We start from the raw sequence: 40,738 nt of genomic DNA on the forward strand, positions 1-40,738 counted from the left end.
GCGGCCAGGGCGTCGGCGGCGCGGCCCGCCGCCGTCCGGGCCTCCGCCGGGCCGATCGCGGCCAGCACCCGCAGGAACGCCTTCGCCCCCGGCGTCGCGGCGGCCCGCAGACTCATGATCAGATCGCCCAGCGCCGCCCGGTACCCCTCGGCGTTCGGCGCGGCCGCCTCCAGCGAGCCGAGCTGCGCCGAGGCCCACACCTCGGCCTGCAACGCCGACGGCAGCGCGGGCAGCGCGCCGGCCGCCCGCACGTACGCCGCGTACACCTCGCGGAGGCCGGGCAGCAGCAGGCGGGGCTCACGGGATGCGGGTCGGGTCGCGCTCACCGCTCCAGGGTAGACGCCGCCCGAACCCGATCCGTACCCGCCGGTAGCGTTCGGTCCCTCACGCCGGAACGGTCAGCAGCGTGCGGTCGTCGCCCAGCGTGCGCACCTCGAACCGGACGATCTGCGACGACGGCAGCGCCGTGCCGCCCTGGAGCACCAGCGCCGGCGGCGTGCCGGGCAGGCCGTAGCCCCGCTCGGGGACCGACCAGCCCGCCACCGTGTGCGCCCGGCCCGACCGGTCCACGGCCACCAGCTCGCACTGCAGGGGGCCGCGCAGGCGGCTGAGCCGCATCCCCACGCGGGTGCCCCACGCCTTCGACTCGGTCGCCACGCGGCCCGTCACGCCCGTGCGCGGGTCCGTCGCCGCGGCCGTCCGGCCGGTGCTCAGCAACTGCTCGGCGCTGCCGTCCGGCGGCGCCGGCGGCTCGGGCTCGGCGAGGTCCAGCGTCGTTCCCAGCCCCAGCGCCCCGCCCAGCAGCACCAGCCCGGCCGCCGCCCCGACCAGCGCCCGCGACCACCGGTCGCGGCGCCGCCGCCGCGCGTGCAGGCTGAGCAGGTCCGCCACCCCGGCCGGGTCGGGCTCGGGGGGCGGGGGAGCGGCCAGCTCCGGCGGCAGCCCGTCCAGCGCCGCAGCGACGCCGCGCAGCTCCGACAGCTCGCGGCGGCACGGCGGGCACCCGGCCAGATGCCCCTCGAACGCCAGCCGGTCGCCCGGCTCCAGCAGGCCCAGCGCGTAGGCGCCGACCTCGACGTGCCCGGTCACGGCGTCACGCCCCTTTCCTCCAGGGCGACGCGCAACGCCCTGAGCGCGTAGTACACCCGGGACTTGACCGTGCCCACGGGGATGCCGAGGGCCGCGGCGGCCTCGTTGACCGAGCGGTCCCGGAAGAAGGTCTCGTTGAGGATCTCGCGGTGCGAGGGGGACAGCGCGAGCAGTGCTTCGGACACCACGACCGAACGCAGCAGGTCCTCCAACCCGTCGGGGGCGCGCAGGTTCTCCAGCGGGCCCTCGCCCGCCTCCTGCGGCCGCGCGTTCTTGCGCCGCTGGTCGTCGATGACGATGCGGCGGGCCACCGTGGCCAGCCACGGCAGCAGCGAGGTCGCGCCCGAGTCCAGCTGGTGGGCGCTGCGCCAGGCGCGGATCATCGTCTCCTGCACGACGTCCTCGGCCCAGTGCCGGTCGCCGCCGGTCAGCCGCAGCACCAGCGACAGCAGCGGACGGCCGTACACGCGGTACAGCTCGGTGATGATCACCTGGTCGTCCACGTCCCCGGCCGGGCGGGGGCCGCGGAACCACGACCACGGGCCGTCGGCCGGGGCGTCGCCGCCCCGGCCGCGTCCGCGGGCGGCCGGGGCGGTGGGGGAACGATGAGCCATCGATGGTCTCCGATGGGTGCGGGTGCGGGTGCGGGGTGGGGTGGACGCGGCCGGGGCTCAGTTCATGCCGGGCATGCCCTGCATGCCCGGCATGCCGCCGTCCGGGGGAGGGCTGCTCGGGGCGCCTCCGTTCGGGGCGCCGCCCTGGCCGTCCTCGGCGCGGGTGCCGGGCGGCGCGGGCTGCACCAGGCGGGCCTTGCCGCCGTTCGGGGCGCTGGCGAACCAGACGCCGCCCTTGCCGTGCCCGGTGGTCTCGGTCGGCGCGGCGTCCCCGGCGTACCGGTACAGCGGCCAGCCGCCCAGGGTGACCTGCCAGGACCCGTCGGGGCGCCGGACCCGTCCGACGCGCTCCCGGTCGATGCCGGTGATCCTCAGCTCCGGCGTCCAGACGGCCGGCGGCCACGTCCGCTCGCACTGGTCCACGCAGGTGGTGGCCGATGGTCTGGGACGGTCACGGTCGAAGCGGTACAGGGTGCGTCCGGAGTTGTCGGCCACGACGCTGCCGAACATGGTGGTCGGCAGCGCGCGCAGCGACGGCGGAACGGCCTGCATGTCCTGCATGTCCGCCATGCCGCCCGCGGCGGCCTGCGCCGGAGGACGGACCGTCCCGCCGGAGCCGCCGCACGCGGTCAGCGCCAGGGCCGCGGCCACGGCGCCCGCGAGAAGGGCGATCGGTCGTGCCGCGCCGTCGCGCCGCGGGAGCCCGGGGGCCACCCTCCAGGGGGACACGGTCATGGCGTTCCTTCCCGGTGAGCTTCGTGTCACGTCGGGAGGCAGTACGCAGGGACCGGGAAAACGGGTTCAAGCACTTACCGATTCGCCACTGATTACTGACCCGGGCCGTCTCAGGGACCGGTCCGCGGCGTCTAAGGGCGGAACGAACACCGCGCCTGTTCTTGGAGGAACGACGGAGACCGAAAGGCGAACCGGAGTGAACGGGGACGAACAGCTCGTCTACCGCCTTCTGCTGGCGGTGGACATCCAGGGCTACAGCAAGCGCAACACCGCCGAGCAGCTGCGGGCGCAGCGGCAGCTGAACGACGCGCTCGACGCGGCGGCCCGGGGCACCGGGCTGGACCGGGCCCGATGGGCCAAGCAGGTCGGCGGTGACGGGGAACTGGCCACCCTTCCCGAGGACGTCGATCCCGCGCCGGTGGCCGGGGACTTCGTCGTCGCGCTGGCGGCGGCGCTGCACGAGGCCAACACCGGGTCGGGCCCCCGGCTGCGGATCCGGCTGGCCCTGCACCACGGCACCATGACCGACGGGCCGTTCGGGCCCGCCGGGGACGCGCCGATCGTCGTCCAGCGGCTGCTGGACGCCGGGCCGCTGCGCCGGCTGCTGGTCGACGACCCCGGCCGCGACGTGGCCTACGTGGTGTCGGACTCGCTGTACGCGGACGTGGTGCGGACCGGGTTCTGCGCGCTGCCGCCGTCGGTGTTCACCCCCGTCAAGGTCACCGCCAAGGGCGCGGTCTTCCAGGGGCACATCCTCACCGGGCCGATCCCGGCCCTGAGCCCGGCCTGACGGGGGACCGGGACCGACCCCGGCGCCCGCCTACCGCCGACGCGGTAGGCGGGTGCCGCCGTTCTACACCGCTCGCGTTAGGGACGAAGCCGCCGTCCATGCGACGCGCCACCCCGGACCCGCCCGGCACCGTCAGGACATGACCACCACCGAGAACCGCACGAGCACCGAACCCCACGCCAACACCGAGCTCCACGCGAGTGGTGAGGCCTCCACGGGCAGCGAAGGCTTCACGGGCGGCGAAGGCTCCAGGGGCGGTGAGGGCTTCACGGGCGGTGAGGGCTTCACGGGGGGTGAGGCCTCCAGAGGCGGCGAAGGCTCCAGGGACGGTGAGGGCTCCAGGGACGGTGAGGGCTCCAGGGACGGTGAGGGCTCCAGGGACGGTGAGGGCTCCAGGGACGGTGAGGGCTCCAGGGACGGTGAGGGCTCCAGGGACGGCGAAGGCTCCAGGGACGGCGAAGCTCCCACGAGTGCCGAGGTCCCCATCAGGGGTGAGGGCTCCGTGAAGGGCGGGGGCTCTGCGAAGGGTGGGGCCCGCGTGCGGCGGGGCGGCACCGGGCAGGGGTGGCGGATGTCGCCTCGGGTGCGCAAGGCGAACCTGGTCCTGCACGTGATCTGCTCGGTCACCTGGCTGGGGCTGGACGTCGGGCTGCTGACCCTCACGCTCACCGGCCTGACCACCGACGACACCACCACGCTGCGCGCCGCCTACGTGGCGATGCGGCTGTTCGGCGACGTGCTGCTGGTCCCGGTCGCCCTGCTGGCGCTGACCACCGGCGTGGTGCTGTCGCTGGGCACCCACTGGGGCCTGACCCGCCATCTGTGGGTGCTGGTCAAGCTGGTGCTGACGCTGGTGGCGGGGACCCTGACGATCTTCTCGCTGCGGCCCGGCCTGCACGAGGCGGCCCGAGCCGCGCTCGGCACCCCCGCCGACCACGGCTCCTGGGACCTGCTGGCCCCGCCCGTGGTGTCGATGACGATGTACGTCACGATGACGGTGCTGTCGTACTACAAGCCCTGGGGCCGCACCCCCTGGGCCCGGCGCGCCCGCTAGCGGGGCCGCCCGAACCGGTCCTCCGGGCGGAGGGGAATCCGCGGTCCACGGCTCTACCATTCGGGCATGGCGGAAATCACCACCCGCGACGGATCCTGGACGTTCGACGGCGAGATCCTGCGGATCGTGCCCGGGCACGACCGGTCGGTGCACAAGCTGCGCAGGGCGATGGGCGAGATCGCCGTCCCGCTGCGGGCGGTGGCGGGCGTCGCGTTCGAACCGGGCCGCAAGGGCGGGCGGTTGCGGTTGCGGCTGCGGCCCGGGGCCGACCCGTTCACCCAGGCGGTCGGCGGCGGGCTGCCGCCCGAGGCCGACCCCTACCGGCTCGCCGTCGGCAGGGACCGCGTCGGGGTGGCCGAGTTCCTGGTGGACGACGTGCGCAACTCCCTGATCGTGTGGGAGGTGCCGGACGGGCCCTGCGACCGCTACCTGATGCCCGGGCCGCCGGTGCCGATCTCGGCGACCGCCGGGGACGGGACGGCGACCTTCGACGGCGCCCGGATCCGCCTGGAGTGGAACTGGATGGCCGAGGAGGCCAAGACCAAGGCCGGACCCCGCGAGTTCGCCCTCGGCGACGTCGCCGGAGTCGAGTGGAGCCGCCAGTCGGGCATGGGCTACGGGTTCCTGCGCTTCCGGCTGCGCGGCGCGTCCGCCCAGCACGCCGCCGAGAACGACCCGAACGGCCTGGCGTGGGGCATCCAGCGCGAGGGCGGGACCACCGCGCTGCTCGCCGCCGCCGTCGTCGCCCGGCTGCCGCACCCGTTCGCGCCCGCCGAGGAGAAGCCCTCGCTGGAGAAGCCCGCCCCCGAGACTCCCGCCCTGGCGGCCGCCGCCGGGGCCGCCGACCCCGACGTGCTGCTGCGCCGCCTGCGCGAACTGGGCGAGCTGCACCGCGACGGCGTCCTCACCGACGAGGAATTCGCCACCGCCAAGACCGCCATGCTGGACCGCTTCCGCACCGGGTGAAAAGGCCGGATAGAGGATTGTTCCTTCCGGTAGGGAAGATCGCCTACCGGCGGTGGCCACGCGCTTTCCCGCCGTGGTGCGCTGTGGCACGTTGAGGGGACCCCGGCCCCCAGCGAGACGGAGACCCCCATGTGCGACGAGCACGACCTGCCGCCCGCCGTCCGGCGGGCCCTGGAGGACTACCGGCGGCTGCTGGCCGAGCACGGGCCGACCTGGGGCGAGGACCCCATCACCTACGTCCGGCAGATCGAGGCCGACGCGTTCGTGCGCGACGAGCACCGGTTCTTCCTCGCGTTCCTGGAGAAGGTCTTCGCGCGGTACCCGGGCGCGTCCGCCGAGGAGATCGAGGAACGCGTCCGCGACATGGACCTCCAGGAGGTGATCCGCGACGCCCTCGCCGGGCAGGAGCTCCCCGACAACCTCGCCGCGCTGCGGATCACCCCGGACGGCGTGCGGCTGGAGGCGCGCACCCAGACCGTGCTGGAGGGGGAGGGGTTCCGCACCACGCTGATGGCCGACTCCGCCCTCGACCGGCCCGCCACCCTGACCGTCGACGGCGCCGCCCGCGAGCTGGCCGCCGGGGGAGCGCTGCTGGTCCCGGTCACCCCCGCCAGCGTCGTCGCGGTGGACGGCCGGACCGTCGGCCTCGGCGGCCTGGTCCGCTCCGCGCCCGCCGCCCGGCTGCGGGTGCGCGCCGGGTTCCCGTGCCGCTGGTCCGTGATCGGGGAGAACGGCCGGGGCTGGTACCCCGAGGGCGCCCAGCCCCGCCGCGACGGCCACCGCGACCCCTACTTCCACGGCGACGACCTGGTGCTGGACGTGCCCGCCGAGCCGCTGACCGTCCGCGTCACCCGCGGCATGGAGTACGACACCGCCGAGGCCGAGGTCGCCCCCGAGCCCGGACGCGAGACCCTCGTCGAGCTCACCCCGCGGCGGCTGTACGACGCCGCCGCGCGCGGCTGGTACGGCGGCGACATGCACGTCCACATGAACTGGACCGGCGACACCGTCGGCACCCCCGCCCAGGCCGCCGCCGCCCAGCACGGCGAGGACCTGCACGTGCTCAACCTGGTCGCGGGCAACGTCGCCTCCGAACGCGTCTACGACCGCGAGGCCCTGGAGCACTGGGCCGGGCGGGACCTGCCCTGGTCCGACGCCACCCACCTCGCGCGCCTCGGCGTCGAGTACCGCAGCGACCTGCTCGGCCACTTCTACGCCTTCGGGATGCACACCCCGCCGACCCGCTACCACACCGGGTTCCTGGGCACCGCGGACTGGCCGCCCAACGCCGAGGCCTGCCGCGAGCTGCACGGGCCGGGCGCGGTGCTCGGCTACAGCCACCCCTTCCACGTCCCGTTCGACGAGGACGCCCCGCCCGCCGCCGCGCTCACCGAGGGCCGCAACTGCAGCGCCCGCGAGATCGTGCCCGGGGCCGCGCTCGGCCTGGTCGACTCCCTCGACGTGCTCAACCACTCCTCGATCCAGGCCACCGCCACGGTGTACCGGCACCTGGTCGGCGCGGGCAACCGGCTCGCCGTCACCGCCGGGACCGACACGATGCTGTCGTTCAACCGCCGCAGCAGCCAGTCCGGCCCGCCCGGCTGGGAACGCGTCTACGCCCGCCTCGACGGCCCCCTCACCGCCGCCGCGTTCGCCGACGCGATCCGCGCGGGCCGCACGTTCGCCACCACCGGCCCCTGGCTGGAGCTGGAGGTGGACGGGCACGGCCCCGGCGACACCCTCGACCGGGCCCCCGGCGACCGCGTCACCGTCACCGCCCGCTGCGTCGGCCCCGAGGTGCGCAGGCTGGAGCTGCGCACCGCCGACGGGGTGGTCGCCGAGGGGCCGCCCGGCGCGCTCACCGCCGAGCTGACTGTGGACGCCCCCACCTACGTCGTCGCCGTCGCCTCCGGGCCCGCGCACCCCCGGACGTTCCACTACTCGGGCGCGTACGCCCACACCAGCCCCGTCTACCTCGACGTCGCCGGACGGCACGTCGCCCGGCCCGCCGACGTGCGCTGGTGCCTGGACTACCTGGACGGGCTGGAGACGATGATCCGCGAGCACGCGCGGCTGGACGGCGAACGCGAGCTCGCCGACCACCTCGACCTGCTCGACGCTGCGCGCGCCGTCTACCGCGCCCGCCTCCCCCGGTAGGGACGCGGAAGAAAGCGGAAGAAAAGGGCGTGGGCCGAGGGCACCCCGCAGTTCCCTCGGCCCACGCGTCCGTGGCGGCCCCTATTCGAGGTCGGGGCCGTAGACCTCCCACAGCTCGCCCGCGAAGAAGCGGCCGAAGTCCAGCAGCGCCGCCACGCCCCGCGGACCGCTGGTGCGGAACGTGGTGAGCTGCCGCGCGAAGTCGGTGAGCTGGATGTGCAGCACCCCCGCGCCGAGCACCTCACCACCGGGCACCTCACCACCGGGCACCTCGCCGTCGGGCCCGTCCTCGGCGACGTGCCCCTCCAGCAGCCGCACGTACAGCGTGGAGGTGTCGGGCCAGATCCGCGTCGGCGGACCGTGCAGCACGTTCTTCTCCCCGGCCAGGGTGCGTTCGCGCCCCTGGTCGTCGGTGAAGAACAGGCGGTATCTCATCCGGCGGCGGTTCTCGTCGCCGGCCGGAGCGAACAGGTTGAACCAGCCCCGCTGGACCGGACGCCGGCCCCCGCAACAGGCGGCGTCGATCCACCCCTCGGCCCGCGCGGTGTGCTCGGGCTCGGCGAGGAACCGCCGCACGTCGTCGGCCGTGATGGTGAGGCGGAACGACAGGGGCTCGCGCCCCTCGGCCAGCTCCCCCGCGCGCGGGTCGGCGATCCCGAGGGCGAGGTGCCCCTTCATCTCCTCGGTGAACGACAGCGACGTCGGGCCGGACCCCTCGGCCGGGGACCGTTCCCCGGTCGCCTCGTGGAGCCCGGGTTCCGACCCGTGCGCCGTGCCGCCCACCGCCCCGTGGTGCGGGCCGGTCCCCGCGACCGGCCCGGCCCCCGCGCCGGCGCCCGCGTCGCCGGCGTTCCCGCCGGCGCTCGCGGACTCCAGCAGTCTCGTGCTCATCCGGTCGGCCATCGCCGCGATGGTCAGGGAGGGGTTCGGGCCCACCGGACCGGGCATCGCCGCCCCGTCGGCGATGTACAGGCCCGGGAACCCGAACACCTCGCCGAAGGCGTCGCAGACGCCCTCGTCCGGATGGTCGCCCATCGGCGCGCCCCCCAGCGGATGGACGGTGATGACGCGCTTGCGGAGCCACATCGGGTTGTCCCGGTACTCCGCGCCCAGCACGTCGGCGATGCCCCGCATGGTGCGGCGCAGCCGTTCGAAGTGCTCCTCGCTGGTCTCGGGGGACCAGTCGACGTTCAGCCGGCCCCCCCGCAGCGACAGCCGCCCGTCGGCGGTGTCGCGGCCCATGCCCAGCAGCGGCAGCGAGCTGACCGTCAGCGCCCCGTCGCCGATCAGCTCGGCCAGCTCCGCCGACAGGTTGGTGTCGGGCGCGTCCTTGAAGAACTCGACGAACCGGCCCCACATGAACTTGACCATGCGTTCCATCTGCGCGGAGAAGTCCAGCGTCGGCTCCACCATCCACTTGGCGAACCCCGGGTAGCCGCCGTCCTGGATGTAGGCGCCGCGGCCCGCGCCGGGAACGCCGTCGAGCGCGTCGGGCAGCCGGATCGCGGTCGTGATCACCGGTCCCTTGGAGGCGTCCAGCGGCCGGACCCGGTTGCGGTCCTTGGCCCTCATCAGGAACGTCAGCAGGTCGCCGTTGCCGCAGAACCGCGTGCCCAGCGCCGGGCTCAGCCCCGGGAACGCCTCCCGCGACCGCAGCAGCAGGAACGTGGTGCCGTAGGTCCCGGCGGCCAGCACCAGCCGCCGGCACGTGATCGTCCGCACCGGGGGACGGCGGTCCTCGCCCGCGGGGTCCCCGGCGGGGTCGCGGGTGGGGTCGTGGACGACGTAGTCGACCTCGTAGCCGCCGCCGTGCCGGGGACGGACCGCCTTCACCTCGTGCGAGGTGCGCAGGTCCGCGCCGTGGAACCGGGCGGCCGACAGGTAGGTGTGGTCCAGGCTGTTCTTGGCGCCCTCGTTGCAGCCGATGTCGCACTCGCCGCACAGCTTGCAGGTGCGGCGCGGCACGCCGTGCAGGTTGCCGTAGGGGGCGTCCACGACCGGCAGGCCCATGCCGGGGGCGACCCCGCGCTCGGGCGCGAAGCTGATCGCCAGCGGCGGCAGCGTCGCGTGCAGCCCCAGCTCGGCGGCGGCGTCGGCCAGCGCGTGCGCCTTGGGCGTGTCGTCGTAGGGCGCCCGGTCCAGCGGGTACGGCGCCGCGCCGATCATCCGCTCGACGGCGTCGTAGTGCGGGTCCAGGTCGCCGCGGGTGACCGGCCAGGACTTGTGGCCGCCGTGCGCGTCCTCGTGCGCGAACCAGCGCTCGTCCTTGCGCAGCAGCACGTTCGCGTAGATCAGCGAACCGCCGCCCAGCCCGGCCGACACCACCGAGTCGCACCCGCCGAACCGCCACACGTCGTACATCCCGTGCAGGCCCGCCTCGGGGTCCCAGAACGCCCGGCCCATGTCGGCGGGGGAGCGGGGGAAGCTGCCGGGCGGGAACGCCCGGCCGCGCTCCAGCAGCACCACCGAACGCCCCGCCTCGGCGAGCCGGTAGGCGGCCACCGAGCCGCCGAAACCCGACCCGACGACGACCGCGTCGACGTGCTCCATACTCTGCTCCTGCTCCGTCCGTGTCGCTCGCGGTGCGGCCGTCAGCCGCCGTGCCGCTTCAGGAAGTCGACGATCTTCGGGAAGACGTCGAGGTGGGCGTTCTTTCCGATCAGCGGGTCCAGGTGCCCGTAGCCGGGCAGCACCGCGAGTTCCTGGCGGCCGGGCCGCCGCTTCTCCAGCAGCCGGAACAGGTGGTTGTTGGAGTCGGTGAAGACCTTGTTGCGCTCGGGCGCCAGCAGCAGCATCGGCGTTCCGACGTCGGCGGCGTTCGCCAGGTAGTCGTCGGGCAGGTCGCGGTGGGCCGGGTTGTCCCGGTCGTACTTCACCGCGCGCCCGGCCTCGACCATCCTGCGGACGTGCCGGTAGTAGTGCAGCCCCGACGCCCCGCAGATGTCGGCGACGCGCTTGTGGGTGACCGGCAGCAGGTTGGCGTGCTCGTACATGGCGGGCTTGCCCGCGCCCCACTGGAAGCTCTGCAGGTGGCACGCCGACACGTCGCACTCGTTGTGGAACAGCGACACCGTCTTGGCGACCATCCAGCCGCGGGTCAGGACCGGCGCCTCCCCGAAGCGCGGGTCGATGTAGGGCAGCCCGACCAGGTACTCCATCGCCGCGGGCCCGAACCGCAGCTTGAGCTTGGAGAAGGCGGGCACCCGCGGCGTGAGCGAGACGCTGTTGCAGGTCAGCGACGTGATGCCGGAGACCTTCCCGGCGAACAGGCTCATCGAGAACGACACCGACCCCAGGCAGTGCGCGATGACGTGGATGCGCCGGCCCCCGAGATGGCGGCGCAGCACGTCGAGCGCGGCGGGGAAGTCGTACAGCGCGATGTCGTCGAGCGTGTACCGGTGCGTCTCGGTGTCGTAGGGGTACCGGCCGCTCATGCGGAAGTCCAGCGCCCACACGTCGGTGAACCCGTTGTCCAGCAGGTGGGAGGCCAGGTTGCGGTGCTCCGGCATCATGAACACGTCGCTGGCGGAGGTGAGGCCGTGGACCAGCAGGACCACGTCGTCGCTCTCGGCGCGCAGGAACCGCGTCAGCTCCAGCCCGAGACCGTCCTCGGTCGCGAACGGGTACACCGACACCTCGGCGTCGCCGACGCCGTCGAGGGTGAACCTCGGGATCATCCGTTCCATGTCCTCGCCTCCGTGTTGCCCCCGCAAGAATGATGCGACCCGGACTGATCCGGGGGCATCGTGGTAAACCCTGACTCGCACCACCGATACCGGTGGGACGCTCCCGGAGCCGCTCGGGTTCTGGGAGAACGCGGGGGAACGGGTCAGTCCCGGCCGGCGCCCGCGCCGCGGTTCATGGCGCTGACCACGCCGACGCGGGAGGTGACGCCGAGCTTGGTGAAGATGTGCGACAGGTGCGTCTCGACGGTGCGGACGCTGACGAACAGCCGCTCGGCGATCTGGGCGTTGGTGCAGCCCTCGGCGACCAGCGCGGCGACCTCCTGCTCGCGCTTGGACAGCCCGCCGGGCCCGGTCGCGCCGCGCCCGCCCTGGCCGGGCACCCGCACCCCCAGCCGCCGCTGCTCGCGGACGGCCTGGCCGTGCAGGGCGCGCGCGCCGCACTCCTCGAACAGCCGCACCGCCCCGCGCAGCTGCTCGCGGGCGGCCCCGCGGTCCCCGGCCTCGGCGTGGGCGAGCCCGGCGCGCAGCCGCGCGCGCCCGGCGTCCACGCGGATCTGCCCGGCCTCCAGCGCCTCGGCCGCCGCGACCGCCCGGTCGGCGGCCAGCGCCGGGTCGGTGAGCTGCAGGGCGTGCGCGCGGGCCAGGTCGGCCAGGGGGTTGATGGCGTCCAGGCCGGGGATCACGAACAGCCGGGCGCGGTCGGCCCACTCGGCGGCGGCGGTGGCGTTGCCGCGCGCGGCCTCGGCGCCCGCCATCACCTCGCAGCACGACAGCAGGGTGTGCGCGTCCAGGACGGGGGCGTCGAAGTCGTTGGTGGCCTCGGCGATGGCGGCGACCGCCTCGTCGGTGCGGCCCAGCCCCAGCAGCGCGACCGCGCGGGCGTAGCGGGCCATCGAGCCCCACCACTCGCCGACGCCGGCGCCGATCCGCACCGCCTCGTCGGCGTGCCGCAGCGCGGTCTCCTCCTCGCCCGACCAGCAGGCCACCAGGCTCTGCTGGGTCAACGCGAAGATCATCTGCTGGCCGGAGTTGAGCAGCCGGGCCTCCTCCACCGCCTCCTCGGCGGCCGCGGCGGCCTCGGCCAGCCGCCCCAGCATCCCGTAGGAACGGGCCAGCCCCGCCATCAGGTTGGTGACCACGTACAGCTGGCCGGTGGAACGGGCCACCGCGACCGCGCGGCGGAACCGGTCGGCGGCGTGCTGGTAGCGGCCGAGGAACGTCTCGGCCCAGCAGCACCAGGCGATGGCGTCCATCCACTCGGCCAGGTGCTCGTCGGGGGCGGCGCCCAGCAGGCGGTCGGCGGCCTCGGCGTAGCGCAGCGCGTCGGCGATCCGCCCGGCGGCCAGGGCGGGCATCGGCCGCATCGCCGCGACCGCGACCTCCAGGCTGGGCTCCCAGTCGTCGCCCGTGTCGGGCATCAGGTCCAGCACCGCCTGCGCGGCGCGGAAGTCCATCCGCATCATGCGCTCGGCGACCAGCCGCATGCGCAGCGGGACGGCGGCGGGCGACCGCGGGTCGGGCATCCGGCGCAGCTCGTCCAGCAGCAGCGCGCGGGCCTCGTTGGGACGGTCGAGCTGGCGTTCCATCAGCGCCGCGAACCGGGCGGCGCGGGCGCGGCGCCCGTAGTCGTCGTCCGGCAGCAGCCGCAGCAGGGCGCGCGCGGTCTCGCGGCCCTCCTTGAGCTGGCCGCCGACCGACTGGACCTGCGCCAGCTCCATCAGCAGCTCCAGCCGCGACGGCAGGCCCTCCCCGGCGGGCGGCTCGGGGGCGTTCTCGGGCATCAGCCGCAGCGCGGCGCTCAGCCAGTGCGCGGCGGTCGCCGGGGCGCGGGTGGAGAACGCCCGGGCCGCCTCCACCAGCGTGGCGACCGCGTCGCGGTCGCCGACCCGGCCCGAGCGCTCCACGTGCCGGGCGCGCAGCGCGGCGGGCGCCCCGATCTGCTTGAGGTACACGGCGATGCGGCCGTGGGCGGCCAGCCGCCACCCGGCCGCCGCCGACCCGTAGGCGGCGTGCCGCACCAGCGGGTGGCGGAACCGGAACCGCTCGGCGGCCGGCCGCACGATGTCGCGCGCGACCAGCTCGTCCAGCGCGGCCAGCGCCACGTCCTCGGGCACCTCGGCCGCCGCGGCCGCCAGCGGGGGAGTGAACTCGTCGGCGGCCACCGCCGCGCCCTGGGCGACCAGCAGCGCGTCCGGCGACAGCCCGCTCAGCTCCAGCTGCAACGCCGCCCGCACCGCGGGCGGGAGGTCGCCCTCCTGCACGCCGCCGGTGAACGGCTGGGCGCTGCGGGCCAGCGCCTCCAGGTAGAACGGGTTGCCGCCGCTGGCCTCGTACAGCTCCCGGCAGCGGGCCCGGCCGACCCGCGGCCCCAGCAACTGGGCGACCTCGTCCTCGGTCAGCGGCCCCACCGGCACCACGTGCCCGCAGCCGCCCTGCGCCGACGCCTGCACCAGCGCCTGCAACCGCGCCGACGCCTGCGCGGGCCGGTAGGCCACCGCGATCAGCACGCGGGCGCGCGGCGGGTGGCGCACCAGATGGTCCAGCAGCTCGATGGTGGCGTCGTCGGCCCAGTGGACGTCGTCGAGCACCAGCACCAGGCCCGACGGCGCGGCCAGCTCCTCCAGCAGGTGCCGCACGGTGCGGTACAGCTGGTAGCGCGCCACCGGCGTGCCGGTGTGCGGCGCGGCCGCCCCCGGGGCGCCCAGCGGGTCGAGCAGCGCCGTCGACAGCGCCGGGAACACCGGGGCCAGCAGGGTGATCGCCGCCGGGCCGAGGTCGGGGAAGTGCTCCTCCAGATGGTCGTCCAGGGCGTCCACGACCGCGCCGAACGGCATCTCCTGCTCGAACTCGGCGGCCCGGCCGTTCAGCGGGACCAGCTTGCGCGCCGCGGCCGCGCCGGTCAGCTCGGTCAGCAGCCGCGACTTGCCCGCGCCGGGCTCGCCGACCAGCGCCACGAACCGGAACGCCCCCTCGGCGGCGACGTCCAGGCACTCCTCCATGCCCCGCAGCACGTCGGCACGGCCGACCAGCGGCATGTTCCCGGGACCGGGGCCCGGCATGTTCACGGGCACCCCGGGGCTCCCCGCCGACTCCTCGTGACGCCGGTCAGCGTGCCGGTCCGCACGACCCTCCATGTCCACATCCCAACAGCGACAGGCGGTCGATACGCCGTGATGATGCTTTCTTGTCGCGATTGTGAAAATCGCGGGGGTCACAATACCGATCCGCCCCCCGCGGCGGGAGACCGACACGCCCTTATTGGACGAAACGGCCATAACCCGGGGCCGCGGGTCGTTTCCTCCGTCAGTCAGGTTCCAGTGCCATCAAGCGCCGTCGGAGGACACATGTCAACAGTGTGCGGACAACCGTGCCGTGTTCGTCATCTTTCTTTTGCCTCGTCCGGGCGTGGCCTTGCCACGACCCGGGTCGAGCGCGCGGGGGCGAGGGTCACGTTCTTCACGCGGGGCCGCTCCGGCTCCGGACGCGCCGGGACGAGATCCACCCGGCGCAGCACCTCGGTGATGACGACGCGCATCTCCAGCGTCGCCAGCTGCGCGCCCGCGCAGTAGCGGTGCCCGCCGCCGAACGGCATCCACGACCGCAGCGCCGCGTCCGCGCCGGGGCCGAGGAACCGTTCCGGCCGGAACTCGCCGGGCGCGGGGAACGCCTCCGGGTCGGACAGCACCAGCGGCATCGACGCCGACAGGTACCACCCGGCCGGGACCTCGTAGCCGCCGATCTTCACCGGGGCGTCCAGCAGGCGCGGCGCGCCCAGCACCACCGGCCGCGCCCGCAGCGCCTCCTTGACCACCGCGTCCAGGTACTCCGACCCCTCGCCCGCCGCGAGCTCGGCGCGCAGCCGCCGCAGCACGCGCGGGGTGCGCACCAGCCGTTCGAACGTCCACGCCAGCGCCGTCGCGGTCGTCTCGTGCCCGGCCTGCAACAGCGTCAGCAGCTCGTCGCGCACCTCCTGGTCGGTCAGCGGCTCGCCCCGGTCGTCGCGCGCGGCCACCAGCTGCGACAGCACGTCGGTGGCGCCGGGCTCCGGCTGCGCCCGGCGCCGCGCGATCTCGTCGTACAGGATCGCGTCGACCGCGTCGCGCAGCCGCGCGAACCGGGTCGTCGGCAGCGCCCGGGCCCGCCGCAGCAGCGGCGACTCCAGGGCCCGGTCGCGCAGCCGGGGCGGCAGCCGCAGCAGCGTGGGCGACCCCCCGACCGACACCAGCTCCGGCAGCAGCGCCCGCAGCGCCGACAGCCGCGCGGCGTCGGAGATGCCGAACACCATCCGCATGATGACCTCGAGGGTGACGCGCTCCACCCGGTCGCGCAGCGCGAACGGCACCCCCACCGGCCAGCCGCCGACCTCGGCGGCGGCGATCGCGGCGATCCGGTCCCGCCACCCGGCCACCGCCCGGCCGTGCAGCGAGGGATTGATCAGCCGCCGGTGCCGCCACCACGGCTCCCGGTCCAGCAGCAGCAGCGACTGCTCGCCGACCAGCGGCCCGACGAACTCCCGCCGGATCGCCCCGGCGCGCGACCCCCCGGCGTCGCCGCCGTCGGTGGCGAACACCTCCCGCGCCAGCTCCGCCGTCGCCACGCACACCTCCGGCGGCAGCCCCGGGAAACGCACCGTGAAGACCGGGCCGAACCGGCGCCGTCCCGCCGCGTAGAACCCCGTGGGGTCGCCGACGAGCCAGGCGACCTGCGCGGCCGGGGGCAGACGGAAGCCGGGGGGAGCGGCCATGGGGACGGGTCTCCTGTTCGACGGCGGGCGCGTTCCGGGCATGGCTCCGCTCCGGACGCCCTCGATCCTGGCCAGGGGCCGCTCCCGCGAACATCGTGGGAAACCCTGACATGGGCTCCGCCGCAGGTGGCGGCGGGGGCGGGGTGGCACGGGTCACGCCGCGGACGGGAAATCCGCGGCGGGACCGGCGCGTTGCCCCAGGGAGGAAAGCTGACAGCGAGCCAGGGAGAGAGTGTGTCGGTACCCGACATCACGCTGAACAACGGAATCACCATGCCGCAGCTGGGCTTCGGCGTCTGGCAGGTGGCCGACGACGAGGCCGAGAAGGCCGTGGGGACCGCCCTGGAGACCGGTTACCGCAGCATCGACACCGCGAAGGTCTACGAGAACGAGGCCGGCACGGGCCGTGCGCTGCGCGCCTCCGGGCTGCCCCGCGAGGAGGTCTTCGTCACCACCAAGCTGTGGAACGCCGACCAGGGATACGACCAGACGCTGCGCGCGTTCGACGCGAGCCTGGACCGGCTCGGCCTGGAGCAGCTGGATCTCTACCTGATCCACTGGCCGATGCCCGACACCGGCAGGTACCTCGACACCTGGAAGGCGTTCGAGAAGATCTACGCCGACGGCCGGGTCCGCGCGATCGGCGTCTCCAACTTCACCGTCGAGACGCTGAAGCGGCTGTTCGACGAGACCGGGGTGGTGCCCGCGGTCAACCAGATCGAGCTGCACCCCTATCTCCAGCAGGCCGAGCTGCGCGCGTTCCACGCCGAGCACGGCATCCGCACCGAGGCCTGGAGCCCGCTCGGCCAGGGCAGGGGACTGCTGGACGACCCGGCGCTGACGCGCGTCGCGCGGGCGCACGGCCGGACCCCGGCGCAGGTCGTGCTGCGCTGGCACCTCCAGCTCGGCAACCTCGTCATCCCCAAGTCGGTGACGCCCTCGCGCATCGCCGAGAACTTCGCGGTCACCGACTTCGCGCTGACCGACGAGGACATGGCGGCGATCGCCGCGCTGGACAAGGGCGAGCGCCTGGGCCCGGACCCGGCGACCTTCCACGTGGCGTGACCGTCGCGGCGTCCGGCCGCCGCGACGGCGGCCGGACGCCCGCTCAGCGCCGGGTGAGGGTGAAGTCGGCGCGGTAGTCGCCCGCGGGGATCTGCCGCCCGGCCACGCGGTCCGGCCTGATCGCGACGAGTCTCAGATCGTGCCCGGCGACCGCGACGCCGGTGGGCGCGCGGTTGAGGTTGAGCCGATGGGCGGTGGCCCTCCCGCCGGTGACGGCCTCCACGTCCACCGTCACGTCGCCCTCCCAGACGCACTGCACGCCCTGGGGGCAGCGGCTGTCCTGGCTCACCTTCGTGAACGTCACCGCCAGATCGGCGCCCTCCAGCCGCGCGGTGCCGCCGGGCGCGAGCGTGAACGTCCCGCCCGCCCCGACGGTGTCGCCCCGCCGCCCCGCGTCCGCCGGACCGCAGGCCAGCAGCGCCACCGGCAGCGCCAGCGCCAGCGTCGCCAGGCCCGACCTCATACGGATGAGCATGGGTCCACTCTAACGAGCGGTCGCGGAACGGTGCGAGGCGTTCACCTCACGTGTCCGACCCGCGCTTGACGCCCACCCCGACCAGCCGCGCGAACCGGCGGCGCGCGTTGACCCCTTCGTCGACCTTCTCCGCCCGCTCCGACTCCGCGGGGAGTGCGTCGGACGCCGGACGCGACAGGATCAGGCGGCTGCCCGGGACCATGCCGGTCGCGGAACCGCGCCACCATCCCCGCCGGGTCCTCCTCGTCGGGCACGAAGGGCGGGCGCGCCGCGACGCGAACGGTGGGACGGGGCGGTTCACCAGGTCGCCGTCCACCGTTGCCCCGGCCGTCACCGGACAGGCCCTGGCCCGGGTACCCCTGGCCCGGTACGTTCCGGGCGCGGCGATCCCCCGGTGACCGGCACCGGGCGCCGCGCCGGAAAGGAACCGCTATGCCCGTCGCACGTCGGGGCAGGCGCACGGCCCTGCTCGCGGCCGCCGCCGCCCTGCTGCCGCTGCTGGCCGCCGTCGGACCCGCCCAGGCCGCCCCACCCGAGCACGGCGTCGGCGCGCGCGGGCCGCTGGTGGTCGGGCACCGGGGCGCGCCCGGCTACCGGCCCGAGCACACCCTGGCCTCCTACGAGCTGGCCGTGCGGATGAACGCCGACTACATCGAGCCGGACCTGGTGCCCACCAAGGACGGCGAGCTGGTCGCCCGGCACGAGAACGAGATCGGCGGCACCACCGACGTGGCGGGGCGCCCCGAGTTCGCCGGCCGGAAGAAGACCAAGACGATCGACGGCGCGAAGGTGACCGGCTGGTTCACCGAGGACTTCACGCTGAAGGAGCTGAAGACGCTGCGCGCGGTGGAGCGCATCCCCGCCGTCCGCCGGCACGGCACCCTCTACAACGGCCGCTACCAGGTCCCGACCCTCCAGGAGGTCATCGACCTGGCCAAGCGCCTCAGCCGGCAGCACCACCGGCGGATCGGGATCTTCCCCGAGACCAAGCACCCGACCTACTTCCGCTCCATCGGCCTGCCGCTGGAGGAGCGGGTGATCCGCGTCCTCAAGCGCAACGGGATGGACCACCGCGACGGCCGGGCGATCGTCCAGTCGTTCGAGCCGACCAGCCTGAAGATCATGAACCGGGGGCTGCGGGTGCCGCTGCTCCAGGCGATCTCCACCTCCGGCGCGCCCTACGACACCGTCGCGAGCGGGAAGGGCCCGACCTTCGACGACATGGTCACCCCCGCCGGGCTCAAGGAGATCTCCACCTACGCCGACATGATCGGCCCGGAGAAGACCCGCGTGATCCCCAACCGGCCCGACGGGACCATGGGCACCCCCACCCCGCTGGTGCGCGACGCGCACGCCGCCGGGCTGAAGGTCGTCGTCTACACCTTCCGCAACGAGAACCAGTTCCTGCCCAGGGACCTGCGCGTCGGCACGGACCCCGGCGACTACGGGCAGGCGTTCCGCGAGTACGCGGCCTTCTACCGCACCGGCATCGACGGGGTGTGGAGCGACAACCCCGACACCGCCGTCGAGGCCCGCGAGGACCTGCGCGGGAACTGAGCGGGAACTGAGCGGGCCCGCTCAGGCCCGCCAGCGGGCGAGCACGGCGTCGACGGTGCCGCGGATCCGGGACCTGGCCTCGGTCCGCGGCACCCCCGCCATCAGCAGGTCGTCGTAGTCGGTGTCCAGGTGCCGCACCGAGGCGACCACCGCCAGGGTGACGGCCTCGGGGTCCAGGTCCCGGGCCGCGGCCGTGCGGCCCACCCGGCCGCTGCCGCGCAGCCCCGCGTGCCGGGCGATCACCGCGGCGCGATCGGGCGGGCAGCCGGGGAACAGCCGCCGGATCTCGGCCGCCATCGCCTCCTGGAACTCCACGTCCTCGGCGGCGCGGCGCTCCCGGTCGCGCTCGCGGCGGCGGGTCCGCACCTCCTCGTCGGCGAGGCACCGCTCCTCGGCGCGCTCCAGCGCCTCCTCCTCCACCAGCAGGCCGCGCCGCTCGTAGCGCTTGCGCCGCCGGTTGTACTGCACGACCGCGACCGACAGGCGGCTCTCCTTCTTGGCCCGCCGGGTCAGCGCCACGTTCCCCGAGGGCAGGAACACCAGGTGGTCCAGGTCGGCGCAGGTCAGGCAGAGCGGCGCGCCGTCCTCGACGAGCTGGAACCGGTCGGTGCCGTAGCAGGCCGTGCAAGTCCACCGCTCCCTTTCGGGGACCAGGACCTCCAGGTCGGGGGCCTTGTCGAGCTTGGCGGCCAGCCGCTGCCGCTGGGCGTCGGTGAGATCGGGCGCGATCCAGTGCGTGCGGAACAGGGCGTCGTCGCGCCCGCCGGGGGTGAACCGCAGCGGGCGGCGGTCGCGGGTCGCGGCGGTGTAGGCCGCCTCGCCGGGCTCCCATCCCTTGTCCCGCGCCCAGTCGCCGAGCGCGCGGGCGGCGGCGGCCAGCCGGTCGGGACGCACCTGCGTCGCCTCCGACAGCGGGTCGACGCGGCCCTGCCGCCACTCGTCCACCTGGGCCTGCCGCAGCCACCGCAGCCGGACGAACACCTCGACCGGCGACACCGTCCTGGCCCGCCGCGTCGCCGCGTCGGCGGCCTCCCGCACCCGGCGCGCCAGCCGGGATTCGTGCACCTCGCTCACGCGGGCCCACGGTAACGGTCCCGACCTGCGCTTGCACATTGGGCGAGGGTTGTGTAAACGTTTACACGAGCTTTTCTGTAATCGTTTACACGCAGGGGAGGTGACATGGCGAGCGTGAAGGACGTCGCGCGGCTGGCCGGCGTGTCGGTCGCGACCGTCTCGCGCGTGCTGAACGACAGCGCGCCCGTCACCGAACGGACCCGGGAGCGGGTCCTGGCGGCGGTCGCCGAGCTCGGCTACCGGCCCAACGCGGTCGCCCGCTCGCTGCGCACCGACGCCACCGGCACCATCGGCCTGGTGATCGGGGACATCCTCAACCCGTTCTTCACCGAGCTGGCCCGCGCCGCGGAGGACGAGGCGCGCCAGCGCGGCTACTCGGTGGTCATCGGCAACGCCGACGAGCGCGCCGACCTCCAGGACCACTACGTGCGCACGCTGCTGGAGCGCCGGGTGGACGGGCTGCTGCTGTGCCCCACCGCCGAGATCACCCCGCTGGTGCGCGACCTGGTGGACGACGGCCTGCCGCTGGTCTTCCTGGACCGGACGCTGCCCGGCCTGGACGTGCCGACGGTGCGCGCCGACGGGACGGCCGCGATCGGCGCGCTGGTGGCGCATCTGAAGGGGCTCGGGCACCGGCGGATCGCGTTCATCTCCGGTCCGGCGCTGCTGTCGACCGGGCGGGAGCGGACCGACGCGTTCATGGTCGGGATGGCCCGGCACGGGCTCGCGGTCCGGCCCGAGTACCTGGAGAGCGGCGACTTCCAGGCCGCCAGCGGGCGGGCGGCGACCGCGCGCCTGCTGGACCTGCCCGAACCCCCCGAGGCGATCTTCGCGGGGGACAACCTGATGGCGCTGGGCGCGCTGGACGAGATCCGGGCGCGCGGCCTGGCGATCCCCGGGGACGTGGCGCTGGCCTCCTACGACGACGTGCCCTGGTTCACCCATCTCGACCCGCCGATCACCGCGATCGCCCAGCCGGTGCGCGAGCTGGGGCGGCGCGCGGTGGCGGCGCTGGCCGACCGCATCGCGGGCGGCCCGGTGGAGCCGGTCGAGCTGCGGGCCCGGCTGGTGGTGCGTCGTTCGTGCGGGGAGCCGGAGCGGGAAGAAGGGAGCGGTCGATGACGGCCGAGAAAGAGATCCTGCGCGTCCGGGGGTTGCGCAAGGCGTTCCCCGGCGTGGTCGCGCTGGACGGGGTCGACTTCGACCTGCGCCCGGGCGAGGTGCACGTGCTGCTCGGCGAGAACGGCGCGGGCAAGAGCACGCTGATCAAGACGCTGTCGGGCGCGCACCGGCCCGACGCCGGGACGATCGAGGTGGACGGGGAGGTCACCGAGATCCGGTCGGCGCAGGACGCCGCCCGGCTCGGGATCGCCACCATCTACCAGGAGTTCAACCTGGTCCCCGAGCTGACGGTCGCGGAGAACCTGTTCCTCGGCCGCCCGCCCCGCCGGTTCGGGCTGGTGGACCGCGGGGCGATGCGCGAGGCCGCGCGCGGGCTGCTGGAACGGGTCGGCGTGGACGTCGACCCCGGCGCCCGCATGGGCGACCTCGGCATCGCCCGCGCCCAGATGGTGGAGATCGCCAAGGCGCTCGGCCTGGACGCCCGCGTGCTGATCATGGACGAGCCGACCGCCGTGCTGACCACCGGCGAGGTGGACCGGCTCTTCGAGATCGTGACGGCGCTGCGCGACCAGGGCGTGGCGGTCGTGTTCATCACCCACCACCTGGAGGAGATCCCCCGGGTGGGGGACCGGGTGACGGTGCTGCGCGACGGCCGCTCGGTCGGCCGGGTGCCCGCCGACACCCCCGAACCCGAGCTGGTGCGCCTGATGGTGGGCCGCTCGATCGAGCAGCAGTACCCCCGGGAGCGCCCGGGCGCCGGCGAGCCGCTGCTGCGGGTGCGCGGGCTGCGCCGCGCCGGGGTGTTCGAGGACGTCTCGTTCGAGGTGCGCGCCGGCGAGGTCGTCGGCCTGGCCGGGCTGGTCGGCGCGGGCCGCACCGAGGTGGCCCGCGCGGTGTTCGGCGCCGACCCCTACGACGGCGGCGAGGTGGAGGTGGACGGCGCCCCGCTGCGCGGCGGCGACGTGCACGCCGCGATGGAGGCGGGCCTCGGCCTGGTCCCCGAGGACCGCAAGGGGCAGGGCCTGGTGCTGGACGCCGACGTCGCCGAGAACCTCGGCCTGGTCACCCTCAACCGCGCGGTGCGCGGCGGGTTCGTCGACCGGGCCGGGCAGCGCCGCCGCGCCGCCGCGATGGCGGGCGACCTCAAGGTGCGCATGAGCGGCCTGCACCAGCCGGTCCGCACGCTGTCGGGCGGCAACCAGCAGAAGGTCGTCATCGGCAAGTGGCTGATGGCCGACGCCCGGGTGCTGATCCTCGACGAGCCGACGCGCGGCGTCGACGTCGGCGCCAAGGTCGAGATCTACCGACTGATCAACTCTCTCACCGCCGCCGGGCACGCGGTGCTCATGATCTCCAGCGACCTCCCCGAGGTGCTGGGCATGAGCGACCGGGTGCTGGTCATGGCGCGCGGAAGGCTCGCCGGGGAACTTCCGGCGGGCGAGGCGACCCAGGACGCGGTGATGGCGCTGGCCGTCTCGGACACAGGGAAGGAATCGTGATGTCTGCGGACACGCTGCGCGAGCAGCCGCGGAAGCAGGGCGCGCCGGGCACGGCGCGGCGCCTGCTGGGGGACAACGGGGCGCTGGTCGGGCTCGCCGTGCTGGTGGTCGCGCTGGCGGTGCTGTCGGGCGACTTCCTGACCGTGACGAACCTGCTGAACGTCGGCGTGCAGGCGGCGGTGACCGCCATCCTGGCCTTCGGCGTCACCTTCGTCATCGTCACCGCCGGGATCGACCTGTCGGTGGGCGCGGTCGCCGCGCTGTCGGCGGTCGTGCTGGCCTGGACCGCCACCGACGGCGGCGTGCCCTGGCCGGTGGCGCTGGTGCTGGCGGTGCTGGTCGGCGTCGCCGCCGGGCTGGTCAACGGCGCGTTGATCACCTTCGGCAAGCTGCCGCCGTTCATCGCCACCCTGGCGATGCTGGGCGTGGCGCGCGGCCTGGCGCTGGTGATCTCCGAGGGCAGCCCGATCGCGCTGCCCAGGGCCGTCACCCGCCTCGGCGACACCATCGGCGACTACCTGCCGGTCCCGGTCCTCGTCATGATCGTGATGGGGCTGCTGACCGCGCTGGTCCTCGCCCGCACCTACAGCGGCCGCGCGATGTACGCGATCGGCGGCAACGAGGAGGCCGCCCGGCTGTCGGGCATCCGCGTCGACCGGCAGAAGCTGGTGACCTACGCGCTGTCGGGCGCGTTCGCCGCCGTGGCCGGGATCGTGCTGGCCTCCCGGCTGGCCTCGGCGCAGCCGCAGGCCGCCAGCGGCTACGAGCTGGACGCCATCGCCGCCGTCGTCATCGGCGGGGCCAGCCTGTCGGGCGGCAAGGGCCGGGCGTTCGGCACCCTGGTCGGCGCGCTCATCCTGGCGGTGCTGCGCAACGGCCTGAACCTGCTGTCGGTGTCGGCGTTCTGGCAGCAGGTCGTGATCGGCGTGGTGATCGCGCTGGCGGTGCTGCTGGACACCGTCCGCCGGGGCGGCGGCCTCCGCGGCCTGAAGGGACGCCCGGTGGCGTTCTGGGCGGGTGGCGTCGCCGTGCTGGCGGCCGTCGTCGCCATCGCCGTGGGCGTCGCGTCCACCGGCTCCAGGACCGGCACGACCGGCGCGGGCGGCGGCGGCCTGAAGATCGGCCTGTCGGTGTCCACGCTCAACAACCCGTTCTTCGTGCAGTTCCGCCAGGGCGCCGAGGAGGAGGCGAGGAGGCAGGGCGTGTCCCTGACCGTCGGCGACGCCCAGAACGACGCCTCCCAGCAGGTCAACCAGGTGCAGAACTACACCAGCCAGAACGTCAGGGCGATCATCGTCAACCCGGTCGACTCCGACGCCGCCGCGCCCGCCGTGCAGGCGGCCGGCCGCGCGAAGATCCCCGTGATCGCCGCCGACCGGGGCGTCAACGGCGCGCCGGTCGCCCAGCTCGTCGCCTCCGACAACGTCGCCGGTGGACGCGACGCGGCCCGGCAGCTGGCCAAGGAGCTCGGTGAGAAGGGCAAGGTCGTGGTGATCCAGGGGCAGCCCGGCACCTCCGCCTCCCGCGAGCGCGGCCAGGGCTTCGAGGAGGGCATCCGGCAGTACCCCGGCATCCGGGTGGCGGCCAAGCAGCCCGCCGACTTCGACCGCACCAAGGGCCTGGACGTCATGACCAACCTCCTGCAGTCCCACCCCGACGTGACCGGGGTGTTCGCCGAGAACGACGAGATGGCCCTCGGCGCGATCAAGGCGCTCGGCGCGAAGGCGGGCGGGCAGGTCAAGGTCATCGGGTTCGACGGCACCCCCGACGGGATCAAGGCCGTGCGGGCGGGCACCCTCACCGCCACCGTCGCCCAGCAGCCCCGGCTGCTCGGCCAGATGGCGGTGCAGGCCGCGATCAGGGCGGCGAAGGGTGAGAGGATCGAGGCCACGGCCGCGGTCCCGGTGAAGATCGCCACCCGCGAGAACGCGGCCGAGTTCGCCACCTCCTGACGGGAGCAGATGTGTCACACGAAGTGGTCGTGGTCGGCTCGGTCAACGCGGACCTGGTGGTCGGCGTCGACCGGTGGCCCGGTCCGGGGGAGACCGTGCTGGGCTCGGACCTGGCCACCCACCCCGGCGGCAAGGGCGCCAACCAGGCGGTCGCGGCGGCCCGGCTCGGCGGCCGGGTCGCGCTGCTCGGCCGGATCGGCGGCGACGGGCACGGCGACCTGCTGCGCGGCTCGCTCGCCGACGCCGGGGTGGACCTGGCGCACCTGCTGGTCACCGACGCCCCCACCGGCGTCGCGCTGATCACGGTCGGGCCGGACGGCGACAACACCATCATCGTGTCGCCGGGCGCCAACGCCCACCTGTCGGAGGACGACGTCGCCGCCGCCCGCGACCTGCTCGCGGGCGCGACGGTGGTGTCGTTCCAGCTGGAGGTGCCGCGGCCGACGGTGCTGGCGGCGGCGCGGACCGCCGCCGGGGGCGGGGCGCGGGTCGTGCTGAACCTGTCCCCGGCCGCGATGGTCCCGGACGAGCTGCTGGGACTGTGCGACCCGCTGGTGGTGAACGAGCACGAGGCGGCGTTCCTGCTGCCGGACCACAGCGCCGAGGACGACCCGGCGGCGCTCGCGGCGGCCCTGCGGGAACGCGGCCCCCGCTCCGTCGTGATCACGCTCGGCGCGGACGGCGCGCTGGTCGCCACGGGCGAGGAGATCCGGGTGGTCCCCTCGCCGAAGGTGAACCCGGTGGACACCACCGGGGCCGGGGACGCGTTCACCGCCGCCCTGTGCCTGCGGCTGGCGCGCGGCGACGACCTGGTGACGGCGGCGCGGTTCGCGGTGCGGGTCGGCGCGGCGGCCGTCCGGAAGGCGGGGGCGCAGAGCTCCTATCCGACCGGCGTGGACGAGCTGCCCGGCTGATCCTGCGCGACGGTCTCCTCCGGCGCGCCGCCCCGGCGGCGCCGCCGGAGGACCACCAGCCCGGTGACCAGCGCCGCCACGGCCACGACCAGCGCCGCGGCGGCCGGCGGCGACTCGCGGAACACCTTCAGCCAGCCCCACACGACCGCGTACCCGCCGACGATCCACGGCGGCGTCCACAGCGCCGCCCCGATCACCGAGCCGAGCATGAAGCGGGGCAGCGGCATCCGCGTCACCCCGGCGCAGATCGGGATGGCGTGCCGGATCCCGGCGACCCAGTGCGCCCCGACGATCGCCAGGACGCCGCGCCGGGCCACCATCGCCTCGACCCGGCGCAGCCGTCCCTCGCCGATCCGGCGGCCGAGCTTGGACGTATAAATCCGCGGTCCCACCGCGCGGCCGATCCAGTAGTAGACCATCCCGCGCACGAAGATGATCGCGACGGCGACCGAGACGCCCAGCCACAGCGGCAGTCCGCGGAAGAAATCGATCATGAGGCGGGCTTCCTCGTTCCGGGTCGGTGCTGCGGGCGGTCGGGTCGGATCTCGATGTTAGGTCGCCCTAACTTCGAGCGCCACCCCGGGTCAGCGCGCCGCCTCCCGCAGCCGCTCCAGCCCGGCGGCGGCGTCCGCCACATCGACCCCCAGGTCGAACCGGCTGAACAGGTACACGTCGTGATCGTCCTCGGTGCCGTCGGCCGTGCCGCCGGTCTCGATCTCCAGCAGCCGCGTGGTGGTCAGCAGCCGCCTGCGCTCGTCCACCCGCACCGCGGTCACCTCGCCCCACGGCACGCGCCGCCGCGTCGCGTACCCGGTGACCAGCGTCACACCCTCGGCGTCGGCGGCCACCCGCACCGGCGCCAGCACGTCGCGCAGCGCCAACGCCCCCGCGCCGACGGCGGCGGCCCCGGCCAGCAGCATCCGCTGCGGGTCGCCCGACGACAGCGCCGCCAGCGCGACGAACGCCGCGCACGCCAGCCACTTGACGGCCACCTGCTGCGGCGGCACCCGCCACCGGACCCCCGCCCCCGTCTGTTCGTTCACGTCCGCGAGCGTATCCGGGCCTGGCGCGCGGCGCCGCGATCGGATGGAGTGGCCGCATGAGGTTCACCGTGCGCAGCAGGATCATGGGGATCGGGGACGACTCCTGGATCGAGGACGAGGACGGACGGCACGCGTTCCTGGTGGACGGCAAGGCGCTGCGCGTCCGGCGGACGTTCGAGCTGAGGTCGCCCGACGGCGAGGTGCTGGCCGTGGTGCGCCGCAGGATGCTCGGCATCCGTGACACCATGACCGTCGAACGCGGCGGGCGGCCCGCCGCCACCGTCCGCAAGCACCTGATCAGCCTTCCGCGCGACCGGTTCACCGTGGAGCTGGCCGAGGGCGGTGAGTGGTCCGTCACCGGCAACGTGTTCCGTAAGGAGTACACCGTCGCCGCCGAGGAGGGCACCGTCGCGGTCATCTCCCGCAAATGGGTGCAGGTCGGGCTGCGCGACACCTACGCCGTGGAGGTGGCCGAGGGCGCCGACGTGCCGCTGGCGCTGGCGGTCGCGATAGCCGTGGACACCCTTTCGGAGGGAAAGGGCGGCTGACCCCGATTCGCTCCGGGTCCGCTACCGTCATGGCCATGCGACTCGGCGTGCTTGACGTGGGCTCGAACACGGTGCACCTGCTGGTGGTGGACGCCCATCGGGGGGCGCGCCCGCTGCCCGCGTTCTCCCACAAGGAGGAGCTGCGGCTGGCGGCCCATCTGGACGACGACGACCGGCTGTCGTCCGAGGGCGAGGCGAAGCTGACCGCGTTCGTCGCCGAGGCCCTGCAGATCGCCGAGGACAAGGGCGTGGAGGACCTGGTCGCGTTCGCGACCTCGGCGGTGCGCGACGCCGCCAACGGCGAGGAGGTCCTCACCCGCCTCCGCGAGGACATGGGCGTGGACATCAGCGCGCTGTCGGGCGCCGACGAGGCGCGGCTGACGTTCCTGGCGGTGCGGCGCTGGTTCGGCTGGTCGTCGGGGCGGCTGCTGGTGGTGGACATCGGCGGCGGCTCGCTGGAGGTCGCCTCCGGGATCGACGAGGAGCCCGACGCGGCGATCTCGCTGCCGCTGGGCGCCGGCCGCCTGACCCGCGACTGGTTCTCCGCCGACCCGGTGCCGCCCGAGGAGGTGCGCAAGCTGCGCAAGCACGTGCGCGCCGAGATCGCCCGGCACGTGGGGGAGGTGTCCCGCTACGGCGCGCCCGACCACGCGGTGGCGACGTCGAAGACGTTCAAGCAGCTGGCGCGGATCGCCGGGGCGGCGGCGTCGACGGAGGGCCCGTTCGTGCGGCGCGTGCTGCGGCACCCGGGCCTGACCGAGCTGGCCGAGAAGCTGCCGCGGATGTCCCCGGAGGAACGGGCCGAGCTGCCCGGGGTGTCGGAGCGCCGCGTTCCGCAGCTGCCCGCCGGGGCGATCGTCGCCGACGCCGCGATGGACCTGTTCGGGCTGCCCGAGCTGGAGGTCTGCCCGTGGGCGCTGCGGGAGGGCGTGATCCTGCGGCGGCTGGACACCCTCGGCGCCTGAGGACGGCGGCGCGGCTCACCAGTTGGGGTGGGCGATCGTGTAGCCGCTCGGGGTCAGCTTCCGGTCCTCCTCGCCGTCGGTGCGGATGACCCGCAGCTCCGGCTTGTCGTAGGGGCCCCGCACGTAGGACAGCCACCGGCCGTCGCGCGACCAGGCGGCGTCCATGTCGTGGCCCTCGCCCCGCACCAGCGGGCGGGGCGTGCCGCCGTCGGCGCCGACCACCCAGATGTCGCTGTCGGGGTAGGGGCCGCGCGTGTAGGCGATCCGCGTGCCGTCGGGCGACCACTCGGGGTCCACGGAGCGCACGCCGTCGTCGGTGATCCGCTTCCAGGGGTCGTCGGGGCGCTTCGGGTCGAGGGTGTAGAGCTGCTCGACGCCGTCGCGCTTGCTCCAGAAGACGATCCGGCCCTGCGGGGACCACATGGGGTCGTCCTTGGCGGCGGTGTCGCGGGTGAGCTGCCGGGGCGTCCCGCCGCCGACCGGCACGGTGAAGATCTGCGCGACGCCGTCCACCTTCCCGACGAACGCCAGCCGGCCGTCGTCGGGGGACCAGGACACCCGGCCGCCCGACAGCCGGTCGGTGACCATGGTGGGGGTGCCGCCGCCGGCCCCGACCAGCATCGCCGCGGTGCGGCCGCCGCCGAGCGAGCGGGTGAACGCGATCCGCGAGCGGTCGTGCGACTGCTCGGGCAGCGAGTCGCAGGTGTCCCCGCCGACCAGCGTCTCGGGCCGGGCCGCGCCGGGGGTGAACCGGCCGATGTCGCTGCGGCACTCGCCCTTGGTCCAGGTCTGCTCGGTGTCGATGCGCACCATCATCGGCGTGGTCGGGACGCCGCCCGCCAGGGTGGCGACGGCCCCGCCGGTCCGCGGCGATCCCGCCTGGCCGCCGGCGTCCGGGCGGCCGGAGGAGCCGGTGAGCCGGTCGAGCGCGAACACGCCGCCGGTCACGGCCGCGACCAGCGCCGCGGCGGCGACCGCCGCCATGGCGCCGCCGCGCCGGGGGCTCCGGCGCCGGGCGACGGTGGGCGTCTCGGCGACGGTCTCCTGGGTGGAGGGGGAGGGGACCGAGGCGAGAGGGGCGGAGGGAACGGTGGCGTGGGGGAGCGGGGTGCCGGTCGGGGGCGAGGCGAGCGGGCCGGTCGGCGGCTCGGGCACGGGCTGCGACCGGGGTTCCGGCCAGGGTTCCGAGCGGGGTTCCGGCCGGGGCCGCGGCTCCGGCGCGGGTTCCGGCGCGGGTTCCGGCTCCGGTTCGGGCTCGGGCCGGGACTCGGGTGCGGCGGGCGGTGGCGGCGGGGCGGCCGGTTCGGGCTGGAGCGGGGCCACCCAGGCGGGGCCGAGCGAGCCGAGCGTGGTGTTCACGGCCTCCTCGCTGGACCCGCCGACCAGCGACAGCAGCAGGTCGCGCGCGGTGGGACGGCGGCGCGGATCCTTGTCGAGGACCTGGCGGACCAGCCCGGCCAGGGGCTCGGTGAGCGCGCCCAGTTCGGGGTCGGCGTGCACGACGCGGGCCATCATGAGGTGGAACGGGCCCGTGCCGAACGGGTTGCGCCCGTTGGCGGCGAACGCGACCAGGCAGCCCCAGGCGAACAGGTCGGCCGCCGGGGTGGTCTCCTGCGCGGTGACCTGCTCGGGGGCGATGTAGCCGGGGGTGCCGACCACCTGGCCGGTGCGGGTGTGCGCCGACGCCTCGTCCAGCGCGCGGGCGATGCCGAAGTCGATGACCCGCGGACCGGTGATCGACAGCAGCACGTTGCTGGGCTTGAGGTCGCGGTGCACGAGCCCGGCGGAGTGGATGGCCACCAGCGCGGCGGCCACGCCGACCGCGACGCCGTGCAGCATGCCCGGCTGGAGCGGGCCGTTCCCGCTGACGTACTCCAGCAGCGACGGCCCCTCGATGTACTCGGTGACCATGTAGGCCAGGCCGAGGTCCTCGCCGTGGTCCAGGACCTGCGCGGTGCAGAACGACGCGACGCGCTGGGCGTTGCGGGCCTCGTCGTGGAAGCGGTCCAGGAACCGGCGGTCGTCGGCCAGGTCGGGGCGGACGACCTTCACCGCGACGGGCCGGCCCTCGGGGGAGCGGCCCAGGTAGACCGCGCCCATGCCGCCCTCGCCGATGCGCGCCTCCAGGGTGAAGCGCCCCACCCGCGTGGGGTCGCCCGGCCGCAGGTCCCGTGGGGAACCGTCGGCCGGACGCGCGCCTGGGCTGGTCATGGGGCGTCACCTCTCGACCCGGGCCGTCGGATGTCGGGCCGCCGGAGGGCCCGTGGTCCCGTCGTGTCTCACGATGGCACGAGCCGCGCCGCCGCCGCCAGAGCGGCCCCGCCGAAGTCAAGGAAAGTTAAAGCACCGCCCAACGCCTCCCCCGATAAAGGGAAAAGTCCGCTATGCCCCATGTGTTACGGCATTTCCTGACGATCTCCGGCATACGCTGCGAACCGATCTCCGGGCCGGGGGCCCGGTCCACCGGAACACATGGGGGTGCGTTCTTTGTTCGTCGGGACACGGCGTCGGGCACGGGGAGAGGCGGCGGCCCTCGGACGGGGCTGGGCGTTGCGCGGGACGGCCGTGCTGGCCTCGGCCGCGCTGCTGGCGGGCTGCGGGGGCGGCCCCGGGCAGCGGGTCCGGCCGGTGGCCGACTCCACGGCGGTGCACGTCGTCGATCCCGGCACGGTCCCCGGCCTGTCGGTGGCGACCCGCAACGAGCAGGACGGGCGCCGCCACCTGTACGCCGCCTGGCCGAGGATCCCCGGTGCGGACCGGCTGACCGCCGCGCTGGCCGCCGCCGCCGACGAGCGCATCCGGCCGTTCCTGGCCGACACCGAGGACCGGACGCCGGGCGCGGTGCCCGAGCTCAACGTCCAGTGGTCCCTGGCCGCCGCGTCCGGCGACGTCGTCGGCGTGCGGCTGGTGTTCGCCGAGTCCGCCGGGGCCTCGGCCGGGGAGGCGCGGCGCACCCTGTGGTACGACGGGCGGACCGGCGAGGTCCGGCCCTCGGCCGACCTGCTGCGCGCGGGCGACGGCCTGGCGGGGCTGGCCGAGCGCGTCCGCGCGCGGCTGGGCGGCAAGGGGGACCCGGCGCGCGTCACCGCCGGGGCCGACACGTTCACGTCGCTGGGGTTCAACGACGTCGGCGACATGGTGGTGGAGTTCAGCGACAACACCGTCGCGCCCGGCTCGTCGGGGCGGGTCGCGGTCGTGCTGGAACACGCGGACTACGCGCCGCTGCTGTCGGAGTTCGGCAGGCGCGCGTACACGGCCGCGATGGCGCCCCGCCCGAGGCTGGCGCTCGGCGGATCGGCCACCCCGAGCCCGACGGCCACCCCGGGCGCCACCCCGAACGCCACCGTCCCGCCCGGCCGCACCGACTGCGCGACGGCCAAGTGCATCGCGCTGACCTTCGACGACGGCCCCGGCCCCGCCACCGGGCGGCTGCTGGACACGCTCCGCGCCGCCCGGGCGCGCGCCACGTTCTTCGTGGTCGGCACCAACGCCGACGCCCACGCCGACCTGCTGCGCCGCGAGCACGCCGAGGGCCACGAGATCGGCAACCACACCCAGAGCCACCGCGACCTGAGCCGCCTCACCGCCGTGCAGGTCAACTCCGACGTCCAGCGCACCCAGGAGATCGTGCGGTCGGCGATCGGCGCCGCGCCGACGCTCCTGCGGCCCCCCTACGGCGCGACCAACGGCACCGTCGCGGGCGTGACGCGTTCGCTGGGGCTGCGGCAGGTCCTGTGGAGCGTCGACACCAACGACTGGCGCGACCGCGACGCGAAGGTCGTCGCCGACCGGGCGGTGCGCCGCGCGCGTCCCGGCGCGGTGATCCTGATGCACGACATCCACCGGACGACGGTGGACGCGGTGCCCGAGATCCTGGAACGGCTGGCGGCCAAGGGCTACACGTTCGTGACGGTCTCGGAGCTGATGGCGGAGCGCAAGGTCCCGCCGGGCGGCCGGTTCGGCGGCGCCTGACCGGCGGGGCCGACCGGCATATCCTGCTCGGATGGCGGACATTCGGGCGGTGGAGTGGACCGGGGACGGGCTGCGGCTGATCGACCAGACGGCGCTGCCGGGCAGGGTCGTCCCCCTGGATGTGCGGGACGTGGACGGGCTCGTCGACGCCATCGTCCGGCTGGCGGTGCGGGGCGCGCCCGCGCTCGGCGTGGCGGGCGCGTTCGGCGTCGCGGTCGCGATGCAGCAGGCCGCCGCCGAGGGCTGGGACGACGCGACGCTGGACGCGGCGATCACACGGGTGCGCGAGGCCCGCCCGACCGCCGTGAACCTGGCGGCGGGCGTGGACCGGGTCCGGCCGCTGGTGGCCAAGGGCCTGGACGCCGTGGTCGCCGAGGCGCGGGCCCTGCTGGAGGAGGACGTGCGCGGCAACCGCGCGATCGGCGCGCACGGCGCGGACTGGCTGCTGGACCGGGTGGGCGACCGGCCGCTGCGCGTGCTCACCCACTGCAACACCGGGGCGCTGGCGACCGCCGGATGGGGGACCGCGCTCGGGATCGTCCGCGAGCTGCACGCCCGCGACCGGCTGGAGATCGTCTATGCCGACGAGACCCGCCCGCTGTTGCAGGGCTCGCGGCTCACCGCCTGGGAGCTGGAGCAGGCGGGCATCCCCTACCTGGTCCAGGCCGACGGGGCGGCGGCGGGCGCGGTGCTGCGCGGGCTGGTGGACGTGGCGGTCATCGGGGCGGACCGGGTCGCCGCCAACGGCGACACCGCCAACAAGGTCGGGTCGGTCGGCGTCGCGCTGGCCTGCGCGGCGGCCGGGATCCCGTTCGTGGTGGCCGCGCCGTGGAGCACCGTGGACCTGGCCACCCCCGACGGCGCGGCGATCCCGATCGAGGAGCGTGCCGCCGACGAGGTCCTGGCCTGGGGCGGGGCGCCGGTCGCGCCGCCGGGGGCGCGGGCGTTCAACCCGGCGTTCGACGTCACCCCGGCGCGCCTGGTCACCGCGCTGGTCACCGAGACGGGTGTGCTGGAGGTCTCGGCGGGTACCACCCCGGATCGTCCAGCCCCCTGACATCTCGGGAGACCGCCATGGGCCTGACGGTCGCGGTGACCGGACCCACCGGAGAGATCGGCATGGCGGCGGTGGCCGCCCTGGAGGACGACGACCGCGTGGAGCGGGTGCTCGGGATGGCGCGCCGCCCGTTCGACCCCGCCTCGCACGGCTGGAAGAAGACCGCCTACCGGCAGGGCGACATCGTGGACCGGGCCGCGGTGGACGCGCTGGTCGCGGACGCCGACGTCGTGGTCCACCTCGCCTACGTCATCATGGGGTCGCGGAGCGAGAGCGAGCGGGTCAACCTGGCCGGGACGCGGAACGTGTTCGAGGCGGCCGTCGCCGCGCGACGGCCCCGCCGCCTCGTCTACACCTCGTCGGTCGCCGCCTACGGGTACCACCCCGACACGCCCGTCCCGATCACCGAGGACGTTCCGCCGCGCGGCTCGGACGAGCACTACTACTCGCGGCAGAAGGCCGCCTGCGAACGGATCCTCGCCGAGGTCGCCGACGGCTCCGGCCTGGAGGTGTACGTGCTGCGGCCGTGCGTCGTGGCCGGTCCCGAGGCGACGGTGATGCTGCGCAGCCTGCCGTGGGAGCAGGTCGCCCGGTACGTGCCCGAGCCGGTCCGCCGGGCGCTGGGGCTGGTGCCGGGGCTGCGGCCGGTGCTGCCCGACCCCGGCCGCGCCTTCCAGCTCGTCCACCACGACGACGTGGCGAGCGCCGTGGACGCCGCCGTCAACGGCGACGGCCCGCCCGGCGCCTACAACCTGGCCGGGGACGGCGAGATCACCGTCTCCGACGTGGCGCGGGCGGTCGGCGCGTACGCGCTGCCGGTGCCGGGGCGGCTGGTGGGGCTCGCCGCCGGGGTGGTCGATCTGCTGCCGTACCTGCCCGCGCAGGCCGAGTGGATCCACGGCGCCAAGCACTCGATGGTCATGGACACCGGCAGGGCGCGCCGCGAGCTGGGCTGGACGCCCCGGCACGACGCGCGCGCCACCCTCGCCGCGATGGCCGGGGCCGCGCGGCGAGGGTGACGCCCGGTCACCCGGTCAGGGGGTGAGGGTGCGGGTCGCGGCCCGGAGGCCGCGGTAGAGCTCGGCCTCGTACCTCCTGGCCAGCGCCGGGTCGCCGAACTGGAACAGCGCGTCGTTCAGGGCGGGCAGCCGCTGCGTGGCGTACCCGGTGTCGATGCCGGGCGCGTACATCTGGTGCCGGTACCAGGGCCTCCGGGGCAGCCCGGCGGCGGTCAGCAGGTCCCGCTCCGTCTGCATGATCTTGTCGTTGAGGCGGCGGAACGCGGCGGTGTCCCCGGCCTTCAGCGCGGCGTCGGCACGGGCCTGCAACGCCTCGGCGGCCCGCTGCCACGCCCGCGCCTGCCGCACGTCGCGCGACACGTCCACCACGACCCGGCCGTACTTCTTCCGCTGCGCGGCGGTGAAGTCGTTCAGGTACGTCACGGTCTCGGCCGCGTACGACTGGTAGCGCAGCGGCGCGACGTCGGCGTTGGCCAGCCGCAGCGCCGCGATGCCGACCAGCCGCGACATGGCCGCGTGGTACTCGAACGTCGGGTCGCCGAAGCGCGAGGTCCAGTGGAAGTCGTCGCAGGCGCAGTGGTAGCCGCCCGCGGTGCCGGGGCTGGAGGAGCCCAGGTCCATCGCCGGGACGCCGTACCGCTGGAAGAACGCCTGGAAGTCCGAGCCGCCGCCGATGCGGCTGATCGGGGTCGTCCCCCGGTTCTTGCGCTTCCAGTCGTCGTAGGCCGTTCCGGTGGTGCCGGGCCAGCGGACCTCCCTGGTCACGTCGGTGACGAACCGGTCGAGGGCGGGGGTGGCCTGCGCGCCGAAGTCCGAGCCGCCCGCGCCGTCCATGTTGATGTAGGCGACGGCGTTGCGGAGGAGCCGGTCGCGGTCCTCGGCGTACTCGCTGGAGCCGTAGAGGCCGTACTCCTCGCCGTCCCAGGTGGCCAGCACGATCGACCGCCGGGGCTTCCAGCCCTTCTTCAGCAGCGCGCCGAGGCCGCGGCCGATCTGCAGGATGTTCTCGGTGCCCGACAGGTTGTCGACGCTGCCGTAGGTCCAGGAGTCGTGGTGGGCGCCGACGATGACCTCCTGGTCGGGGCGTTCGGCGCCGGGGACACGGACGATGACGTTCCAGATGGGACGGACCCGGTAGTCGTTCCTCAGGTCCAGGTGGACGCGCGTGCCGCCGGGCCCGAACCGGTACGGGAGCTTGAGCCCGCCCTGCCACTCCCTGGGCGCCTGCGCGCCCTTGAGGGAGCGCAGCAGCGGCTCGGCGGCCCCGTAGGAGATCGGCGCGGTGGGCACCAGGCCCCGGAGCATCACCGACTGCTCGGGCCTGATCCGCCGGGCGTCCCGGGTGGCGGGCCAGCCGGGCGTGAGCGGGTCGCCGGCCGCGTACATGATCTGCGCGACGCTGCCGCGCTGGATGCCGTCGGCGGCGCGCCACGGCCCCTCCGGGTACACCTTGCCCCGGGTGAACCCGTCGTCGGCGGGATCGGAGTAGATCAGCACGCCCCGCGCGCCGCGCCGGGCGGCCTCGCGCGGCTTGACGCCGCGGAACACCGCGCCGTACCGGGCCAGCACGATCTTGCCCTTGACGGAGATCCCGCTCTTCTCCAGCAGCGCGAAGTCCTCGGGGCGCCCGTAGTTGGCGTAGACGACCTCGCCCTCGACGCGGCCGTCGGGCGACATTCCGTTGTGGCCGGGGATGACGTGCTGGAAGTCCTTCTGCCAGGGGCGCCGCCGTTCCTTGACCGGCAGGTCCACCCGCCTCGGCGCGGTCATCTCGACCTTGATGCGCCTCGGCTGCGACAGGTACGTGTAGTAGGTCCTCACCTCGGGCTTGAGGCCGTAGGAGCGCAGCTCGCGCACGATGCGGTCGACGCGCCGCCGGTCGCCGGTGGTGGCGGCCAGGCCGGGTTCGGAGGCCAGTTCCCGGTCCAGGGCGCGTGCCTTGGACGCGGTCGGGACGGCGCCGAACGCCTTCTCCAGCTTCCGTTGCAGCGTGGCGTTGCGCGGCGTGAACCCGGCGATGGGAGCGTTGTCGGTGGCGGGGGCCGCGGCCGCCGGGGGCGCGGCGACCAGCGTGGCGGCGGTGGCGAAGCCCGTGGCCAGTGTCAGGAATCGGGAGCGGAACACCAGCGACACCTCTCGGTACTCGCGGTACGGATGGGCCTCCCGGAACGTACGCCGCGATCACCGCGAGATCTAGATCATCTGCCGGATGCGGCCACCGGCCCGTCCGGGCGCGGTTACCGGAGTGTCGGTGGGGTCGGGCATCCTGGGCACGTGACGAGCGCGGCGCCTGACCCTCCCCGGCCGGTGGTGCTGGAGGCGGTCCTGGAGAGGATCACCTACGCCAACGAGGACACCGGCTACACCGTCGCGCGCGTGGCCACCGACCGCACCGGCCCGGCCGGCGACCTGCTGACGGTGGTGGGCGCGCTGCTGGGCGCGCAGGTGGGGGAGAGCCTGCGGCTGACCGGCCGGTGGCGGTCGCACCCCCGCTACGGCAAGCAGTTCGAGGTGGACTCCTACAGCACCGTGCTGCCCGCGACCGTGCAGGGCCTGCGGCGGTACCTGGGCTCCGGGATGATCAAGGGGATCGGGCCGGTGATGGCCGACCGGATGGTCGAGCACTTCGGCACCGACATCCTGCGGGTCATCGAGGAGGAGCCCGAGCGCCTCAACGAGGTGCGCGGCCTCGGCCGCAAGCGCGTCAAGCGCATCGCCGACGCCTGGGAGGAGCAGAAGGCCATCAAGGAGGTGATGGTCTTCCTGCAGGGCGTCGGGGTCTCCACCTCCCTGGCGGTGCGGATCTACAAGCAGTACGGCGACGCCTCGATCGACACCGTCCGGCGCGAGCCGTACAAACTGGCCTCCGACGTGTGGGGCATCGGCTTCAAGACCGCCGACACCATCGCCCAGGCGGTCGGCATCCCGCACGACAGCCCCGAGCGGATCAAGGCCGGGCTCCAGTACACCCTGTCGGAGGGCGCCGACAACGGCCACTGCTTCATGCCCGAGCCGAACCTGGTCACGGCGGCGGAGAAGATCCTCGGCGTGCCGCGCGAGCTGATCGGCCCCGCCCTGGACGAGCTGGTCGCCGAGGAGGGCGTGGTCCGCGAGCGCATCCCCGGCGCGGGCGAGGACGCCGCCGACATCCCGGCGGTGTACCTGGTGCCGTTCCACCGCGCCGAACGCTCCCTGGCGCGCGGCCTGCGCGAGCTGCTGGAGGCCGGGCACGACCGGCTCAAGGCGTTCGCCGACGTCGACTGGGACCGGGCGCTCGGCTGGCTGCGGCAGCGCACCGGCGTGGAGCTGGCCCCCGAGCAGGAGCAGGCCGTGCGGCTCGCGCTCACCTCCCGGGTCGCGGTCCTGACCGGCGGCCCCGGCTGCGGCAAGAGCTTCACCGTCCGGTCCATCGTGGAGCTGGCCGCCGCGAAGAACGCCAAGATCGTGCTGGTGGCGCCGACCGGCCGCGCCGCCAAGCGGCTGGCCGAGCTGACCGGCCACGAGGCGTCCACCGTGCACCGCCTGCTCCAGCTCCAGCCCGGCGGCGACGCCCGCTACGACCAGGACGAGCCGCTGGACGCCGACCTGGTCGTGGTGGACGAGAGCTCCATGGTCGACCTGATCCTGGCCAACAAGCTGGTCAAGGCCGTCCCGCGCGGCGCGCACCTGCTGCTGGTCGGCGACGTGGACCAGCTGCCGTCGGTCGGCGCGGGCGAGGTGCTGGCCGACCTGCTGAACGCCGAGGTCATCCCGCGCGTCCGGCTCACGAGGATCTTCCGGCAGGCCCAGCGGTCCGGGATCGTCGTCAACGCCCACCGCGTCAACAGCGGCGAGCACCCGCACACCCACGGCTACCCCGACTTCTTCCTGTTCCCCTGCGACGAGCCCGAGGAGACCGCCACCCTCACCGTGGACGTCGTCGCCCACCGCATCCCCCGCAAGTTCGGCCTGGACGCGCGCCGCGACGTGCAGGTCCTCACGCCGATGCACCGGGGCGCGGCCGGGGCGGGCACGCTGAACCAGATGCTCCAGGACGCGCTGACCCCGCACGACGAGAGGAAGCCCGAACGCCGCTACGGCGGGCGCGTCTTCCGGGTCGGCGACAAGGTCACCCAGCTCCGCAACAACTACGACAAGGGCGAGGCCGGGGTGTTCAACGGCACCGTCGGCGTCGTCACCGCCGTCTCCCTGGAGGAGCACACCCTCACGGTCCGCACCGACGAGGACGAGGACATCGACTACGCCTTCGACGAGCTGGACGAGCTCGCCCACGCCTACGCCATCACGATCCACCGCTCGCAGGGCAGCGAGTACCCGGCGGTGGTGCTGCCGCTGACGACCAGCTCCTGGATGATGTTGCAGCGCAACCTGCTCTACACCGGCATCACCCGCGCCAAGAAGCTGGTCGTCCTGGTCGGCTCCCGCCGCGCGCTGGCCGCCGCCGTCCGCACGACGGGCCAGGGCCGCCGCCACACGGCCCTCGCCCACCGCCTCAGCTCAGGAGACTGAGCTCAGGCGGCCGAACTCCCACGGGTCGTGGGCGCTGAACACCTCGACCTCGTCGCCGCGCGTGCGCGCCAGTTCGCGGAGGCGCGCGACGTTGTCCAGGCGCAGGGCGCGGTCGGTCTCGCCGCCGTCCTGGACGAGCTGCATCAGCGGGTGCGTCACCGGCTCGGGCCGGTCGATCTCGCCGTGGTAGAAGTACGTGTCGCCCGCGTGCAGCAGCCAGCGGTCCCCGGCGTTCACCGCGACCCCGGCGTGGCCGGGCGTGTGGCCGCCGAGCGGGAACACCACGATCTCCGGCGGCAGCCCCGGCAGGGGCCGTGCGCCCGCGAACCCGAACCACTCGTCGCCGCCGTCGCCGTAGGTGCTCCAGCGCGGCCCGTGGGCGAGCTGCGCGTCGTCCGGGTCGAGCGTCGCGTGCTCGGTCCGGTGCAGGTGGACGGTCGCCTCCGGGAAGTCCGACAGGCCGCCCATGTGGTCGTTGTGGGCGTGGGTGAGGATGATGTGCCGCACGTCGGAGGGGGAGTGGCCGAGCCGCCGGACCTGCCGCAGCGCGGTCTCGGCGGGGTCCAGCACGGGACCGGCGTAGGTGACCCAGTCGGCGCCGAGGCGCTCGCCGGGGCGGGCGATGTCGTGGGTGCCGAGGCCGGAGTCGACCAGTGCCAGCCCGGCGTCGGTCTCGATCAGCAGGCAGTGGCAGACGACGTGCCGGGCGTCGCCGCCCTCCACCCGTTCGATCGTCGTCAGTGAGCCGCAGTTGAGGTGATGGATGCGCATGATGTGAAAGTAGACTGGTCTACATATTTTTGACAAGCCGGTGACGTCCCGGGGTCCTGACCGGGGAGCGGTCAGCGGGCGGCGTAGCGCTCGATCGCGTCGAGGAAGATCTCCTCGGCCAGGGCGTGGACCCGGTCGATCTCCTCGGGGGTGGCGGTGAAGCGCCCGCCCGCCTCGGAGGCGGCCAGGCCCATGCCGACGGTGTCCAGCAGCCGTTGCAGCGGCGGGACGACCTCCTCGGGGACGCCCGCCGCGCGCAGCATGTCCTGCACCGCGTCGCGGGGGCGGCGCGCCTCGGGGCCGACGGTCGGGCGGGTGAACAGCAGCGGGAACAGCGCGGGGTGGCGGCGCGCGACCTGCCGGACGCCCGCGGCGAACGCGCGCATCCGGTCCTGCCAGGGCAGGTCCGGGTCGTCCTCGGGCATCTCGCGCATCAGCCGCTCGACCAGGCCGTCCAGCAGCCCGTCCTTGTCGCCGACGTAGCGGTAGAGCGCCATCGGGGTCACGCCGAGGCGGGAGGCGACGGCGCGGACGCCGACGGCGGACAGGCCGCGCTCCTCGGCGAGGTCGAGGGCGGCGTCGAGCACCTCGTCGCGGGTCAGGCCGCGGGTGCCCCGGCCGCGCGGGGCGGGGGTGGTCACCCGTCCAGCCTACCGCTTAATATACGACGTATATATACGCTGTATACCAAGTGAGGTCCCATGTCCCCCCGGTGGACCCTGGCGGTCGTCACCGTCACCGGCTACCTGCTCGTCCTCGACCTGATCGGCGTGAACGTCGCCCTGCCCGCCCTGCGCCGCGACCTGGACGCCGGGCTGGCGGAGGCCCAGTGGGCCGTGGACGCCTACGCCCTGACGCTGGCGGTCCTGCTGCTGCCCGCCGGGGCCCTGGCCGACCGGTTCGGCCGCCGCCGCTTCCTGCTGGCCGGTCTGACGGTCTTCACCGCCGCCTCGCTGGCCTGCGCCCTGGCGCCCTCCGCGCCGGTGCTGGACGCGTTGCGCGCGGTCCAGGGCGCGGGCGCGGCCCTGCTCTACGGGACCGCGTCGCCGCTGCTGGCCGCGCTCCACCCGCCCGGACCCGAACGCAACCGCGCCCTGGCCGTCCTCGCGGCGGCGGCCGGGGCGGCGAGCGTGACCGGGCCGCTGGTCGGCGGCGTGCTCACCGAGGCGTTCGGCTGGCGGGCGCTGTTCCTGCTGAACGTCCCGGTCGGGCTGGCCGCGCTCGCCGTCGCGGCCCGCGCGGTGCGCGAGTCGCGCGACCCGGACCCGCGCCCGCTGGACCCCGGCGGCACCGGCCTGCTGGCCGCCGGGCTGGGCGGGCTGCTGTGGGCGCTGATCGAGGGGCCGCGCGCCGGGTGGGGC

The 40,738-nt window shown here is 74.8% G+C and carries 33 protein-coding genes and 1 pseudogene; 17 read left to right on the forward strand and 17 right to left on the reverse strand.

Going from position 1 to position 40,738, the window contains the following annotated elements; translation table 11 throughout:
* The 4 genes and pseudogenes from AKI01S_RS31025 to AKI01S_RS31040 all read right to left on the reverse strand — a co-directional run.
* Positions 1–326, reverse strand: a pseudogene (locus tag AKI01S_RS31025) (hypothetical protein); the annotation flags it as partial.
* A 58-nt stretch (positions 327–384) separates the two neighbouring features.
* Positions 385–1,089, reverse strand: a complete 705-nt coding sequence (locus AKI01S_RS31030) for a zf-HC2 domain-containing protein (protein WP_067825698.1) — start codon at positions 1,087–1,089, stop codon at positions 385–387.
* Complete coding sequence (locus AKI01S_RS31035; RefSeq protein WP_084000411.1) at positions 1,086–1,703, reverse strand: sigma-70 family RNA polymerase sigma factor; 618 nt, start codon at positions 1,701–1,703, stop codon at positions 1,086–1,088. Before AKI01S_RS31035 ends, AKI01S_RS31030 begins: the two co-directional genes overlap by 4 nt.
* A 57-nt stretch (positions 1,704–1,760) precedes the next feature.
* Positions 1,761–2,438, reverse strand: a complete 678-nt coding sequence (locus tag AKI01S_RS31040) for a COG4315 family predicted lipoprotein (RefSeq protein ID WP_067825700.1) — start codon at positions 2,436–2,438, stop codon at positions 1,761–1,763.
* A 196-nt stretch (positions 2,439–2,634) separates the two neighbouring features.
* Here AKI01S_RS31040 and AKI01S_RS31045 point away from each other — a divergent pair, with 196 nt between their 5' ends.
* The 4 genes from AKI01S_RS31045 (at position 2,635) to AKI01S_RS31060 (ending at position 7,405) form a co-directional block, all read left to right on the forward strand.
* Positions 2,635–3,228 (forward strand): hypothetical protein, encoded by a 594-nt coding sequence (locus tag AKI01S_RS31045; protein WP_067825702.1) that lies wholly within the window; start codon positions 2,635–2,637, stop codon positions 3,226–3,228.
* Between the two features lie 571 nt (positions 3,229–3,799).
* A complete protein-coding gene (locus AKI01S_RS31050) occupies positions 3,800–4,282 on the forward strand; it encodes a hypothetical protein (RefSeq protein ID WP_067825749.1) in 483 nt (160 codons plus the stop codon).
* 66 nt (positions 4,283–4,348) lie between these two features.
* Positions 4,349–5,248, forward strand: coding sequence for a DUF4429 domain-containing protein (locus AKI01S_RS31055; RefSeq protein ID WP_067825704.1), 900 nt, complete (start codon positions 4,349–4,351; stop codon positions 5,246–5,248).
* 129 nt (positions 5,249–5,377) lie between these two features.
* A complete protein-coding gene (locus AKI01S_RS31060; protein WP_067825706.1) occupies positions 5,378–7,405 on the forward strand; it encodes a CehA/McbA family metallohydrolase in 2,028 nt (675 codons plus the stop codon).
* An 81-nt stretch (positions 7,406–7,486) separates the two neighbouring features.
* Here the strand turns inward: AKI01S_RS31060 and AKI01S_RS31065 are convergent, their stop codons facing one another.
* The 4 genes from AKI01S_RS31065 to AKI01S_RS31080 form a co-directional block, all read right to left on the reverse strand.
* Positions 7,487–9,955 (reverse strand): GMC oxidoreductase, encoded by a 2,469-nt coding sequence (locus tag AKI01S_RS31065; RefSeq protein ID WP_067825708.1) that lies wholly within the window; start codon positions 9,953–9,955, stop codon positions 7,487–7,489.
* Between the two features lie 41 nt (positions 9,956–9,996).
* Entirely contained in the window at positions 9,997–11,091 is a 1,095-nt protein-coding gene (locus tag AKI01S_RS31070) for an alpha/beta hydrolase (RefSeq protein WP_067825710.1), read from the reverse strand.
* Between the two features lie 143 nt (positions 11,092–11,234).
* A complete protein-coding gene (locus tag AKI01S_RS31075; protein WP_245681852.1) occupies positions 11,235–14,162 on the reverse strand; it encodes a helix-turn-helix transcriptional regulator in 2,928 nt (975 codons plus the stop codon).
* 308 nt (positions 14,163–14,470) lie between these two features.
* Positions 14,471–15,835, reverse strand: a complete 1,365-nt coding sequence (locus tag AKI01S_RS31080; protein ID WP_067825714.1) for a cytochrome P450 — start codon at positions 15,833–15,835, stop codon at positions 14,471–14,473.
* 273 nt (positions 15,836–16,108) lie between these two features.
* On the opposite strand from AKI01S_RS31080, the gene AKI01S_RS31085 reads away from it, so the two are divergent.
* Positions 16,109–16,900, forward strand: coding sequence for an aldo/keto reductase (locus AKI01S_RS31085; protein ID WP_067825751.1), 792 nt, complete (start codon positions 16,109–16,111; stop codon positions 16,898–16,900).
* Between the two features lie 43 nt (positions 16,901–16,943).
* On the opposite strand, the gene AKI01S_RS31090 is transcribed toward AKI01S_RS31085, so the two are convergent.
* Both AKI01S_RS31090 and AKI01S_RS50995 read right to left on the reverse strand, forming a co-directional pair.
* Positions 16,944–17,375 (reverse strand): hypothetical protein, encoded by a 432-nt coding sequence (locus AKI01S_RS31090; RefSeq protein WP_157420266.1) that lies wholly within the window; start codon positions 17,373–17,375, stop codon positions 16,944–16,946.
* A gap of 46 nt (positions 17,376–17,421) precedes the next feature.
* On the reverse strand, positions 17,422–17,577 hold the full coding sequence (locus AKI01S_RS50995) for a hypothetical protein (protein WP_157420267.1): 156 nt from the start codon (positions 17,575–17,577) through the stop codon (positions 17,422–17,424).
* Positions 17,578–17,807: 230 nt separating this feature from the next.
* On the opposite strand from AKI01S_RS50995, the gene AKI01S_RS31100 reads away from it, so the two are divergent.
* The gene (locus AKI01S_RS31100) at positions 17,808–18,932 is read left to right on the forward strand and encodes a glycerophosphodiester phosphodiesterase (RefSeq protein WP_084000412.1); all 1,125 of its coding nucleotides are present in this window, start codon (positions 17,808–17,810) and stop codon (positions 18,930–18,932) included.
* 21 nt (positions 18,933–18,953) lie between these two features.
* On the opposite strand, the gene AKI01S_RS31105 is transcribed toward AKI01S_RS31100, so the two are convergent.
* Positions 18,954–20,006, reverse strand: a complete 1,053-nt coding sequence (locus AKI01S_RS31105) for a DUF2293 domain-containing protein (protein ID WP_245681853.1) — start codon at positions 20,004–20,006, stop codon at positions 18,954–18,956.
* Positions 20,007–20,111: 105 nt separating this feature from the next.
* Between AKI01S_RS31105 and AKI01S_RS31110 the strand changes: the two genes are divergently transcribed.
* From AKI01S_RS31110 to AKI01S_RS31125, 4 genes are read left to right on the forward strand one after another with little or no spacing between them, the layout of a single operon-like run.
* Entirely contained in the window at positions 20,112–21,128 is a 1,017-nt protein-coding gene (locus AKI01S_RS31110) for a LacI family DNA-binding transcriptional regulator (protein ID WP_067825721.1), read from the forward strand.
* Positions 21,125–22,627, forward strand: a complete 1,503-nt coding sequence (locus tag AKI01S_RS31115) for a sugar ABC transporter ATP-binding protein (protein WP_067825723.1) — start codon at positions 21,125–21,127, stop codon at positions 22,625–22,627. The genes AKI01S_RS31110 and AKI01S_RS31115 overlap by 4 nt, the downstream gene beginning before the upstream one ends.
* Complete coding sequence (locus tag AKI01S_RS31120; RefSeq protein WP_067825725.1) at positions 22,627–24,579, forward strand: ABC transporter permease/substrate-binding protein; 1,953 nt, start codon at positions 22,627–22,629, stop codon at positions 24,577–24,579. The genes AKI01S_RS31115 and AKI01S_RS31120 overlap by 1 nt, the downstream gene beginning before the upstream one ends.
* An 11-nt stretch (positions 24,580–24,590) precedes the next feature.
* On the forward strand, positions 24,591–25,493 hold the full coding sequence (locus AKI01S_RS31125) for a ribokinase (protein WP_067825727.1): 903 nt from the start codon (positions 24,591–24,593) through the stop codon (positions 25,491–25,493).
* Here the strand turns inward: AKI01S_RS31125 and AKI01S_RS31130 are convergent.
* Both AKI01S_RS31130 and AKI01S_RS31135 read right to left on the reverse strand, forming a co-directional pair.
* Positions 25,460–25,987, reverse strand: a complete 528-nt coding sequence (locus AKI01S_RS31130; protein WP_067825729.1) for a DedA family protein — start codon at positions 25,985–25,987, stop codon at positions 25,460–25,462. The two genes, AKI01S_RS31125 and AKI01S_RS31130, sit on opposite strands and share 34 nt — an antisense overlap.
* 90 nt (positions 25,988–26,077) lie before the next feature.
* A complete protein-coding gene (locus AKI01S_RS31135; protein ID WP_245681854.1) occupies positions 26,078–26,536 on the reverse strand; it encodes a PH domain-containing protein in 459 nt (152 codons plus the stop codon).
* A gap of 56 nt (positions 26,537–26,592) precedes the next feature.
* On the opposite strand from AKI01S_RS31135, the gene AKI01S_RS31140 reads away from it, so the two are divergent.
* On the forward strand, positions 26,593–27,084 hold the full coding sequence (locus tag AKI01S_RS31140; RefSeq protein WP_067825733.1) for an LURP-one-related/scramblase family protein: 492 nt from the start codon (positions 26,593–26,595) through the stop codon (positions 27,082–27,084).
* A 35-nt stretch (positions 27,085–27,119) separates the two neighbouring features.
* The gene (locus AKI01S_RS31145; protein ID WP_067825757.1) at positions 27,120–28,049 is read left to right on the forward strand and encodes a Ppx/GppA family phosphatase; all 930 of its coding nucleotides are present in this window, start codon (positions 27,120–27,122) and stop codon (positions 28,047–28,049) included.
* Between the two features lie 15 nt (positions 28,050–28,064).
* On the opposite strand, the gene AKI01S_RS31150 is transcribed toward AKI01S_RS31145, so the two are convergent.
* A complete protein-coding gene (locus tag AKI01S_RS31150; RefSeq protein WP_067825735.1) occupies positions 28,065–30,260 on the reverse strand; it encodes a protein kinase domain-containing protein in 2,196 nt (731 codons plus the stop codon).
* A gap of 339 nt (positions 30,261–30,599) precedes the next feature.
* Between AKI01S_RS31150 and AKI01S_RS31155 the strand changes: the two genes are divergently transcribed.
* The 3 genes from AKI01S_RS31155 to AKI01S_RS31165 are packed head-to-tail and all read left to right on the forward strand — an operon-like array spanning position 30,600 to position 34,097.
* On the forward strand, positions 30,600–32,021 hold the full coding sequence (locus AKI01S_RS31155; protein ID WP_084000414.1) for a polysaccharide deacetylase family protein: 1,422 nt from the start codon (positions 30,600–30,602) through the stop codon (positions 32,019–32,021).
* Positions 32,022–32,052: 31 nt separating this feature from the next.
* On the forward strand, positions 32,053–33,078 hold the full coding sequence (mtnA, locus tag AKI01S_RS31160; protein WP_067825739.1) for an S-methyl-5-thioribose-1-phosphate isomerase: 1,026 nt from the start codon (positions 32,053–32,055) through the stop codon (positions 33,076–33,078).
* Between the two features lie 17 nt (positions 33,079–33,095).
* Positions 33,096–34,097: an NAD-dependent epimerase/dehydratase family protein gene (locus AKI01S_RS31165; RefSeq protein ID WP_067825741.1), complete on the forward strand. Its 1,002-nt coding sequence runs from the start codon at positions 33,096–33,098 to the stop codon at positions 34,095–34,097.
* Between the two features lie 15 nt (positions 34,098–34,112).
* Here AKI01S_RS31165 and AKI01S_RS31170 read toward each other — a convergent pair whose 3' ends face one another.
* A complete protein-coding gene (locus AKI01S_RS31170; protein ID WP_157420268.1) occupies positions 34,113–36,221 on the reverse strand; it encodes a M28 family peptidase in 2,109 nt (702 codons plus the stop codon).
* A gap of 150 nt (positions 36,222–36,371) precedes the next feature.
* Here AKI01S_RS31170 and recD2 point away from each other — a divergent pair, with 150 nt between their 5' ends.
* Positions 36,372–38,606, forward strand: a complete 2,235-nt coding sequence (recD2, locus tag AKI01S_RS31175) for an SF1B family DNA helicase RecD2 (RefSeq protein ID WP_067825743.1) — start codon at positions 36,372–36,374, stop codon at positions 38,604–38,606.
* On the opposite strand, the gene AKI01S_RS31180 is transcribed toward recD2, so the two are convergent.
* Positions 38,595–39,377, reverse strand: coding sequence for an MBL fold metallo-hydrolase (locus AKI01S_RS31180; protein WP_067825745.1), 783 nt, complete (start codon positions 39,375–39,377; stop codon positions 38,595–38,597). The two genes, recD2 and AKI01S_RS31180, sit on opposite strands and share 12 nt — an antisense overlap.
* A gap of 71 nt (positions 39,378–39,448) precedes the next feature.
* Positions 39,449–40,018, reverse strand: a complete 570-nt coding sequence (locus tag AKI01S_RS31185; RefSeq protein ID WP_218009884.1) for a TetR/AcrR family transcriptional regulator — start codon at positions 40,016–40,018, stop codon at positions 39,449–39,451.
* 60 nt (positions 40,019–40,078) lie between these two features.
* Here AKI01S_RS31185 and AKI01S_RS31190 point away from each other — a divergent pair.
* On the forward strand, positions 40,079–40,738 hold a 660-nt coding region (locus AKI01S_RS31190; RefSeq protein WP_157420269.1), incomplete at its 3' end, for an MFS transporter.

The organism is Actinomadura kijaniata NBRC 14229 (assembly GCF_001552175.1).
Lineage (GTDB): Bacteria > Actinomycetota > Actinomycetes > Streptosporangiales > Streptosporangiaceae > Spirillospora > Spirillospora kijaniata.

Bases quoted from the DNA above. Each gene is read 5' to 3' on its own strand.
- AKI01S_RS31040 (WP_067825700.1), bottom strand. From the start codon at position 2,438: ATGACCGTGTCCCCCTGGAGGGTGGCCCCCGGGCTCCCGCGGCGCGAC.
- AKI01S_RS31150 (WP_067825735.1), bottom strand. From the start codon at position 30,260: ATGACCAGCCCAGGCGCGCGTCCGGCCGACGGTTCCCCACGGGACCTG.
- AKI01S_RS31090 (WP_157420266.1), bottom strand. From the start codon at position 17,375: ATGCTCATCCGTATGAGGTCGGGCCTGGCGACGCTGGCGCTGGCGCTG.
- AKI01S_RS31060 (WP_067825706.1), top strand. From the start codon at position 5,378: ATGTGCGACGAGCACGACCTGCCGCCCGCCGTCCGGCGGGCCCTGGAG.
- AKI01S_RS31120 (WP_067825725.1), top strand. From the start codon at position 22,627: ATGTCTGCGGACACGCTGCGCGAGCAGCCGCGGAAGCAGGGCGCGCCG.
- AKI01S_RS31140 (WP_067825733.1), top strand. From the start codon at position 26,593: ATGAGGTTCACCGTGCGCAGCAGGATCATGGGGATCGGGGACGACTCC.
- AKI01S_RS31080 (WP_067825714.1), bottom strand. From the start codon at position 15,835: ATGGCCGCTCCCCCCGGCTTCCGTCTGCCCCCGGCCGCGCAGGTCGCC.
- AKI01S_RS31050 (WP_067825749.1), top strand. From the start codon at position 3,800: ATGTCGCCTCGGGTGCGCAAGGCGAACCTGGTCCTGCACGTGATCTGC.
- AKI01S_RS31165 (WP_067825741.1), top strand. From the start codon at position 33,096: ATGGGCCTGACGGTCGCGGTGACCGGACCCACCGGAGAGATCGGCATG.
- AKI01S_RS31110 (WP_067825721.1), top strand. From the start codon at position 20,112: ATGGCGAGCGTGAAGGACGTCGCGCGGCTGGCCGGCGTGTCGGTCGCG.
- AKI01S_RS31065 (WP_067825708.1), bottom strand. From the start codon at position 9,955: ATGGAGCACGTCGACGCGGTCGTCGTCGGGTCGGGTTTCGGCGGCTCG.
- AKI01S_RS31180 (WP_067825745.1), bottom strand. From the start codon at position 39,377: ATGCGCATCCATCACCTCAACTGCGGCTCACTGACGACGATCGAACGG.
- AKI01S_RS31115 (WP_067825723.1), top strand. From the start codon at position 21,125: ATGACGGCCGAGAAAGAGATCCTGCGCGTCCGGGGGTTGCGCAAGGCG.
- mtnA (WP_067825739.1), top strand. From the start codon at position 32,053: ATGGCGGACATTCGGGCGGTGGAGTGGACCGGGGACGGGCTGCGGCTG.
- AKI01S_RS31055 (WP_067825704.1), top strand. From the start codon at position 4,349: ATGGCGGAAATCACCACCCGCGACGGATCCTGGACGTTCGACGGCGAG.
- AKI01S_RS31070 (WP_067825710.1), bottom strand. From the start codon at position 11,091: ATGGAACGGATGATCCCGAGGTTCACCCTCGACGGCGTCGGCGACGCC.
- AKI01S_RS31130 (WP_067825729.1), bottom strand. From the start codon at position 25,987: ATGATCGATTTCTTCCGCGGACTGCCGCTGTGGCTGGGCGTCTCGGTC.
- AKI01S_RS31085 (WP_067825751.1), top strand. From the start codon at position 16,109: ATGCCGCAGCTGGGCTTCGGCGTCTGGCAGGTGGCCGACGACGAGGCC.
- AKI01S_RS31100 (WP_084000412.1), top strand. From the start codon at position 17,808: ATGCCCGTCGCACGTCGGGGCAGGCGCACGGCCCTGCTCGCGGCCGCC.
- AKI01S_RS31145 (WP_067825757.1), top strand. From the start codon at position 27,120: ATGCGACTCGGCGTGCTTGACGTGGGCTCGAACACGGTGCACCTGCTG.
- AKI01S_RS31035 (WP_084000411.1), bottom strand. From the start codon at position 1,703: ATGGCTCATCGTTCCCCCACCGCCCCGGCCGCCCGCGGACGCGGCCGG.
- AKI01S_RS50995 (WP_157420267.1), bottom strand. From the start codon at position 17,577: ATGGTCCCGGGCAGCCGCCTGATCCTGTCGCGTCCGGCGTCCGACGCA.